Here is a 49,817-nt window from a genome sequence, read left to right as displayed (position 1 = left end):
GGATCAACTGGTATGGGTAAAACTAATTTATTCTTAGAATGGAACTTCGATGAAGAACAAGATACTAAGATTTACCACTGGAATCCATTTGGAACTATTTCAACATGGGATGTACCAGATTCTTGGTCAGGATTATCTAACGTTCATGTTTATGAATTAACTGACTTAGGTAGAGTTGAAGTTGGAACTGTAGATATTGTTGATGGAAAAGTTACTTTAGATGTTGAACAAAATACTCCTTATATAATAACTCAAGGAGAAGTAGCTCAAGATAGAATAGATGATTGGGGTTATGGTTCATTAATTAAAGATCCAGGATTTGATGCTCAAGATTGGTCAATATGGAATAGAGAATCTTCTGAAGGAAATACAGACCACATAACATTTGTTAATGAAACTGTTCAAAGAAGAAAAGGTAATGATGTGGTTTCAATTGCAGATAAGCAAGGTAAAATAACTCAAAGCATAGAAGGGTTAGTACCAGGAAGAGCTTATTCAATTTCTGCATGGGTAAAAAATGATGGAGGAAGAGAAGTTACTTTAACTACTCATATAGGAGATACTACTGTAACTAATACTATGGATAGAGCATCTCAAACTAGACAAGGTGAAGGCGTTAAATATTTAGATGACAGATTTGCAAGAATGGAAGTTGAATTTACTGTACCAGCAGGTGTAACTACAGCTGATATTTCTTTAGAAGCTTTAGCCGGAAATGGTACTGTTTTAGTTGATGATTTTAGAATTTGGGAACATCCAGGAGAAACTAATAAAGAGGGATATGTATTCTATGAAGACTTTGAAAACGTAGATGAAGGTATTACACCATTCTTCTTAGCCCCAGGAAGAGGAACCTCTAATAGAACTCATTTAGCAGAAAAAGATTTACTTGGAAGACAAAAAATGACTTGGGTACTTGATGGTAGATTCTCATTAAAGACTAATCAACAATCAGGCGAAACTGGTCAAATGATTATAACTGATTCAACAACGTTTAAGTTAGAACCAAATAAAACTTATGAATTAGGATTTATTTATTCTTTAGCAAATGCAGCTCCAGGATATTCAATTAATGTTAAGTCTGTATCAGGTGGAACAGTATTAAACATTCCTTTAACTGCCACAGGTGTTGCATCAGGACAAAATACTAACATTAATAGTATAGCTGAGACATTTACTACAGGAGATAAGAGTGATTACTATTTATCTGTAGATAAAGGTTCAGGATATCAAGAGCTTATTTTAGATAATATTTATGTTACTGAAATAGATAATACTGTAACGAATCCAGTTATTGATAAAGTAAACTTAAGTTTATCAGTAAATGAATTAGAGGTAGGTGGAGAATTACCTTCATTTATAATGCTAGTTAATGGATTAATGAGTAATGGTTCTAAGGCTGATTTATCAAATGCTACAATTGAATATGTTATTGCTGATGAAGCTGTAGCTAAAATTATGGATGGTAAGTTGGTTGGAGTATCAGAAGGTACAACTACTGTAATAGCTAATTTAACTGTAGATGGAAAAACAGTTTCATCTAACTTTGTAAACATTAAAGTTGGAGAAAATGAAGTTCCTCCAGTAATTGAGGTTGATAAATCAGGATTACAAGTTATAGTTGACAAGGTAGGTACTTTAATCGAAAGTGACTATACAACTGAAAGTTGGGCTAATTTAACTAGCGCATTAGAAGCTGCAAATAATGTATTAGCTAGTACAGATGCAACTCAACAAGATGTTGACACTGCAAAGAATACATTAGAAGAAGCTATTAAGGCTTTAGAGAAAAAGCCAGTTACACCACCAGTAGATGTAATTAAGACTCATTTAGAGATAGCTGTAGAAATGGCTACTGAAGTAACTGATGCAGAACTTGAAAATATAGTTCCTGCAGTTGTCAATGAATTTAAAGCAGCCCTTGAGGAAGCTAAGAATTTATTAGCTAGTGATACATCAACTCAAGAAAAAGTAGATGCATCATTTGAAAGATTAAGTGAAGCAATGCAAATGCTAGAATTCAAGAAAGGTGATAAAGCTAATTTAATAAAATTATTAGAGAGAATTGAGGCTTTAGATTCAAGTAAGTATATAGCATCAACTTGGGATAAATTAGCTATAGCTTTAGAAGCATCAAATGGTGTAGTAGCTGATGAAAATGCTATGGAAGCAGAAATTGTAGAATCTTATGAAACATTATTAAAAGCATTCTTAGAATTAAGATTAAAACCAAATAAGGATGCTTTAAATGATTTAATAAATAAAGCTGAAAATTTAGATAGTGCTAAATATACAGTAGCTAGCTTTAGAGCAGTTGAAAGAGGATTAGAAGAAGCAAATAGAGTATTTGCAAATGAAGATGCAACTAAAGAAGAAGTAGGAAAGGCCGAGGCTAACTTAAGAACTGCTATTAGTTCATTACAATCTAATGCTGGAAGTAGTAATTCAGGAAATAATGCTTCAAGCAACAATAGTTCAAATAATATAGTAAGCAATAGCAATTCTAATAAAGTAGTTAGTAATTCAAGTGATAGTGGGAATTCATCTGCTAATGGTAAATTACCACAAACAGGTGGAAGATCAGCAGCTGCAGTAGGGGTATTTGGTACTATATTAGCTGTAGTAGGTGCTGTATTCTCTAGAAAGAAAAAATAACGATTTAATAATATTTCTAAGATTAAAACTCAGATAATTAAAAATAAGAGAATTGAAGACTAAAATATAAATTAGTTTTCAATTCTCTTTAATCATTTTATTTATTAATATTACCAATTACCAGAGGAACCTCCACCATTTGATGAACCACCTCCGAAGTTGCCAAATCCACCGCCAGAATTTGAGTTTCCGCCACCGAATCCACCACCACCACCTCTTCTTCCACCAAAGAAATCATTCCAAAATAGTAGTTGAAGTAATGATGATATAATCCTACCTTTATTAAAAAATAAATCAAAAAATATAAGTATAAAAAAAGCTACTCCAATAAAACCAAATTCTTTATTATTTGAAGTTTTAGAATTAGTAGTATTAGATACAGACGAATCATATGATTTATCTAATGTAATTCCATACTCAGTTGCAATATAGTCACATAAGCTAGCGTAAGAATTTAAAATACCTTCTTCATAATTACCTTGTTTAAATTCAGGCTTAGCTATTGAATCCATTATTCTATTGCTAAGAGCATCTGGAATAGCTCCTTCAAGGCCACGACCAACTTCAACTCTGAAGGTTCTATCGTTTATAGCAACTAGTAGTAATAATCCATTATCTTTGTCACTTTGACCTATTCCCCAGTTTCTAAAAAGTTTATTACAATAGTCTTCGATAGGAATATTATTAGTAGAATTAATTACGACTACAACAGCTTGGGCTGTAGTTTTATCTTCTAATTCTTTACCTATTGAAACTATTTTTTCTTTATATGAATCACTTATTATATTTGCATAGTCATTAACATATTTTAAGTTTGTAGGAGATGGAAAAGCATCATTAGCTTTAGTAATAAAAGATGCACTACATAAAATAATTAAGAGAATAGAAAAAAATAATTTGAACTTATTTTTAATATATTTCATATTTAACTAGAAAAATCAACTTCAGGAACATTTTGTGCATCTTGGTTTGCTTTATATAAAGGTTTTTCCTTAAAATTAAATATTGAAGCTACAATATTTGTAGGAAAACTTTTTCTCTTTGTGTTATATTCAGTAACAGCAGTGTTATAATCTTGTCTTGCAATAGCTATTCTATTTTCAGTTCCTTCTAATTGAACACTTAAATCAATGAAGTTTTGATTAGATTTTAAATCAGGATAATTTTCAACAACAACTAGTAATCTTGAAAGTGCATTACTTAACTCATTATCTGCATTAGCTTGATCATTAACATTAGTTGCACCAGCTAACTTACTACGTGCATTAGCTATATCTGTAAATATATCTTTTTCTTGTGAAGCATATCCTTTAACTGTATTAACTAAATTAGGAATCAAATCTGAACGCCTTTGAAGTTGGGTATCTATATTGGATTCAGAAATATCTACTGCTTGTTCAAGAGTAACTAAATTATTATAACTTGAGATTGTAGGAATAGCTATAATGATTAATATTACAGCAATTACGATTAATGTCTTAACCCATGATTTCATAATTTCATCTCCTTTCATTATGTTATTATTTGCATAAATTTAATTAGTATGAATTATATCCACATTACAAAGATCTAATCTATAAAATATTTAATTATACTTGAAAAAGCACAATGAGAATTATATAAGTTATAATATAACTTATTATGGAATTATTTATTCAGTATAGGAGTCAAAGAAATATAGATGAATGAAAAAGAAAAAATATTACTTGAACTTAAGAAATTAACAAAGAATAGACAGTGTTACCTAATAAAAGAAAAGTTAAATAATATTGATAAAAAAATAAAGGGTATAGTTTTTGAAGAATATTTAGAATTTTTATTTGAAGGAAATGGTTTTATAGCAACTATAAAAGGTGGAGCATATGATGGGGGAGCAGACATACTTTTATCTAGGCCCAATAATCCCAATAAAATTATTTGGATTGTTCAAGCAAAAAATATATTAAACCCTTTAGGAAATCATATTATAAGAGAAGAATTAAAAAAATTTGAAGAAGAAGCAAGTAGAAAATATAATTGTAATTATTTTATGATAATATCTGTAAATGGTTATGTAGAAAAAATAAATATATTTAATAAGACTAATATGTCATTAGAGAGTTTTGATTATATTGAAGAGTTAATAAATAATTATAGTGACAATATAGATGAAGTTATTTTGTTACCAGATTTAAGACCACATAATCGATATACATATAAGGAGATAAAAGCAGTATTCGAAAAAAATAATAGAGTTGCAGTACCAAATGCAACTGGTACTGGAAAAAGTTATATTATACTTCAATTACTTTTTGATTATATAAAAGAAGATAAAATAATTTTAGCTCCAACTAATGAAATATTAGATAGATTAAAGAAATTAGCTCCATGGAGTGTGAAAAAATGCAAATTTTATACTTATAGTAAATTTTCATCTTTATATTTTAAGGGAAAATTAAATGATTTAAAAATTAAGTTAATTGTATTAGATGAATTACATAGAGCAGGAGCAGAAAAGTGGGGACAAGCAGTTAAGTATATTTTAAATGAAAATAAAGAAGCAAAGGTTGTTGGGTTATCTGCTACACCTATTAGATTTCTAGATGATAATAGAGATATGATAAAAGAATTACTTCATGGTAATTCAACGACGCCTTTAGGATTATCAGATGCAATCGTTAGAAGAATACTTCCAATGCCAGTCTATGTTTCTGCCATGTATAACTTAGATATTGAAATAGATAAGAAGTTGAAGTTAATGAAGAAGCTTAATATTTCAAAAAGTGATAAGGAAGAATATATAAATGAGTTAAATTTATATAAAAAACTATGGGAGAGAGAAAACAATATAGAAAATATTATAAAGAAACATCTACCTAAGGGAAAAAGGTTAAAGTTTATAGTTTTTTGTGAAAATAATAAGCATTTAAAAGAAATGAAAGAGGTAGTAGTTCAGTGGTTTGAAAATATTTTATCTTGTGAAAAGAAAGTAAGTTGTTATACTGTAACGTCTGAAAAGTCTAATAGCAAAGAAATTTTGGAAGCTTTTGAAAGAGTTAATGATGAAAATCAAGTAAAACTTCTTTTCGCAATAAGCAAACTTAATGAAGGAATACATATAAAAGACATTAGCGGAATTATTATGCTTAGAAACACTAAATCACCAAGTATATATTATCAACAATTAGGAAGATGTCTAAGTAGTGATTATGAGGGGGATAGTCCTGTTGTATTTGATTTTGTAGATAATATAGATAATTTGGAATTGATTAATTTTAGAAAAAAGTTGGAAGTATCAACTTCTATTAATAATATCTATAGACATCAACTAGGACTTGAAGATTATAATATAAGATTTTCTTTATATGAGGAACATGAAAATATTATATATGAGCTTAAGAATATTGAAAGAAAAATAACTTATAACTGGGAAAAATCATTTGAAAGTTTACTTAAATTTAAAGAGGTTAATAACCATTTAAATGTTCCAAAAAATTTAGAGTATTCAAGGTTATATAGTTGGGTTAATCTTCAAAGAACGCTTTATAAAAAACAAATATTAGGGGAAGAGTTTGTAGAGAAGTTAAATTCAATAGGATTTATTTGGGATATTAATTTTTATAATTGGAAGGAAAATTATAAAAAATATGAAGAATTAATAGCTAATTCTGATTATAAAGAAATTTATTACTACAAAATAATTGATGATAATTATTTTATACCTATATATAAATATGAATCACTTAATTCTTATTATGAAAATAACTCATTAGTTCCGGAAAAAGATTTTATAATAAGATGGATGGATAAGCAGATAAAAGAATTTATATCAGGAAATTTAGAAGAAAAAAGGACACGAATATTAATTAGAGAATTTAGGGAAATATCAAGATTTGAAGAAAATAAATGGATTAGTAGTATTTGTAATATAATGAAATTCTATAGATTTGTTAAAAAAGATTATGGTATAGATTGTTATTTAAAAAGGGTGGCTCCAGATAAAAGTAATTTAATTAAATCTTTAGAGTTAATATACTCAAGAAAAAATATAATAGAAAAGACTGTAGAAAAGAATTTGCCTGCTACTTGTAAAAGTCTAAATTTTAAATATGAAAATGATGAATGGAATAGTATGGCATTTATAGTTAATCTAATACAAGATAGAAGTTTTGATGAATTAAAAGATGAATTCATTGATGAACTAAATAGTATATATTTTAAGGATATTATAGATATGTATGAGAGTAATAGAAGATGATTATTAGCAAATATAATAAATTCTAATGTTAGATTAAGTAATGTTTTAACTCTAAGAAATAAATATTTTTATTTAAAATATATTGACTCTTTTGTTACACAAGAGTTTATAATGTGTAAGGATAAAAAATAGAAGAAGGTGGTATTGTTGAAGAAGGAATTTTTTAAATATGCTATTCCATCAGCATTAGCAATGTTTATTTCCTCATTATATACAGTAATTGATGGTATATTTGTTGGACAAGGTGTTGGAGATTCAGCATTAGCGGCTGTAAATATAGTATTACCATTTACAGTAATGCTATTTGGACTAGCATCTATGTTTGCAATAGGTGGAGGAGCATTAGTTTCTAAAAATATTGGAGCTAATAAGGTAAATAAAGCAGTAAATATTTTTAGACAGGTTTTTAAGTCGCTTTTAATATTTAGTTTAATAATTAGTTTAATTTGTATTATTTTTACTAAGCAAATAGTAAGTCTTTTAGGAGCAACAGAAATTTTAAAACCATTAGCTGTTGATTATTTAAGGTTTTATGCATTATTTTGCATTCCTAATTTAATAGGAATAGTACTTAATAGTTTTGTAAGAAATGATGGTAGACCAAAGCTTGCAATGATATCTACAATAAGTGGTGCAATAACTAATATAGCATTGGATTATATTTTTATTTTTAAATTAGGAATGGGAATAAAGGGAGCAGCTATTGCAACTGGTTTAGGACAAATAATAACTGTTACTATAATATTGCCACATTTCTTGATGAAAAAAGGATATTTATCATTTGGAAATGTAAAATTATCAATTGATACAATAAAAGAATTTTGTACTATAGGATTTCCATCATTTTTTGCACAAGGTAGTTATTCTATAATAGTGTTACTTCATAATATAGCATTAGTAAATTATGTAGGAGAAATAGGAGTATCAGCATATAGTATATTAAATTATTTAACTACTAATATATATATGGTGCTTTATGGAATAACTTTAGGAGTTCAACCGCTTGTAAGTTATAACTATGGAAGAAAAGATAGTAAAAAGATGTTAGGTTTCTTTAAAATAACAAATGTTTCAAATATATTAATAACTACATTTTTTGTAGTTATAAGTTTTGTTTTTGGGCCAATGCTAATATCAATATTTACAAATGATATGTATATATCACAATTGTCATATGATGCTTTAAAAATAGCATGTTTAAGTTATTATGCAGTAGGATTAAATCTAAATACTCTTGTATATTATCAAGCAATTGAAACACCTAAATATTCAAATTTAAGTTGTTTATTAAGATCAGTGGTGTATTTACCAATATGTTTATTTGTACTTGGAAGAATGTTTGGAGTAACTGGAATATGGGCAAGTGCTATTGTATCAGAAAGTTTAACTTTTATCACAATTAAATTACTTGCAGATATAAAGACATCTACTGCAAAGGTAGTTAATGCTTAATAAAGAGTTTAAATAAGAAATATATATTATAAAACTAGGCTTATTCATAAATGCTTAAAAGGTGTTTATGAGTAAGCCTAATTTTGATTTCAATAAATTATTAAAGTATAAGTTATTAATGTATAATAAGGAATATAAGTATGTATTTAATAATTGGGAGAGAAATATATTATGAAAACAAAATATTCAATTGGAAAAGTAGCCAAAATACATAATATGACCATAGAGTCTTTAAGACATTATGATAGAGTAGGGTTACTTAAGCCATCATATATAAATGAGGATACTGGATATAGATATTATAGTGCAAAAGACTTTGTAATACTTGATTTAATAAAGCAATGCAAATCTATGGGACTATCTCTAGATGAAATAAAAATAATAATAGAAAATTATACTTCTTTAGAATCGGTATTAGATGTTATAGGAAAGCAAAAGAACATTATTGATACAAAAATAAATGAATTAAATAGAATAAAAGATAATATTAATTTTTTAGAGGAACGAATAAAAAAAACTTTGGAAGAAGGCTTAAATAGAATTTTTATTAAAGAATATAGTGAAAGAGAATTTGTTAAATACAACAATACTAATAGATTTACAGAAGAATTTGAGGTGAATTTAAGTAAGGCGTTAGCAGAAGTTGAAAAGGATAATTCATATTTTAATAAAGAATTAGCATTTATTATTGATCATAATGAATTTATAAAAAATAATAAAATAATTTATAAAAATATGATGCTTAGTTTTTCTAAAAATGTTGATTTTAAAGGTGATGAAAAAATAGTAATTCCAGCAGGAAAATATTTAACTTTAAACTTTGATGATGATTATAATGAAAGTAAAAAATATTATAATATTATTTTTTCATACATAAAAGAAAATGATATTAAAGTAATTGGTGATTTTTATGAAATTTATATTATTACAAGAGTAGGTAGTGATGGTAGGGAGAAATCTTTAGGAAAGCTTCAAATACGCATAGATAATTAAATAAAAAGTTATAAAAAGTCCACAATATAGATAAGATATTAATAAATGGAGGATAAATTAAAATGAAAAAGTTATTTTTTTTAGTACTGATTATAAGTTTAATGAAAATAAGTATTTGCAAGGCAGACACAATTAATCCTGAAGAAATAAATGATTATGATTTAGTTAGACATTACTATTATAATTCAGATTATGAAAATCCCTATAGCTATTATTATGATTATAAAAAAGGTGGCTTTATAGATTATGAAAATAAATATAAAGATAATCATATATATAAAAATAATTTAGATAATCATAAAAAGCATAAGGACAACTTTTATGATAATTATTATAAGGATTACTATAATAATTATTATGATTTCAACTATTATGATTATTATTATGATTATTTACAGCATAATTACTATATGGATTAAATTTATATTATATTTATTATGAATAAATATTGAATAATGTGGAATATTTATTCAATATTTATTTTATTTTAATATGGCACAAAAATGAAAAATTAAAAATAGAGTGATAGATGTAAAGGGGAATTATTGATGAAATATTAAAAAAGAGGGTGTTGTATTAATAAAAGGTTATTAAATAGCAAATAAATCTGTAGACAAATGTCGAAAAAAGATGTATATATATTATATAAACATATGATGGAGGGAAAGAAATGGTATTAATAGGAATTTTAATAGTAATTATAGGATTTGCATTAAAACTTGATAGTATTGCAGTAATAATAATATCTGGACTTGTAACAGGTTTTGCAGCAAATATGGATTTAAATGAAATATTAACAATACTAGGACAAACTTTTGTTAATCAAAGATTAATAACAATTTTTATATTAACGTTACCTGTAATAGGTATATCAGAAAGATATGGTTTAAAAGAAAAAGCAGTTTCATTAATAAAGCAAGTAAAAAATCTTTCAACAGGAAAGCTTTTAACACTTTATTGTTTAATAAGACAAATTGCTGGAGCTATGTCATTAAGAATAAGTGGACATCCTCAATTTGTTAGACCTTTAATAAATCCAATGGCTCAAGGAGCAGCAATAAGTAAGTATGGAAAATTAGATAAAAAAACAGAAGCTAAAATTAAAGCAGCAGCAGCTTCTATGGATAACTACGGTAATTTCTATGGGCAAAACTTATTCCTAGCTAGTTCAGGAGTTTTATTAATTTCTAATACATTAAGTGAATTAGGATATGCAACAACAGGATTAGATATTGCAAAGGCATCGATTCCAGTAGCGATAATTGCATTTGTATTAGTATTAGTTCAAAATATTTTACTGGACAAGCAGTTAGAAAGACAATTTGGCAAAAAGAATAAATAGTCACTAAGGAGGAAAAAAGTATGGATTTTGCAGCAATTTCTAATACATTATTAGAGATTTTCTACATAATAATTGGAATTATGATGTTAAATACAGCTGTATTAACATTAAAAGATAAAAATCATAAGGCTAAAATAGGAACAGCATTATTTTGGGCTTTACTTGGAATAATATTTATATTTGGACCATCAATACCACCAGCACTAGTTGGTGCAACATTAGTAGTTATAGCAGTACTTACTTTAACTAAGCAAGTTAAACCAGGAACTGTTAAAGCGTTAGATGAAAAATTTGGGGAAGAGCAAGCTGAAAAGTTAGGGCTTAAGGTATTTGTACCATCATTAATTATAGCTTTAGCAGCATTAGGTATTGCACAATTTACACCAATTTCAGGAACAGCAGCTATAGGTGTAGCGGCAGTTATTGCAGTAATAGTTACATTTATTATTACTAAAGCAAAACCAAGAGTATTAGTTGAAGAATCAGATAGAATGCTTCAATCAGTAGGATCAGTTAGTATATTACCACAATTATTAGCAGCGCTTGGAGCGTTATTTACAGCAGCAGGAGTTGGAGATGTAATTTCTTCAGGAATATCAAGTGTATTACCACAAGGGAATATATTCATAGGAGTTACTGCTTATTGTGTAGGAATGGCATTATTTACAATGATAATGGGAAATGCTTTTGCAGCATTCTCTGTAATAACAGTTGGTATAGGTATACCATTTGTATTTGCACAAGGAGCTAATGTTGCAATCGCAGGAGCTTTAGCATTAACAGCAGGTTACTGTGGAACATTATTAACTCCAATGGCAGCTAACTTTAACATAATGCCAGCAGCGTTACTTGAAATTGAAGATAAAAATTCAATAATCAAGCACCAAGCACCAGTAGCATTAATTTTATTAGCAATACATATTGTTTTAATGTATTTCTTAGCATTTTAATTAAAAAATAAATTTAATATGTTATAATGTATATGAGGTATTTTCTAAAGATTTTATGCTTTAGGGAATATCTCATAATTCGTCAGGTAGAGATTAATTAAATTTTACCAAGGAAGAAAAAGTGAAAAGGGAGAAGATAGAGATGAAAGTTTTAATAACAGGATTTGATCCATTTGGAGGAGAAGCAATTAATCCAGCACTAGAAGCAGTTAAATTATTACCAAATACTATTTCAGGAGCTGAAGTAATTAAGCTTGAAATACCAACAGTATTTAGAAAATCTTTAGCTAAAATTGAAGAAGCTATAGAAGAACATAATCCTGATATAGTAATTTCTGTAGGACAAGCTGGAGGAAGATTTGGAATAACTCCAGAAAGGGTTGCAATAAACTTAGATGATGCAAGAATTGAAGATAATGAAGGAAATCAACCGTTAGATATCACTATTTATGAAGATGGAGCACCAGCATATTTTTCTAACCTACCAATAAAGGCTATGGTTAATGAAATGAAGAGTAATGGAATTCCAGCATCAGTTTCAAATACGGCAGGAACTTTTGTATGTAACCATGTTATGTATGGTGTATTATACTTAGTAGATAAGAAATATCCAAATATAAGAGCAGGATTTATACACGTTCCATACATCCCATCACAAGTAGTTGATAAACCAGAAAAGCCATCAATGAGCACAATTGATATCTCAAAAGGGCTAGAATTATCAATAAAAGCAGCAGTAGAAAATTCAGAAGATATTAAAGCTGTTGGTGGAGCTATTTGCTAAGATGTTAGAACCAATACAACCAAAGAAGATATTTGTTTATGGTAGCTTAAGAACAGGTTTTTTTAACTACGATAAATATTTGATGGGAAAAGTATCAGACTCTAAAATTGGAAAAGTTAAAGGAAAGTTATATCATATGCCTCATAAGGGATATCCAGCATTGATGGAAGGTGATGATGAGGTATTTGGAGAAGTAATGACTTTAAATGATTTTGAAAGTGTAATGATTCCTATGGATAAAATGGAGAATTACTATGGGGTTAATGATAGTAGAAATGAATATAATAGAATAGTAATGGATGTTGAGCTTTTAGATGGAAGTATTGAAAGTTGTTATGTTTATTATTATGCTATGAATGATGAAGCTATTTTCAATAAAAATAGCATTTACATAAAGAATGGTGATTGGAAAAACTATATGTTAAAACAAACATCATAATATAAACTTTCTCAAGAGATTGGAATTATTTCTATTCTTTTGAGGAAGTTTTTTTCATATTTGACAAAGAAAAATATTAGGAATAAACTTATGATAAATAAATATAAAAAGAGTTTATAAAATGAGGTGAAATAAATGGGAAACTGTAATACATGTCCAAGTCATGGTTCATGTGGAAAAGATGAAACGCAATGTGGAATTGAAAATAATGAGCAAAATAAAATAAAGAATATAATAGCTGTAATGAGTGGTAAAGGTGGAGTAGGTAAATCTACTATGTCAGTTATGATAGCTAGACAATTAGCTCAAAGAGGATATAGAGTTGGTATATTAGATGCAGATATAACAGGACCAAGTATACCAAGATTACTTCATATAGAAGAAGAGAGAGCAAGAGGAACAGAAACACTTATTTATCCTGTTGAAAGCAGTGAAGGAATTAAGGTGATGTCTTTAAATCTTGTTGTTGAAAAAGAAGATGAGGCAGTTATTTGGAGAGGACCAGCTATAGTAAGTGTAGTTAAGCAATTTTGGACTGGAGTATATTGGGGTGAGTTAGATTATCTAATAATTGATATGCCACCAGGTACTGGCGATGTTCCTTTAACTGTTATGCAAACTATTCCTATAAAAGGAGTAGTAATGGTGTCTATTCCTCAAGATATGATATCTATGATAGTTTCTAAATCAATTAATATGGCAAGAAAAATGAATATAGATATATTTGGGGTAATTGAAAACATGAGTTATATTAAATGTCCAGATTGCGATAAAACTATTAAATTATTTAATGGTGAAAATACAGAAAAATTCTTAAATGATATGAAGGTAGATCTATTAGGAGAACTACCAATGCATAGAGCAATTACTAATTATGGAGATTTAGATCATATTGAAGAAGAGGAAGAGATAGCAGAGCTTTTTGATCCTATAGTTGAAAAGATAATAGCTAAATCAAAGAAAAAATTAATATTATAAAGTTATTTATTAATATATAGTAATAAAAATATTTTTTATTAAATAAATAGCACCTAGTAAGAAGATTTAAACTTGCTAGGTGTTATTTATTTATGATGTATAAAAATAATTGATAGATTATAGTTTTAGTACAGAATATTTATTTAAATATTAGTGTGGAATAATAAAAAGCTAAGTTTCATATCATATAACCTAAATAGTTAGACATATATTTAATTAAGTTGTTAAAAATATAGATAATATTAATAAATTATATAAAAGGAGAAGATGATATGAAGATTTTTATAGATACGGCAAATATTGAACAAATAAAAAAGGCAAATGATATGGGATTAATTGATGGTGTTACAACAAATCCATCGCTAGTTGCAAAAGAAAATAGAGAAATGGTAGATATAATTACAGAAATAAGTACCATTGTAGATGGACCAATAAGTGCTGAAGTTATGAGCTTAGATACTAAAGGAATGATTGAAGAAGCTAGAAAATTATCAAAAATAAATAAAAATATTGTAATTAAAATTCCAATGACATTAGAAGGGTTAAATGCAGTTAGAACTCTTTCAAGAGAAGGAATAAAAACTAATGTTACATTAATTTTTAGTGTTCATCAAGGTGTTTTAGCTTCTAAGGCTGGTGCCACATATATAAGTCCTTTTGTTGGAAGGCTTGATGATATTGGACTTAATGGAATGGATTTAATTAAAAATTTAATTATAGCTAAAAAAAATTACGGGTTTAATACAGAGATAATTGCTGCCAGCATAAGAACTAAAGAGCATATCTTAGAGTGTATTTTATCAGGAGTAGATATTGCAACAATACCTTATTCGCAAATAGAAGCCATGGCAAAACATCCATTAACAGATGCAGGAATAGAAAAGTTTATAAAGGATTATAGCAAAATTAACAAATAAGTTAGTTGACTTAGATAATTTAATTGCAAATATAGAATAGTAAAAATAAATAGTATAGGTAAACATAGTTTAATAAAATAATAGAGGTTGTATCAAAATCAAAATAGAGATAAAATACTTAGAAATATAAGAAGTGTTACTCATTAGCACTATTTTAAAAAATAGACTAGTTTTGATACAACCATTTTTGTTGACATGTAATATTAAAATTTATGTAATATGAAGTTTAGTGTAAAATTAAGTTTTACTCTAGACAGCATTATGAGATTCACTATGTTTAATTTCACGTTCTAATATAAAAGTCATTAATGCTCTTAATAAGAATAAAGAAGCTAAAATTACTAATTCATCAAGTGTTTTAACTAAAACTGTTTTTAAAATTTCAGCCGCAAGTTTAAATTCAAGTGCGGTTATCATTGAATTTGCAAATTCATATTTAAGAGAATAGCCTTCTCTACCAAATTTAGATTTTACATAGTGATAAAAAGCTTTAAAAGCGCCTACTGTTAATACAATAACTCCCATTAACTCAAATATATGAATTAGGATAGGTAGTATTGTAGTAAAAATTTTTTCTAACATTTTATTACCCCGCTATTATATAGTATATTTATATTTTAGAAATATAAATATACTATAATAATAATAGGACAAGTTTTCAATAATAAATGGATTAATGACTAAAATTTTCACCAAGAACTTTATCATAAGTTATTAAATCTAAAGTTTCATTTCTAGAATTATTGCTTTGAATACTTGGTGAATAAAGAGGGCATTCATTCATTAAGCTTTTCATTAATTCTAATAAAGGTGTATTTTTACCGTTAATTAAATCTGTTATTATATATGGAATATAAAATGCAGAAATAGTATCTATATCTGTATTAATAATATTGTTATCGTAATTATTCCAAATAATATATTTTTGAGTATAAATCAAATCAGCATTAAGATTATTTAAACCAAGCCTGTCATACACGTCATCATCAGGAGTAAAGAATGGAAAGTGGTCGCCAACAAAGACAAGAATAACATCTTCATCAAAATCCTTTAGCCAATTTGTAAATTCTCGTAATTCAGTGCTAGTCTCTTTAATTCCATCTAAATAGTATGATAATTGATCAGAATTATCACTTGTTTCACTATAATAGGGCTGATGATTTTGCATTGTTGTAGTAAATATATAGCTTGGACTAGAGTTTGTTTGTAAAACCGATTTAATTTGCTCAAATACACTTTTATCAGAAATATATCTTCTAAAGTTTTCAGTTTCAACAGTCATATTATCATCAAAATATAAATTATCAAATCCATATTCAGCATATAACGTATCTCTATCATAAAAAGTTTTACTAAAAGGATGAATATAAGTTGTATTATATCCTAAGCTCTTAAAATAACTTGGAAATGTGTCTATAGTATCTTGTTTTTTTAATAAATTTTGTGGTACTGATGGAGTATTAAGTGCGAATGTAGGTAACCCAAATAAAAGTTCAAATTCTGTTCTAGTGGTATATCCTCCAAAGGTTGGAACCACACAATTACCAACGTAGCCTTCATTTCCAACTTCATCAAAAGCACTATAAATTTCTGGATCTATATTTAATGAATCAAAAACTCTAAAATCACTAAAAGATTCAGACATTATAAATATAACATTTGGATTATTAGACTCATAACTATTAGTAGAATCAGAATTAGTATTTTTATTAATTATAGAATTAATAGTATTTTCGCTATAATTTTCAGGCATTTCTACTTCATCTAGTAAGTTTTCAGTAGTGGTTTTTGTTAAATAAGGTAAAAAACCAATATCATTAAATTGCTCATTACTTTCCAATATGTTTGTAGCAGTTGAATTTTCTATTTCAAATACAGAAAAAACATTAGCCGAAAGTGAGGTTGTAAATATAATAGTTACTAGTATTGCAATTAAAGCACTACCGCAAAGTCGTTTTTTTAATGAAAAATTAATAGAAAAATTAAATTTATAAGTTATAAAAATATATATAGCTAACAATAATAAGTTTATCACTAATGGATAAGTTATTTTTAGTGAGGCGAATTTACCCACATCACTTAAATTTTTTGTCATTAGTAAATCGCTTATAACTAAATGACTTCCACTAGTTTTATATTTAAAATATTCAACACAAGATAAAATATAAAATATGATTCCGTGAATAGATATTGCCAAGTAAGATTTTTTAAAAATAAATAAAACTATAACTAATAAAATGGACATTATAAGTATATTAAAAAGAAAAATATTAGGTTTAGTTAATAAAAAGTTTAATGTACTAATAAAATTTTGGCAAATATTATATTCAAGCAGTACTGATATAAAAATTGGATAAAATAAAATTAATAAATATTTATATTTATTTGTTAAATTTAACTTCATTTGTTTTATGACTCCTTAAAAATTTATAAAATTTATAAGTTTATTATATACTTAAAAGTATTTTTTTGTATGTATTTTAAGAGAATATTAAAGTAATTTTAATAAAATTTGTAATTAAATAAGTGAGTATGAAAAAATACCAATAAACCCCATGAGTTTAACTGTATGAATAAAAGTAACATTTTATAGATTAGATAATATAATTTATCTTTTATAACTGTAATAAACCTTAAGCTAAGGAGGAAAAATAAAAAAGAACTTATTTTTATAAAAAGAAGGAGTGTAGTATATGTTTGGTATACCGTTTATTGAATGGGTAGGATATGCAGCGTCAATAATGATTGCTATATCACTTATTATGACAGATATGGTTAAATTAAGAATAATAAATTCTATTGGGTGTGTATTATTTGCTATATATGGATTTGTTGTAAAGGCTTATCCAGTTGGAATAATAAATACATTTATTTTTATTGTAAATATGTATTATTTATATAAAGCTTATAACAATAAATAAATTTAAAAGTATTTGTAATAAAACAAAAAATATATACTTTAATAATGAGGCAATTTATAAACTAGTATTTACAAAAAAAATTTTAAATATATAATATACATAGTAAATAAAGTGTAGAGGAGAGATTGCTATGAATATGTCATTAGAAAAGTATATAGAAAATATTATTACTTGGGCAAGCACTAAAGGTATAAAGCTAATAATAGGAATACTAATGCTTTATATTGGATGGAAAATTGTTAATAAATTAGTAAAGATAATGAATAGAACTTTGCAAAGAAGAAATGTTGATGCAACCTTAAGTTCATTCTTAGACACTTTTGTTGAAATTGCTTTAAAGATAATTGTTGTAGTTATTTTTATGGGTTATGTAGGAATAGACACGGCAGGAATTGCAGCATTGGTAGCTTCTGCAGGGGTTGCTATAGGTTTAGCTTTACAAGGAAGCCTTTCAAACTTTGCTGGTGGAGTAATAATATTATTAATAAGACCTTTTAATGTTGGTGATTATGTTGAAGGATCAGGTCATTCAGGAACTATTGAAAAGATAGGAATATTCTATACTCATATGACTACTGTAGATAATAAATTGATACTTATTCCAAATGGGAATTTAGCAAATGGAAGTATAGTAAATTATTCGGCTAAGGAATTAAGAAGAGTTGATTTAACTTTTGGTGTTGGATATGAAGAAGATATAATTAAAGTTAAAAGAGTTTTAAGCAATATAATAGAAGCCCATGAGTCTATATTAAAAACACCAGAACCTTTTATAGCTCTTTCTGCTCATGGTGATAGTGCTGTAAATTTTGTTGTAAGAGTTTGGTGTAATAATAAGGATTATTGGAAGATTTATTTTGATTTATTAGAACAAGTTAAATTAAAATTTGATGAAGAGAATATTAGTATTCCATATCCTCAAATGGATTTACATATAAAAAGAAATATATTAAGTGAATAACAAATAAAGAGGCTGTTTTAAAGTTTTACTTATGTTTAGTGAATTTATGAAATAAGTTTAAGTGTTTTATAATTTGGACATAATGTTTAATTTTAAAATAGCCTCTTATATAATTTTATCTATTATTAAAAGACAATAGTAGTGTATAATATTTAAGAGTCAATAATTAAATTTTATATAAGGAAAAGGAGAAAAGAAGATGGGGAGCTTAATGGATGAAATCATGGGATTATATGATTCTATGAAAAATGATTTTGCAGAAGAAAGAAAGAAAAAAAGAAACTTTAAAAATATTAGAACTTACTTTGATATGGAAGAAAGTGATGGATACACAATAGATGACCAAACTTGGGATGATTTCAATATGAATGATTTATTTAGTAAGTTAGATAGAACTTATAGTAGTGTTGGTGAATCTATTTTATATAAAATTCTAAGAAATCCTCTTCATAATAGAAAGAAGCTTAAGGAAAGAGATGAATTTATAGAAGGTTTAAGAAAAGATAGTGATTTAAGAACTAAATTACAAATGATCTATTTTAGATTAGGTTACGATAAAAAAAATACATTTTTAGATATGATAATGGAATCTCTAGAAGAGAATAAAATGAAATATTATATGTATATATTTTTTGGAAGAGTTGCAACTATTGGTACTTTAGTAGCGTCAATTTTATTTAATGAGCCTAAGTTACTTTTAGCAACATTTATTTTAATCTGGGTAAATGTTTTTATTAATGATAAAGAAAGAAAAAATGTTAAATCACAAGGATTATTATATTTAAGAAATATTATAGTTTCTGCCAAGAAGATTCAAAAGATAAAAAATCCAATGATTAAAGAGTATAATGAAAAAATTACAGAGATATTAAAAGAACTTAAAAGTTTAGATAAAGCAACTAAACCAATTGAAATTGCTAATGCTGGTGGTGGTGCATTAGAAGTTTTTACTATTCCATTTTTATTAGAGGAAACAGCATTTTATAAAATAGCAAGCTTATTAGAAGAGAAAAGAGAATACATATTAGATTTGTATTACTTATTAGGTGAATTAGAAAGTTATATTTCTATAGCTTCCTATAAAGAACAATTAAAAGGAAATTATAGTAAGCCAAATTTTGTAGATGATATAAATATTAATATTGTTGAAGGTGTACATCCATTAGTAAATAATGCAGTACCTAATTCTATTAATTTCTCAAAAAGAGGAATAGTTTTAACTGGAACAAATATGTCAGGTAAATCAACATTTTTAAGAATGATTGGACTTAATATGATTTTAGCTCAAACATTTAATTTTACATTAACTAAAAAATATGAAGCATGCTTCTTTAATATAGTATCATCTATAAGTCCAAGTGATGATGTAACGGCAGGAAAGAGCTATTACATGGCAGAAGCAGAAGCATTACTTAGAATAATAAATGCTCTTGATTTAGAATTGCCAGTATTCTGTCCAATTGATGAAATATTTAGAGGAACAAACCCTATAGAAAGAATATCGTCATCAGCAGAAATATTAACTTATATTAATAGCAAAAAAAGTATATCTATAGTAGCAACTCATGATAGAGAACTTACTGAAATATTGAAAGAAAATTATGATTTCTTCTATTTTAGTGAAAAGGTAGATAGTAAAGGCTTAAATTTTGATTATAAGCTTAAAAAAGGAGTATCAAAAACTCGTAATGCAATAAAATTATTAGATCATATTGGATATCCTAAAGAGATAATTAAAAAGTCATATAATAGGGCTGAAACTTTAGAAAAATATATGTAAAAACGTTTGCCTAAAAAATAAGAAATAAGTAATAATATGTAGATAAAAAATGTGTTTAAAATTTCAATAATACCTATTTTTTGAAAAAAACAGTTGTATAATTAATTTAGGGAAATATTGGAGGTATGGGTATTATGAAATTAAGAAAAAAGGTCACAGTTTTATTTGTATTAAGCTTTTGCATAGTTTTTATGGCTTTTATAGTACATGGTTATAATATTCAAGCTAAAAAAAATGAATATATAGATAGTATTAAAAAGTATATTGTAATAGGTGATTCAATATCAGAAGATACAGATGATGTATTTAATATAAATTATAATAATTTAATATATAAATTCTTAAAATCTTTAAATAGTAATTTAGAGTATGAAAATTTAAGTACAACTAATACAGATATAAATGATTTAAATAGAAGTGTTAATGAAAATAAGGATAAGATACGACAAGCTGATTTAATAGTATTAAATATGGGGGAAGAAATTATTATAAATTCCATTAATGATAATTTAAAGAATAAAGAAGATTTAAATTATTATGATGATAATGAAAGTAATATAAGTAATAATGTAAATACTGTAACTTTAGAAGAGGATTTGTCAAAGGAAGTAGAAATTTTTAAAGAGGAATTTTTAAAAACAATATTAAATATAAAAGAATTATCACCACAATCAGAAATATATGTTAATAATATATATAATCCTCTTAATGATAATGAAGAATTGTATTACTTTTTTGAAAATAAAATAGAGGAAATTAATAGTGTGATTTATCAAGGATATGATGACGGATTATATAAAATTATAGATGTGTATAAAATTTTTAAAGACAATAATGCTTATAGTTTAAATTATGATTTAGAAAAGATTCAGGTTACCGTAAATAACAACGGTCATGCAATTTTAGCAAGTGAAGTCATTAAGAATTATGAGCAATATGTTAAATTAGATGTAAATAAAATTAAAAAAGAATCTAATGAAATAGTAGGTAAAACAATTCCTGACTCAAAAGTAATTGCTTTAAGTAAAAATGGTATCATTGGAACTGCTGAAGTTGAGAAAAATGGTAATTTTCACATTGATATCCCACAATTAAATAGTGGAAGTGAAATAGACTTATTAATATATGATAAAGATTTATTTTCAATACTTTATACAAGTAAAAGTATAATGGTTAAATAACAAAATTATCCTCATAAACCTAATATTTAACTGAGATTGTATAAAATAATTTTCTACCAATAAGGAAATACTAAGTGTGAATACTTAGGAGGAAAGTAAATACTAAAAATAATATTGGAGGAAAAACAAATGAAAAAAAAAGTTGTATCATTATTAATATGTTCTGCATTAATGATGGTTGAAGGCGCAAATGCCTATGCTAGTACTTTAAGTGTTGAACCAGAAAACTCAACAAATAAAACTACTATTGAAGAGCCTTCTAAAAAATCAGAAGAAAAGGTAAAAAACACTTCAGAAGAAGTACCAGAGAAAAAAGAAGATAGTAAAGTAAAGACAACTTCTAAGGAACCATCAGAAAGTAAAAATGAAGAAAAAACTGAAAAAACAAGTAATCCTTGCAAGAAAAAAGAAAAAGAAGATAAAAAGAAAAAAGATAAAAAATGTAAGGATGATGTAAAGAAAGAAGATAAGAAAAAAGAAGATAAAAAAGATACTGACAAATGTAAGGACAAGAAAAAGAAAGAAGAGATAAAGAAAGAAGAAGTTAAGCCAGAAAATAAGTGTAAAAATCCTTGTGGCAGAGATGAAGCAGACAAAGATAAAATAGATAATTCAACAGAAAAATCAGAATCTTAAAGAAATTATAAATAGATAATAAAAATAGGACTATATACATAGTCCTATTTTTATTTTAATAATTAGTAAATAGTAACTGATATATTAAATTTTCATATATTGATTACGAAGTTGAATATATTAGGAGGTTTATGGGGTGAAAAGTGGGAGGTTAAAGGGGATAACAAAAGTTATTTTTATATGTATTTTTGCTATATCAATATGCTCTATATCGCCAACAAATGTCCAAGCTAATAGTGGGGGTAAAGGAGTAAATATTTTAGTAGCTAATAGTACATCAGAAGAAATCTTTTATAGAGTAATAGTAGGAAGTTTTAAGAATATATCAAATGCTAAGAAAATGGTTACTACTATGGAAGGTTTAGGATTAGATGCATTTATAAGTGAAGAAAATATTAATGGGCAAAATTTAAATAGGGTAGTTGTAGGTAGTTTTAGCCAACGTAAAAATGCAGAGAGTATGGTAAGTGATTTAGAAGATATGGGATATGATGCATTTATAGATACTTTTATTAAGTATTCAGATAAGGATAATTCTAGTATAAATAATTCAAATGATAAGACTATTTATTATGCTGTTATTGCAGGTAGCTTTAATAATATAGAAAATGCCAATGAAAGATTAAAAGAATTACAAGATGATGGTTTTGAGTGTTACATTAGTACAGATTTAATAGATGGTAAGGTTTATAATAGAATTATAACTGGAAGCTTTACAAATAAGAAAAATGCTCAAAACAAAGTTAATGAATTGGTTAAAGAAGGATATGAGGCATTTATAGATGTTTATGAGGAAAATAATAAAGTAACGTCTCCAAATAAAAAAGAAACAACTTATTATACAGTAGTTGTAGGCAGTTTTAAAGAATATAAAAATGCTGAAAATATAGTTCATGAGTTAAACGAAAAAGGTATAGATTCATATGTAAGTCCTACTAATATAAATGGTGAGATAATTAATAGAGTGATAGCAGGAAGCTTTATTAATAAAGAAAATGCAAATAATATGATAAATACTTTAAAGTTAAATGGATACGAAGCTTTTATAGACGTATATATTCAATAAAACTTTGATATATATATTGAAAAATATACAAATGCGAAATAATATTCGGATTGGTTGATAAAATTGTATTAAAAAATAGAAAAAAATAAGTAGCTGAAGATTTTACAGTAGATAATTTCATTAAACTTCAAACAAAGGCTGGTAAAGCAACATTTGCTGCATTTGTTCCAGTTAATAAACAAGTAGAAATCAATACTGCTTGGGGGGATGTTCTTATAGCTAATAGACCAGAAGTTGAACATGGAGCTGGAGATTATATTGTATGTGATGCAGATGAAAATGGACAACCCAATTTTGAAGATGTTTGGGTTGTAAATAGAAAGGTTTTTGAGACAACATATGATATGGGGGCTTTTAAATAATAATTAGATTTTAATATACAATAAAGATAGGTATGTCAATAAATGGAGTTGATTTATTGACATACCTATTTTAAATTAAGCAATATAATAATTTTAAATAGTATTAATAGCCTTATCTAATACTTTTCCTATAGAATCATTAATAACTAAATCAGCTTTACTATCAGCAGAAGTAGAAGTTTTATTGATAAGTACTAAATTTTTACCTCTAAAGTAATCAATAAGACCAGCAGCTGGGTAAACAACAAGAGAAGTTCCACCTATAATTAAAGTATCAGCATTAGCAATTGCATTAACTGCCCCTCTAATAGTATTATCATCTAATCCTTCTTCATAAAGAACTACATCAGGTTTAACTCTTCCACCACATTTAGTACAAGTAGGCACGCCTTTTGATTCTAGGATAAACTTTTCATCATAAAAAGCATGACATTTTACGCAATAATTTCTTAAAACAGAACCATGAAGCTCAAAAACATTTTTACTACCAGCAGCTTGATGTAATCCGTCTATATTTTGAGTTATAACAGCTTTTAATTTGCCCATTTTTTCAAGTTTAGCAAGTGCAAGATGGGCTTTGTTAGGTTTTGCTTCTGGATAGATAAGCTTAGCTTTATAAAAATTAAAAAATTCTTCAGGATAACGTATATAAAAGCTATGAGATACTAATTGTTCTGGGGTAAATGTTATATTAAGTTTCTCATTAAATAATCCATTAGAACTCCTAAAGTCAGGAATTCCACTTTCAGTTGATACACCAGCTCCTCCAAAGAATACAATATTATTACTTTCTTTAAGTATTTGACTTAATTTTTCTATTTCAGTACTCATAATAAAATCATCTCCGTATTTATTTTATGATTTTATTATTGCACAAATAAATAGAAAAATAAAATAAGATTAATAAGGGTTAAATTAATGGATATTGAATAATTAATAGATAACTAAGATTAAAACTATTCTTAGAGGAATAGGGCAATGTAGATTTTATATAGTAATAAATAATTTAATGAAAGAGTATTAGGTTTATTGTTTTTAAACATACTAAATCAATAAAGGAGAATGATGTTATGAAAATAAAGATGGTATGTGATAGAGATAATGAAACAAAGGATATTGAACTTCCAATGGATGAAAGTGAACTTCTAAAAATTCAAGGTCAGGTGTTAGATAGAGATACAATTGGATATATAGAAGGAATAGATGTGAATTATTATGATGAAAGTGGTAATAAAATTGATAATATTTTTTTATTAAATAGACAACTACAAGGATAATAAGAAAATCTTTAATAAGAAAGGAATTAGTTAAAGAAGTAATTAATTCTTTTTATTAGTCATTGAATTATCTTTATAGTTATTTATAGAATTATTATAGTTTAAAATTTATTAATATTACTATGGATTATTTGTGTAATAAAGTGGATAATTTAAATTATAAAATATATAATTCAATTGGGGTGACTATATAATGGAAATTAATATAAAAAAAGTAGATCTAAAATTTAATGAAGAACTAATACCGTTAAACCATATTGAGAATATAATAATTCACCATACACATAATCCAAAGCTTACAGTAAAAAGTACTCATGAAATGCATATAGAAAGATTTAAATGGGCTGGCATAGGATACAATTATTTTATTGAAAAAGATGGAGAAATATTTGAAGGAAGAGGCATGTATGTAGGAGCACATGCAAAATTACATAATCATAATTCAATTGGAATTGCACTTGCAGGAAATTTTGATGAAACAAAGCCATTAAAGGAGCAAATGGATGCTTTAATAAATATTACTTTGTATTTTATGAAAAAGTATGATATTGAAACTAAAAAGGTTTTAGGGCATAGAGAACTTGAGGGAGTTACTAAAACTTGTCCAGGTAAGCTTTTTAGTATGGATGAATTTAGATTAGAGTTGCAAAAAAGAATTAATAAATAAGCTTTAATAAGATAAAGAATAAGTTATTTTATATTTATAATAAAAGAGCAAATTAATAAATATCTATTAATTTGCTCTTTTTATTTTGGATTAATTTAGAGGATTACTGTTCTTGTGAACTTAACTCAAATTCATTAACAAGATTATTGAATATTTTTCTAAGTGTTTGACCTATAAGTATATAGGCTTCATCATTAAGATTTGCAAGTGAAACTCTTAATCCCCATCTACAAGAAGCAAAACCATCACCGTTTAATAATATAGTTGAATGATTTTTAGCTAAATCATAAAGAATATCGAATGGAGTATGAGATTTTTCAATAAAATCTGAAAGCTCTTGTCCATATTCAACTCTTGCCCAATCTAAAATATTAATTTCTGTATAATAAGAAGCGTAGTTAGGATCATTAAAAACTTCAAGTTCTAATCCATCACACAATAGCTTTTTACGCCTCTTACAAATATCTATAGTTAAATTTTTATATGTATTATCACTATCTATTAATGTAAATGCACAGAAAAATGCCATTTGTACTTGTTGAGGAGTAGAAAGTCCAGCAGTATGATTTAAAGCAACTTGTCTACTATCAGCACTAATCTATCCATAAATGGAAGTTTTACGGGTTCTGAAGAAAGATGGCAATATCTTAAATTTAAAGTTTCTTTATGAGATTTTGGTAATTCGCTTATTAGCTTATTGTATATATTATTTTCATTAAGCATTACAGCACCAAGTCTCCAACCAGTTACTCCAAAATATTTTGATAATGAATAAACAACTATTGTATTATAAGGTAAATCACTAATGACAGATCTAAAGTTATTAACAAAAGTACAATAAACATCATCAGTTATAATCATTAAATTAGGATTATAGTTATTTACTATGTCAATTAAGTTTTCTTTACATTCATCATTTAATGCTATTGAAGCAGGATTGTTTGGGTTAACTATAAAGACTGCTTTTATAGAGGTATCTTTAAGCTTATCTAATTCCTCTCTTGGATATTGATAAGTTGGAATTCCATTTTCATCAACTTCACTAGCATGAATATTTATAACTTCAAAATTATAGGTTGGTAAGTGTGGTATTTCTAAATATGGAGTAAATATAGGTGTCATTAAAGCTATTTTATCACCTTTATTTAAAAGATTATTTTTTGCTAGAGAATCAAAGATATAGCACATTGCTGCAGTACCACCTTCAACTCCAAAGACATCAAAATTGCTTTCAAATTTTTTATCTCCACATAATTCTTTTAATAGATATTTATTTACTACTTTTTCAATATGTACAAGCATTCTATCGGGAACAGGGTAGTTATCTCCAATTATTCCATCAACTAATTCAAAAATCCACTCATCTGCATCAAAAGCAAGTGTATTAACACCATAGTGATAAAGTTCTCTAATTAAATCTACTCCAGGTAAAAGGGGATTATCATTTAAGTAATTTAACAATCTTTTAGCTATACCATCTTTTTGTGGCATACCTGCTAAATCACCAATACAAAGAGTTCTTTGTGTTTCTAATACTGCAAATTGTCCGAAAGTAAAAAATGCTTGTCTAGGAGTTGCAGCTGTCCAGTTAGGATTGCCTCTTCCAGCATCTAATATGACATTACTTTTATTTAGCTTGGCTAATTTAATTAATTTATCTTTAAATTCAAATGGACTTACTTTTCCGTATATTTTTCGTAATTCTTCTTTGGTTAAATCTTTATTCAAAATGAAGCTCTCCTTTCAAGATGTTTAACTATTGAAACATTTCTTGCAAGTATTAATTTTATAACAAAAATGAAAAAAATAAAACAGAAAAAATAAGTTTTAATAATATGGCAAATTTTATATAAAAAAGTATCTATAAAATTATATTATTTCAAAAAAATAGTTGCTTTTATGTAAATATATCAATAAAAACTAATTAAATATAATACAATGGTATAATTGAAGTGAATTTAATAATTAAAGTTCCACTCAGAGTAGAATTCTTTTAGGAAGTTCTCCATAAATTTATGTCTTTTTTCTGCAATAATTTTTGCTGAATCAGTATTCATTAAATCCTTTAATTTAAGTAGTTTTTCATAAAAATGATTTATTGTATGATTTTCAGCATTTTTAACTTCTTCTAATGATGTAAAATTAATTGGCGCTATATTAGGATCATAAATTGGTCTATTTTTACTTCCACCATAAGCAAAAGTTCTGGCAATTCCAATGGCACCAATAGCATCAAGTCTATCAGCATCTTGCACTATCATTCCTTCTATAGTATTTTGAGTTGAATTAACTACGCCACCTTTAAAAGACATAGTTTTTATAATAGTAATTATTTTATTAATTGATTCTTTATCAACATTCACTGAATTTAAAAATTCTTCTGTTATAGTAGTATTTGTTTTAGTACCATTTGAAAATTTCCAATCATCAATATCATGAAGTAAAGCGGTCATTTCAACTATAAAATTATCAGCTTTTTCTTCGTTAGCTAAAAATCTTGATAAATTATAAACTCTTTCTATATGAAACCAGTCATGACCACTACCTTCACCATATAACTTGTTTTTTACAAATTCCTTTGTTTTTTCTATAATTAAATCTTTATCCATAAGTATTTAACCTTTCTTATTTAATATTCAAATCTTTACAATAAGAGATTATCAAATTATTAATATCATCACTACTTTTTAATACTTTAATATAGTTAAGAAATTTATTTTCTGCTTCGTTTAATGAAATATTATAAACACTTAAAAAGCTAGATTCAAAGTTTTCTTCATTTAAATTAGTATAAAAATTTTTAAATTTATTTATTCCAAATAAAGAAATCAAATAATCTAAAAATGCACCACCTGTGGTATAAGTAATGACATGATTATTTTTATAAAATATATTATTATCTATAAGTTTTTCAATGTTAATATAAAAATTATTTTTAATAAAATAACTAACCCAGTGATAATTAGAAATCCCCCAGTAAGCTTTATCAAAATACATAGCTAATGCTTCTCTAATAAATGTTTGAGGAGGTATACCTAGAGTGTTATAAGAAATAATATGTGCATCTTCATGGAAACCGATACATTTAAGATGTTCATTATATACTGCATATATTTTATCCATTTTACAAGCAAAGCCATTACAAGGTTCATTATCACCATAAATTTCTCCAACCTCTTTAGGTGAGTTACAAAGATAATAATTAATTTTAGAATTCATTTTAACTTCTAGAACGTTACAAATATGTTGAAAACAAATTTCTTGAGTTGATACTATTTTATTAATATCATTTTTTACAATTGGATTATCAGTATAGTTAAAAATATAATTTTTACTTTCAAATTTATTCAACTAAATTCCCCCCTTCTAAAAAATATAAGATTCATATAAAAAATAATGGTACAAAATTTTGTACCATTATTTTTTAATAAGTTAAAACTTCAACACCAGTTTCAGTTACTAATACTGTATATTCCCATTGAGCTGATGGATATCCATCTTCAGTTAGGACAGTCCAACCATCATCAGAATCTATAAATATGTCAGGTTTACCCATATTAATCATAGGTTCAATAGTAAATATCATACCAGGAACAAGTAACATTCCAGTATTTTTTTTACCTACATGAGAAACGAAAGGTGCTTCGTGGAATTCAAGGCCTATTCCGTGTCCGCCAAATTCTCTAACAACAGAGAAGCCATTTGCTTCAGCATGTTTTTGTACTGCTTCAGCAACATCGCCTAAAAATCCCCATGGTTTTGCAGCCTCTAATCCTTTATCTAAGCATTCCTTAGCAACTCTAACTAGTTTATCTAAATCAGGATGAACATTTCCTATTTTAAACATTCTAGAAGCATCGGAAAAATATCCATTATAAATAGTAGATACATCTACGTTTACTATATCTCCTTCTTCTAAAATAACATCATCACTAGGGATTCCATGACAAACTTCATCATTTAAAGAAGTACAAACACTTTTAGGATATCCTTGGAAGTTAAGAGGAGCAGGAATTGCACCTTTTGACACTGTAAAATTATGAACTAAAGTATTTATTTCTTCTGTAGACATACCAGCTTTAATATTTTTAGCTACTAAATCTAATACTGCAGTATTTATTGCACAGCTTTCTTTAATTTTTTCAATTTGCTCTGGTGTTTTAATTATATTATGAGGTGGAACAACGTGTCCTCTAAGTCTATAAGAGTTTATTTTTTCATCAAAATGAAGATGACAATTTTTGTATTTTTTATTGCTGCCACACCAACAATGATCATTTCTATTAAGATTCATCTTTTTATCTCCTTGTTACTATTTGTATAATTTTATTATATTACTTTATTTAATAAAAGGAAAATAAAAATAAATTAATATTTTTATTAGGAAAAAAAGTTAAATAAAGTAAAAAGAGTTTTAAGTTTAATAAAATATAACTTATAATTAAAGTAAATTAAAAAAGGTATTTATGTAAGGGGGAGTAGTGTTGAGTAATAAAGAAAAGATTATATATAAGTCATTTATAGCAATAGGTGTAGTATTAATGCTCTATTATTTAATATTAAAGATTTCGTTTGGATTTATTGCATTTTCAAGTATGTTTTGTATGTTAGGAATAGCACTTTTTATGTATGGGTTAATAGAGATAAAATTTGAAATTAATATCTGGGGAAAAATTCCTAGAATATTAAGACGAGTAATTACTATATTTTTTACAATAGCAGTAATAATTTTTATAACTATCGAAGGAATAATAATTTATAATGGGCATCATTATGATATGGGGAAGCCACAGTATTTAGTTGTTTTAGGTGCTGGACTTAGAGGGAGTGAAATTAGTACATCTTTACTCTATAGATTGGAAACAGCATTAGAATTTAATGAGATTTATCCAGATGTAAAAATAATTGTATCAGGTGGACAAGGAGAAGGTGAAGATATTACTGAAGCTTCTGCAATGAGAAATTTTCTAGTGTCAAATGGAGTAGATGAAAATCTAATTATAATGGAAGATAAGTCTAGAAATACTTATGAAAACTTTTTATTTACTAAGGAATTACTTGAAAAGCAAACAGGAAAAGAGGAATTTAAAATAACCGTTATATCTAATAATTTTCATATGTATAGGGCTAAATACTTAGCCAATGAGGTTGGGTTCGATACTTTAGGTTATCCAGCACCGGCCCATAAAAGTTCAACTTTGGTATTTTATGTGAGAGAATTCTTTGGTGTTATAAAAGCGTATGTTTTTAAGCAATAAAGTTTATAAGTGGTTTGGTAAAATCACATAAAAAGTTGTTAGAGCAGGTGCTAATTTTATAAGAAGTAAAGATCATATAAGTAAAAATAGGGGGATGGTTATGTATATTATTGAAACTAATAATCTAACAAAATCTTATGGCAAAAGTAGAGGAATAATAGATGTAAATCTAAAGGTAAAAGAAGGAGAAATATTTGGGTTTGTAGGACCTAATGGTGCAGGGAAATCCACCACTATTAGAACGCTTTTAAATTTTATATTTCCAACTTCTGGTTCAGCAAAAATGTTAGGAAAAGACATAGTTAAAGAAAGTAATGAAATAAAAAAATATATTGGATATGTACCAAGTGAAGTTAGATTTTATGATGAAATTAAGGTAAAAGATATAATAAAATATTCTTCAAGCTTTTATAGTGGAGTTATTCAAGAAGAAGTAGATAATTTATATAGATTATTAGATGTTGATATTAATAAGAAAATGTCAGAGCTTTCTTTAGGAAATAAAAAGAAGGTTGCTATAGTACAGGCTTTAATACATAAGCCTAAGTTACTTATTTTAGATGAGCCTACTAATGGGTTAGATCCATTAATTCAAAAGAAGTTATTTGAATTATTAGAAGAGGAAAGAAAAAAAGGAACTACAGTTTTTTTATCATCTCATAATTTAGTTGAAGTAGAAAATTTGTGTGATAGAGTTGCTGTTATTAAAGATGGAAAAATTATTGATACTGTTGTTATAGAAAAGCTTGCAAAAAAATCAGCTTTAAAAATAGTAGTAAAATCAAATGAATTAAATGAATATAAAATAAAAGAAATAGGAGGACAATCAATTCACCGAGAAAATGATGAAATTATATTTAATTATAATAAAGGAATTGATTCTTTAATTAAGGAGTTTTCAAAATATAAAATAAATAAATTATTAATTAGTGAGCAAACGCTTGAAGATACATTTATGAATTATTACGAAAGCAAGGAGGGAAAATAATATGAATATGTTTAAATTTGAGTTTAAGAGATTATTAAAAGGTTCAATTATTTGGTCTTTAGTATGTAGTGCTTTAATTGTAATGTTTATGTTATTTTTCCCAAGTATGAAAGAGATGGGAATGCAAGAATTAGTGGGATCAAAGCTAGAGGTACTTCCAGAAGCTTTTCTAGAAGCATTTAATATAAGTGGAGCTACTGATTTTAGTAATATTAGTGATTTTTCAGCCTATGTTCTTCAATATATAATTATGGCTGGAGGAATATATGCAGCTATACTTGGTGTTTCAGCCTTAGTTAAAGAAGAAAGTGAAGGAACTATTGAATTTTTATATTCTAAGCCAGTTACTAGGAATAAGATAATTACAGCGAAGGTTTTAGCTAATGCAGTTATATTTTATATATTTTTAATTATATTAGGGGCTATAACTATGGCTGTTTCTGCAGTAGTTAAGCCAGAAGATATAGAAATGATTGATATGTTTATGGATATTAAAACTCTTTATATAGGTATGGCTCTTATAGGATATATTTTTATGGCAATTGGATTTTTAATATCAGTATTTATTAAGTCATCAAAGAAAGCAATTCCAATAGCTTTAGGTGTATTTTTTGCTAGTTATATCTTAGGTATTTTTTCTAAACTACAAGACAGATTAAGTGGATTTATTTATTTCTCACCTTTTGATTATGCACCACCATCTGAAATTATTAAAAATGGCTTTGAAACTAAATTTATAGTTATTGGATTATGTATAATCTTTATTTCTATAACTATAACTTATATTATGTATAATAAAAAGGATTTTAATTAGTTATAATATTAATAGTAAAGTCGGCTTATGCCGACTTTAAAAAACTTAAAAATAAATATGACTGGCTTAAATATAAAATATTATTAATTTTACATTTTTATTATGTAAACTAAAAATCTTTGAATATATATGGATTTATAGTAAAATAATAGTTAATGTATAAAAGAAATGAGGAGAGAATTATGGTTAATGATTTTATATTTAATGAATCTATAGATGAAATTATAAAAAAGAGAAAATCTATTAGAACATATACAAATGAAGAAGTTTCACAAGAAATTATAAAGAATTTAAATACATATATTAAAAATTTAAAGAGTCCATTTAATGAAAGTGTAACTTTTGAAATTATAGACTCTAAGGAACATATAAATGGATCAAAGATAGGTACATATGGAATTATAAAAGGTGCCACTAAGTTTATAGTTGTTAAGGTTAAAAAGAGTGAATTTTCATTACAAGATTTAGGTTATAAGATGGAGTCATTAATACTTTATGCAACGTCTTTAGGATTAGGAACATGTTGGATTGGTGGGACATTTAAGAAGGGGCAATTTGCAAAAGCTATAGATTTAAAAGGTGATGAAATTTTACCAATAGTTTTACCTATAGGATATGAAGCATCAAAGAAAAGTTTAGTTGATAGAACAATGAGAAAGTTTACGAAATGTGATTTTAGAAAACCATGGAATGAACTATTCTTTTTACGTGATTTTTCATTACCTTTAACTACATATTCAACTGTAGGAGAATATAAAAATGTTTTTGAAAATGTAAGATTGGCACCATCGGCATTAAATAAGCAACCCTGGAGAATCATAAAAAATGGTGATAATTTTCATTTCTTTATAAAAAAAGATAAAGAACCTTCTGAAAAAATAAATTATGATATTCAAAAAATTGATATGGGAATTGCTATGTGTCACTTTGATTTAAGTTGTAAAGAAAAAGGAATAAATGGAGGTTTTAAATTCGAAAAGCCTATTATAGATGATATTCCTAAGAATACTAAGTATATGGTTAGTTGGATTAGAGAATAAATATAAATTTAATATAGTTAATTTATGGAAGATAGTTAATAATCAAATCTTATGTTTTTGATTATTAACTATCTTTTTTTATAAAAAGTTTAGACTAAATAAATATCTAGAATAAATTCAGAGAGAAGGGAGTATTTAATAGTATAATTAAATATTTATTATAGTATAAAAATATTTTATGTAAGGAGATAAATATAATGGGAATATGGGGATTAGATATTTATGATGATGATTTGGCTATGGATATAAAGAGAGAGTTCGAAGAGTACTTAGAACAAGGAATGGATGAGAATGAGGCTTTGGAAGAGGTAATTTTTAATAATGATAGTTTGTTAGAAGAGGTTGAAGAGTGTGGAACATTTATATTAGTTTTAGGAGTGTTATTAAAAGAAAATCAAATTACTAATTCTAAAATAGATAAATTGTTAAGGGAATTGAAAAATAACAAGGAGTATTGGAATTATGTTAGGGATAATTCCAATGATTTATATGAATCAAGAATGGACTTATTAAAAGAGCTTATATAATATATATCAACAAAATAAATTTCAATATCTTGTTACTTTTGAACAATTTAACAAGATATAGATGAAAATCGACAAGATACTTACGAAAACGTAAACATAAATTATCTATAATTAAACTATGGAAAATTAAAAATATACAAAAGGGAGATAAATTATAATGGCAAAAAGAAAATTTCAAAAAAGAATGGCATATGCACTATTATCAGCTTTTATAGTTAATGGTGTTAGTTCTGGAATTGAACCAATAGTACATGCGGCAGTAATTCAGCAACAATATACTAAAGATTTTGAGGAAAGCATTGATGGATTTGAGAAAGTATATGGTGGTGGAATTGTAAGTCATGTAGACGGAGGACTTAATATTGAAGCTGCAAATTGGCCAGATGAAGGAAATTATACTTTAGTAGTAGATAATAATTCACCAGAATTAAAAGATGGTGTAATTGAAGTTGATATGAAGGTCAAAAGTGATGCTGGAAGATTAGGAATTGTTTTTAGATATGTTGATGAAAATAATTATAATATGATTGGTTATGATGTTTCTGGAAATTGGGTTTTAAAGAATATAAAGGATGGAAATGATGTTCAAACTACAATTGTTTCACAAGGGTTATCACTACAAAATGGAACAACTTATAAAGTTAAAGTTGCTTATACAGGAAGCGAAGTACAATTATATGTAGATGATAATTTACTTTATTCAGGAGAAAGTTTAACAACTGATACGGAAGGTAAAGTTGGATTTAGAAATTGGGGATATACAGGAAATTATTCTCATGTAAATTATGATAATTTACAATATTATACTCAAAGTGGACCAGATTTTGTTGGTGAAGAATATATAATTAACTAAGGATGGTTATTTAGAAACAGCTATGACTTTAAATAATTCTGCAGGACGTTCAGCTATATTATTTAGATATGAAAGTCCAAGTAGTTTTGCTGGTATAGCATATGATACAAATGGAGCTTGGGTTTGGTTAAGTGAAGGTTCATATGGTACATTGCCTTTTACAAAAGTATTAGAACCAGGAACAGAATATAAAATTAATATTAAATATGTTGGTACTCATATTACTATTGTTATAGATGACGAGGTAATGTATCAAGGAGAAATATCAGGAATTAAAACTACAGCAGGTAGAATCGGTACAAGAAACTGGGGATGGACAGGTAATTACGGTAGTAGTACATTTGACTATTTTAAAAATGGAAAATTTAGTTCAGTTACCTTAGATTCAGATTATAAGTATGTATTATATAATGAAGCAGGAACTTATGATATTCCTATAACATTAACAGGAGATAATACTCTTTCTAAATTAACTGTTGGAGGAAATACTCTTGTAGAGGGAGAAGATTATATACTTACTGATAATATTTTAGTTATTAAAAAAGAGTATATAGAGAAAGTGAAAGAAGGTGGAACTACAAATATAAATATTATATTTGAAGATGGATATTTAACTACATTTAAGTTGCAAGTTCAATTACCACCTGATGAAGCTGCAAGCTATATTAGAGATTTTTCTACAGATGGAATAGGTGGATTATCAGTTATTAAGGGCAGTGGAAGTGCTGAATTACAAGAAGATAAATTATTATTCAAATCAGATGGTAATTCAATTTTAATAGATGAAAATTCTCCAGAATTATTTAATAGTTCAGTAGAATTTGTAGTGGATCCATTAACTGATGCTGCTAACATTGGAGCTATAGTAAGATATTCAGAAGATGATAATTCTTGGACTTATATTGGACAAGATGGTTCAGGCAATCAATATGGTTCATACTGGTATGTAGAAAATAGTAATGGGCAAAGAAGAGCTTTAGTACAAGATACTGCAAGAATTTATGCTAACAGAGTTAAACCATATAAAATAAAAGTTAAAGTTGTAGAAAATGCTGTTTCTATATACTTAGACGGTGCAGAAATATATAACGGTGTTGTACCTGAATTAACAAGTAAAAAAGGTAAAGCTGGTATAAGATTAGGTGGAAATAACTCTGGTAAATATCAATATTTATCAGTTGAATCTGAAGAAGTATTATCAACTAATGTAAATGAAGTTACTGAGAAAGAAATTTCATCAAATGACTTAACTGTAAAGATGGATGCTAGTTTCCCAAGAGTAATTGACTATACATTAAATGATAAGAAGTTATATGGTCAAGAAAAACCAATTTACTATATAAGTATAAATAATAAAAATTATGTACCTAAAGTAACTTCAGAATTTAATGGTAATGAAGCTGTATATCATTTATATGTAGAAGAATTAGGGGTAACTTTAGATACAAGATTTACTGTAGAAAATAATGTATTAACCATGAATATTGAAAATGTTGATGAAAGTATAACTAGAGTAGATACAATAAACTTCCCAAATCATAGCTTAGTATCTGTTAGAAGCAATCAAACTAATGCAGAATTTAATGGGGCTGATTATGAAAATGATGATGTTAAGATAAACTTAACTTCTAAGAGAGAAGATACAACTTATAGTAATACCAATATAGCAATATTAAGCTGTGATGACTTGGCTGCAAGTATAACAAGTAATTCAATTAAGCTTAGAGATCAAATAAATTATCAAACAGTTTCTGTTGATGATTATTATTCTACTGGTTTATGGCCAAATGAATATTTATATCGTGGAATAGATGGAGAACTTATAAATGAACCATATGCAAAAGTTACAATAACTGACGATAGAAATAAAGATAATTCTGTTGATTATCAAGATGGAGCTATTGCTTTAAGGGATGATATTCAAGAAAATAGATTGGGATCAGAGCTTGTAAATCAAACTTATAGTTCAGTTGCTATGAATGTTGGAAGTACTGCGCACTATCCTTTCTTAAGAATATTAGATAATATTAAAAAGTTTAATTTAGCAACTGATGGATTTGGACAAACTATTATTATTAAAGGATATCAATCAGAAGGTCATGATAGTAGTCATCCGGACTTTGCTAATATAAGTAATAGACTTGGTGGAGAAGAGGCTTTTAGAATATTACTAGAAGAATCAGATAAATATAATGCAAATATAGGTGTTCATATAAACCATACAGAAGCATACCCAGAAGCACCACAATATGGTTCAAATATAGTATCAACTGTTGGTGGATGGTCATGGTATGATGACTCTAAGCAAATAATTAGAGAAAATGATATTATGAATGAAGAAAGTGGTATGGGAGCAAGACTTGAAGAGTTAATTGAAAAAGCACCAGGTTTAGATATGATATATGTTGATGTATATATGGATACTAGATGGCCAGCTTACAAGTTAACTTCTAAATTAAATGATTTAGGAATTGCAGTTGCATCTGAATATGCAAAACAATTAGGAACTACAAGTGTATGGGCTCATCATGCTTATAATGGTGGATATGGTACAAGTAGTGAACTTGCTAGATTTGTAAATCATCAAGAACAAGATGTATTTGGTGGAACTAATTTATTTAGAGGAAATTCAAGACAAGGAATTAATGGATGGCAAGGTGAAAGTAACTTAAATACAACTGTAAGTAACTTCTTTACAAGTCAATTACCATTTAAATATTTAATGAACTTCCCAATAAGCATATGGGAAGATAACCAAATAACATTTGGTGAAAATAATGAAGTTGTTTCTAAAATGGACAATGGAGTAAATGTTATAACTCAAGATGGTAAGGAAGTAGCTCGTGGAAATAAAATATTTATACCATGGACTATAGATAATGAGGAAAAGATTTATCATTGGAATGATAGTAATTCTTCAACAACTTGGGATTTACCAAATTCATGGGCAGGTTTAGAAACTGTTTACCTATATGAATTAAGCGATGAAGGTAAGATTAATGAAACTGTTGTTAATGTAGTTAATAATAAGGTAACATTAGAAGTTAAAAAGAATGCTGGATATGTTGTTTATAAGGGTGAAAAAGCACAAGAAAAGATGGAATGGAGTACAGGAAGTCTTGTAAAAGATATGGGATTTGATAGCCATTCATTTGAATATTGGAATAAATCTTCAAATGGAAAATCTACTGATCATATAGAAGTAGTTAATAATTCTAAGGGAAATACTCATATTAAGGTTAGTGGTACTGATGATGCTTTAATATCTCAAACAATAACTGGATTAGAACCAGGACAAACTTATTCAGCATCAGCTTGGTTTGAAGTTAGTGATGGTAGAAGAGGTACTTTAAGTATATTAACTAGTGATGGTAAAGAAGTTTCTGAATATATAGATCGTTGTAATGTTAAGTACGGACATACTCATTCTGATAAGACAAATAGTTACTATCAAAGAGTTAGAGTTAACTTTACAGTACCAGAAGATTCTACTACAGCTACAATTCAGTTGAAAGCAGCTGAAGGAGCAGCAGGTTCATTTGTAAATATGGATGATGTTTTAGTTATGAAGATAGGAGTATCAGATAAGCAAGGACACGATTTCTTTGAGGATTATGAAAATGTTGATTTTGGATATGGTCCATTTATATCAACAAGTTCAGATCACTCTCACTTATCAGAAACTAATGCACCATATACTAATGATACCATTGAAGGTAGATACTCATTAAAGATTAGAAATGGTAACTATATGAGAACTATTCCAAGTACTATGAGATTAAAACCAAATACAACTTATAGAGTTGGATTTGATTATATTTCTTATGCAGAGCAAGGATTTATTGCAGCTATTAAGTCAGATAAAGCATCAGAAGCTGGAGATACAGCAAATGCAGTATTAAAGACAGCTGATTTAAATACTGGAACAAATCAAGCAGTATTAGAATTTACTACTGGAAACTATGATGATTATTATTTAGATTTAACAAAGCAAAATAATAATAATCTAATAGTAGATAATGTTTTTGTAGATGAAATAGTTAATATTTCTATAGATACATTAGTTGAATTAGTTAATGAATTAAAGGCTTTAGATGAGTCAGCATATACAACAGAAAGTTTAAATTCTTTAAAAGATAAAATTAAAGATGCTGAAACAGTAATAAATAAAGCTAATGCAACTGAAGATGAAGTGAAAAATGCATACAATGAATTAACTAAGGCAAAAGAAGCGTTAGTTAGATATGCAACAGTAGCGGAAGTTAATGATTTAAAAGCGACTATTGAAGAAATGAAAGCTATCAATAGCAATGATTATAAGCAAAATGATAAGTGGACAGTATTCCAAGAAAAAATAGTAGAGGCAGAAAAGTTAGTTAAGGAAAATAAGATAACAGTTATTCAAATAACTAGCATAAAGAGTGAGTTATATAAAGCTAAGAGTGAATTAACTAAGGTTGATAGTGCAGATAAAGCTAATATAGAAGCATTATTATTAGAAGCACAATCAGCTAAGGAAGAAGATTATGCTCAAAACACAGCTTGGCAAGATTTCAAGCAAGATATAACTGAAGCAGTTGCTATTATAGCAAATGAATCTGCAACTCAAGAAGAAGTAGATTATCGTTATAACAAGTTAAAGGAATCTTATGATAGTATAGTTCCTACTAATAAAACCTTCATTAAGCACTTTAGTAGAACAAGCCGATGGATATAAGGCTTCTGATTATACTGAAGGAAGCTATAATAATTTAGTTGAAGCTAAAAATGCTGCCACTAGTATTTTAGAAAATGATTCTGCTACAAGAATAGAGTTTGTAGAAGCTCAAAAGAACTTAGAAACTGCAATTGAGCTATTAGAAAAATCAGAAGTTCCACCAGTGGAAGATGTATTTAATACTCACTTAGAAATAACAGTAGAAGAAGCTTTAAAAGTAACAGAAGCTGAACTAGATAAGGTTGTTCCAGTAGTTGCAGAAGAATTTAGAGCAGCACTTGCAGAAGCACAAGCTGTATTAGCAAATGAAAATGCAACACAATCAGAAGTAGATGCATCATTTGAAAGATTAAGCAGTGCAATGCAATTATTATCTTTCAATAAGGGTGATAAGGCTAACTTAGTAAGCTTAGTAGAAAGAATAGAAGCTTTAGATTCAAATAAATATATAGCAACAACTTGGGATAAATTAGCTGTAGTTCTAGAAGCGTCAAGAGGAGTAGTAGCAGATGAAAATGCATTAGAAGCAGAAGTTTCAGAAAGCTATACTACATTACTAAGAGCATTCTTAGAATTAAGATTAAAACCAAGCAAGGATGCATTAGAAGGTTTAATAAATAAAGCACAAGGCTTAGATAGCAGTAAGTATACAGCAGCAAGCTTTAGAGCAGTTGAAGAAGCATTAGGTGCAGCAAATGAAGTATTTGCAAATGAAGATGCAACAGCAAGCGAAATAGCAAGGGCTGAAGAAAGCTTAAGAAATGCTATAAACGGATTACAAGCAAGTATAGGAACTGGAAATAATAATTCAAACAATAGTGGAAATTCTGGTTCAAATAGTATAACAGAAAATAATAATACAGCAGGAAATTCAGGAAGCACTGGAAGTACATCAAATAGTGGAAAATTACCACAAACAGGTGGAACACCAGCAGTAGCAGGAGGATTATTTGGAACTATATTAGCTGGAGTAGGTGCTATATTCTCTAGAAAGAGAAAATAACAGTTTAATAATAGTTATAAGATTAAAACTAAATAATTAAAAATAAGGGAATTGAAAAATATAAATTATTTTTCAATTCTCTATTTTTTATATGAAATAATAGCATAAAAATAAAATAAATAGTATTTTATTGAATAGCCTGGTTAAAATAACTATAGAAAAATTGATATGGAGGTTGTAACTATGGCTTTTGAAAAACTTGAGAAAAAAATTAATCAAATTAATAAAAAGATTAAGCAAGGAAGATTATCTCAAGAAATAGCAGATGAAATAAGCAATGTTATTAATTAGGTTGAAGAGCTAGGAGGCGACGCAAAAGAAAAATTTAAAAGTGGTATAAATAATATGAAAAATGCATTAAAGAAAATGAAATAAAATATTAAATAAAAATGCAAGATACCTAATTTGTTAGTATCTTGTATTTTTTATTTATCGTATACAGAAACATTAACAATATTTAGCAGAGTATGTTAATATATAAATATATTTATTAAATTACAGAAAAAATTCTACTAGATAGGAGGAGATTAAAATGATAGTAAGAAAAGCTAATATAAATGACGTTAATAAAATAGCAGAATATAATTATAATCTTGCATTTGAAACAGAAGATAAAAAACTTAATATGGAGGTTTTAACAAAAGGGGTAACAGCTTTATTAAAAGATGAAAATAAAGGTGTTTATCATGTATGTGAAATAGATGGAAATATAGTTGGACAAATTATGTATACATTTGAATGGAGTGATTGGAGAAATGGAACATTTTTATGGATTCAAAGTGTGTATGTAGATAAAAACTATAGAGGTAAAGGCGTTTTTAAAACATTATATAATCATATAAAAAACATATGTGATAAAGATAAAAATATTTGTGGAATAAGATTATATGTAGAAAGAGAAAATTATGTTGCACAAAAAACATATAAAAGCTTAGGTATGGAAGAATGTAATTATTACATGTATGAATATTAAAAGTAAAGAGATAGGAGGAGTTAATTATATATGATTGATAGAGGTGAAATTAAATATAATTCAAGAGAGCAGTTAAGAGGGAATTGGGGAATTGCGATAGCTGCAACATTTCTTGTATCTTTTTTATTAGGCTTGCAATTTAATTACAGATCTAATGATGTATTAAATTTCGGGTTTATTAGTTTTTCTATTAATATAGTATCGTTGTTATTTACAGGAGTATTAACAACAGGGTTATGTAGATTTTTATTAAATATAGTTACCAAGGTTAAAAGACCAGGTTTCGAAGATTTATTTTACTATTTTAAAATTTATGTTAAAACATTAGGCTTAAATTTAATAATAACTATAGCTGTGGGAATTGGAACTATGTTATTTGTAATTCCAGGAATAATTATAGCACTTACATTTTCTCAAGCCTTTTATATTTTAGCAAAGAATCCTGAGAAATCTATTGGTGAAGTACTTGGTCAAAGTGCAAGTATGATGAATGGATATAAAATGGATTTATTTATGTTAGAGTTATCTTTTATTGGATGGTGGTTTGTAGGAATTATAACTTTAGGAATAGGATTATTATGGGTTGCTCCATATGTAAAAGTTGCAGAAACAAATTTCCATTTACAAATAGCTAATAGATAAAAAATTATAGAAATTAAATAATATTAAAAAGGGTTAGGATTCAAACTTACTAGTTTTAATCCTAACTCTTTTATAAAAAGTTACTTTTTATTCATAGCGTTGCTTTATTTAAATTTCTAATTATGAAATTTCTTTTTTAGCAAATTTATTACAAGTAAAGAAATAAGATGCTAATAATAAAGTTATAGAAATTAATATACCTAAAATACTTAAAGTTGTAGTATTAAGAGATAAATTAATATTTGGAAGATACTCTAAAAGTGGAGCGGAAAAACAAACTGGAGCAATAGCTATAAAAACAAGTACAAATCTTCCTTTTTCAAAGCCTAATAAAAGTGTTGCTGGCATTAAGACAGATGTGAAAAATATTCCAATAGCAAGAGTGATTAATGGCACAGCATATATAGGCATAGAATTAACAAAATCATTATAACCTAATATTTTTACAATAGTGTTTAAAATAGTAGAAATTAAAATTGCAATTAATGTATTTAATAATCCATAAATATATTTAGAAAAAATGTATTGGTTAATTCTAATAGGTAAGGAATATATTAAATAATTCATTTTGCTTTTTTCTTCATAAAAAATAACTGAATAACAAGCTATCATTAAGTACATAGCACCAGCAAAAACAATCATTGTTGGTTGTACAGCAGCAAAAAATATGCCAAGCCCTACAATAATAAAAAGATTCTTTTTTAGTGCAAATAATGAATTATATTGAAGTTTAATTAGATTTACTAAAGTATTCATTATGAATCCCTCCTAGTATAATATAATAAAATATCTTCTAGAGTACATTTTTCATAGACTGCTTCATCACCAAAAAGTTCATAAGCTTTATTTTTATCAGAAATTAATCCTTCAAATCCAAATGCATATTCTTTTAAAGAAATAAACTCTTTTTTTATAGAATTATCTACTAATTCTTTTTTACTTTTAACTATAACATGATTATTTAATATACTATCTTTCTCATCTACAAGAAGGATTTTACCATTATAAATCATTATTATATAATCAGCAGATTTATCTAAGTCTGTAGTTATATGAGTAGAGTAGAATACAGTCATATTATCCATATCTATATGCTCTTGCATCAGTTCTAAAAACTCATTTCTTATAATTGGATCTAAGCTTGAAGTAGGTTCGTCCATTATTAATAGTTTCGGATGATGTGATAAAGCCATTATAAGTTCAAATTGCTTTTTTTGTCCCTTAGATAAAGATTTATACTCTTTATCTTCATTTATTTTAAATTTGTTTATATATTTTTTATATAAATCTTCATCCCAATTAGAATAAAACTTAGAGATTATTTTATGAAGGCTAGATATCTTACTTTCTTCTAAAAATCCAGACTCATCACCAACATAAGCAATATATTCCTTTGTTTTAGTATCTTTATTAATATCAGAATTAAGTATTTTTATTTCACCAGAATCAAGTTTAGTCATTCCTAGTAATGATTTAATTGTAGTAGTTTTACCAGAACCGTTAGGACCAATAAATCCAGTAATATATCCTTCGGGAATATCTAGTTTATCAATAGTTAAAGAAAAGTTTTTATAAGTTTTTTGTAAATTTCTGATTTCAATTACATTCATAGTTATACCTCCTCATATAGACTTTTAAAGATTTCAACACATTCGTCTAAAGTTAAGCCAAGTGATTTGGCTGATATTATTACAGCTTCAAGTTTGTCTTCCATCTCGGCCATAGCAGCTTCTCTTAATCTTTCAGAATTAGAACCTGAAACAAAAGTACCCTTACCTACAACAGTTTCAATAAAACCTTCTTTTTCAAGCTCTTCATAAGCTCTTTTAGAAGTTATGATACTTACTTTTAGTTCTTTTGCTAAGGATCTTATTGAGGGAAGTGGATCTCCAGGCTTTAAGTTACCATTCAATATTTGATTTTTAATTTGAGTTTCTATTTGTTCATAAAGCGCCACTGGGGATGAATTGCTAATTAATATATCCAAGTGTTCACCTCCGTACTTTAGTGTATATATTTAATATATACACATACTAACACTATTATGAATAACGGTCAATAGTATTGTAAAATAAATTAAATAAAAATGGTCGGTAATACCGACCATTTTTATTTAAAAGTGTCTTTATACTTCTATATAAAGACAACTACGTTTTTTATTAAAATTATATTAGCGTTTAGATAATGAAATATTTTTTCCAATAATTATACATTTAGAATTAGGACCATGACCAATTTCTTCTGTTTTAGCTATAGGTAAATTAGAATTATTTATTACTTTTACTACTAATTCCTCAATAGTAGGAGAAATATTATTTTCTTGCATTTTACTAAATGTACCTAAAATAATTCCATTAATCTTATTAAAAACACCCATTTGTTTAAGTTGATTTAAAAATGTTGATATAAGTGCAGCTTCGCCTCCCATGCTTTCTAAAAATAGAATTTTATCAGTAAAATCTGGCATGTATTTTGTTCCAGCAAGCTTTAAAAAACAACGAATATTACCACCAATAACAGTTCCTTCTATTTTTTCTCCTTGAATAAATTTATAAGAAAAATTAAATAAGTCATTTTTATTATCAAATAAACTATTTATAATATTAGTCTTCTGATTTTCACTATCTGAATATATAAGGTTTCTTATTTGATAAAGATAGGGATGAATATTACTTTGTGAATAAATAGCATTTAATACTGTAGTCAAATCGCTATATCCAAAGAATGGTTTTGGATTTTTTTTGATAAAGTCATAATCTAAATACTCTAAAACTTCATTAGCAAGGTCACCACCAGAAATATCAAATATAGCTTTTATTTCAGTATTTTTATATAAATCCATAAAGGCTTTTGCTTTATTTTCAGAATCTCCATTAAATGGTGAATTAACTTCAAATATGTAGTTACTACAGATAGGATTTAAACCAATAGTTTTTAAAGTATCTAAGAGATTTTCAATCTTGAGCTTATTAGATAATGGTTGCCCATTTGAACACGCAATTATAGCAACTTTATCATCTTTACTTAATATAGGCATAATATTTCCTCCCAATATATACAATTTAATTTATATAATAGTATCATTGAGCGTTATAAACTTCAATAAAGTAAATTATAAAAATAGGAATTTAAATATAATATATAACTTTAAAAAATGAGGAAATACCCACTATTAAATTTAATATTATTAAGTAGGGGGTGTTTTATTTCTTGTATGGTATTATGGAATATTTAGAAGAATTAAATTATGTATCTATATTTCTTAGGTTAACTATGGCTGTATTTTTTGGAGGAATAATAGGGTATGGACGGGAAAGAGAAGGAAGACCAGCAGGGCTTAGAACACATATACTTGTATCTATAGGAGCAACACTTGCAATGATAACTAATATTTATATATGTCAAGTATATGATTCAGCTAGTGATCCTACTAGACTTGGAGCACAAGTTATAAGTGGTATTGGATTTTTGGGAGCTGGCACTATTATAGTTACAGGAAAAAATAAAGTTAGAGGGTTAACTACAGCAGCTGGATTATGGGCTTCAGCTTGTATGGGTTTAGCTTTAGGGGCAGGATTTTACTTTGGGGCTATTATAGGTTGTGTATTAATATTTGCAGTAACTGTTGTCTTAGCTAAGTTAGACAAAAAAATAAATAATAAATCAAGAAATATAACATTATATATTTTGCTTGAATCTCACCTTGAAGTAGCTAAATTATTAACTTATATACAAAGTAATAATATAAGAATTAGTGATATTGAAATAAGTAATAATAATGTAACATCAAATGAATTAATAGGATTACTTTTAGGACTTAAGATATCAAGAGAAATATGTCATAACGATTTCATAAATACAATAAGAAAAAGAGATGGTGTAATATTTCTTCAAGAGATAAATTAAAACTTAAAACATATGTGGTTTAGAAGAATTAAATCGCATATGTTTTTATAGATTAAATTTTATTTAAGTGTGAAAAAAAGAAAATAGCTACTTATGTAGTAATAATAATACAAAAAGTAAAATAATTATATATTTTTTAAAATATTGGTAAAATTGATTGAAAATATTTACATGGTGGTATAATATAAGATATGTAAAGGTTTATATTAGAATTGATAAAGTGTATTGATCTTAATATAAATGAATCTATGGATATATTTTAAGGGGGAAATTTTATGAGAAGTGTAAAAAAAATAGTAGCAGCAGTAGTTATTGCAGGTGTTGCTTGTCAAATTTTACCTGTAGAAGCTATTGCAGCTCAACTTAACACAGTTGCACCACCAGAAGCATTTGGAGCGCTGCCAAATGATTCTCAAGTTCAGTATCACGAAGAGGAATTAGCAGCTTTTATTCATTTTGGTATGAATACATTTACTAATAGTGAATGGGGAAATGGAAGAGAAAATCCAAATAGCTTTAATCCAACTGATTTAAATACAGATGAGTGGGTAAGAGTATTAAAAGAAGCTGGATTTAAACGTGTAATTTTAGTTGGAAAGCACCATGATGGTTTCTGCTTATGGCCAAGTAAAGTTACAGAACATGATGTTGAAAGTAGTACAGATTGGCAAGCATCGCAAGGAGGAAATGGAGATGTATTAGCTGCCCTTTCAGAATCTTGTACTAAATATGATATGGATATGGGAATATATCTTTCACCATGGGATGCAAATGCTGAATCTTATGGATATGGTACTGGAACAGATGATGCAACTGATACAAATGGTGATTACAATGAATACTATATGACTCAATTAAGAGAAATATTAGGCAATCCTAAATATGGTAATAATGGTAAGTTTGTTGAAGTGTGGATGGATGGAGCTAAAGGTAGTGGTGCAGCAGCTCAACAATATAAATTTGATGATTGGTTTAATTTGATAGAAGAATTACAACCAGGTGCATTAGTATTTAGTCCATATGGAACAGGAATAAGATGGATAGGAAATGAATCAGGAAGAGCAGGAGATCCAGCTTGGTCTAAAGTTAATCTGAAGCGTATAAGAGATAGATATGATGCAGGTTATGGAGATGAACAAGCATATCTTAATAATGGTGATCCAGAAGGTGATATATGGAGTGTTGGAGAATGTGATGTATCTTTAACAAGCGGATGGTTCTGGCATAATGGAAATGGTCCAAAGAGTATGGAACAATTAACAAATATCTACTTTAGTTCAGTAGGACGAGGACAACCATTATTGTTAAATGTTGCTCCAGATAATACTGGGAACTTTACAGCAGAAGATATTGAAAGACTTCAAGAATTTGCAGCAGCTATTAATAATTCTTTTGATGAAAATTTAGCAGGTCAATCTACAGTAACTGCTGAAGCATCTGAAATCAGAGGTAATAGCAATGATTATAGCCCTGCAAATGTATTGGATGATGATGATGATAGTTATTGGACAATGGATGATGGACAAACTACAGGTAGTTTAACAATAAATTTAGGAGAAGAAAAGGTATTTGATATAGTATCTATTGAAGAATATATAAAACTAGGCCAAAGAATTTCAGAATTCTCTGTTGAAGTATCTTCTGATGGACAAAATTGGAAGAAATTTGGAGAAGGATATACTATAGGTGCAAAAAGATTAGTTAGAGGTACACCAGTAACTGCATCTCAAATTAGAATAAATATAGAAGGTTCATTAGCAGTTCCGTTAATAGAAAATGTTGAGGTTTATAAGGCAGATGAAGCATTTGAAATGGAATCAATAGTACCATTAGGTACAGAATTCATTGACAATGTACAGTTTGATAATAAGGATGCTTGGACTCAAGAAAGTATTGGAATAAATAGCACTGGTATGTATACATCAAGTGCTGGGGTTCATTCAAGCTTTACATTTACCGGAACAAAAGCTTGGGTTATAGGAACTCTTGACCCAAATCATGGAATAATGGAAGTTTGGATTGATGGAGAGAAGGTTGATGAAGTAGATACTTATAAAGCAACTAGATCTATATCACAAATATTATATACAACTGATGACTTAGCTTATGGAGAACACACAGTTAAAATAGTTGTTAAGGGAGAAAAGAATGCAGCAGCTAGAGGACAAGCTATAGGATTAGATGGAGCTTATTATTTAAATAACAATGGAGCTGGTATGTTTGAAATAGAAAACACTAGTTACAATGTTAATGAAGGAGATTCTATTGATGTAACAATAAAAAGAGTTGGAGGAAGTACAGGAGAAGCAACGGTGCATTTTTCAACATCTCCAGATAGTGCTGTTCATGGAAGACATTATCAAGATGTAAATACAATAGTAGAATTTGCTGATGGGCAAGATACAGCTACAGTATCTATTCCAACAATAGACAATACCGAAAAGTCAGGTAATTTAAAATTCTATTGTAATATAGATACACCAACAAATAGCTCGATAATAGGTTTTAATAAGAAAACAGAAGTTACAATTATAGATAATGACATGGAACAAGAAATAGACGAACCTTATACTGAAGAAAGACCATTTATTTTCCCTAATAAAGCTGATGAAGCTAAGGTGTTAGAAGCAGAGCATTTTACTCTTGAAGCAATAGAAGGAGATAAATATGTTAGAATAACAGAAGATTCACAGGCGAGCAATGGAAAAAAAGTAGGTTGGTTTGAACCAGGAAATAAAATAAAGGTTCCATTCTTCACAAAGAGAGCTGGTGTTTATACAGTAAATGTAACTTATCAATCAGGGCGTAGTGAAGGAAATTTAAATAAGCTTAATTGGAGTGGAACTAATGTTGTTGAAGGAAGTGTATCAGTACCAGGAACAGGTAATCAACAACCAATTCCATTTATTAATACAAGCTTTGATATAGAAATAACAGAAGCTGGTGCAGGGGAATTAATTTTTACAGCAGATTCACAAGCATCACCAAATATAGATTTCTTTGAAATAGTACCTAAAGAATTAGAAGCAGGTCCACATGGAGAAGAAAATCCAATTATTTTATCAGACGATGAAGTAATCATAGAAGCAGAAACGTTAGAATTAGATGGTCAAGGTGGAGAAATAGAAAGTAAAGATGGCGCTAGTGAAGGTAAACTTGTAGGATGGTTAGGTAAAACAACTAGAGGTAATGCGTGGTTAAATATGTGGCTAAACTCTGATAAATCAGCTGAATATGATATAGAAGTAAAATATTTTGCAGGGGCAAACAATGTTTTATACTATGAAAACATTGATGGATCAGTATCAGGAAGTATAGAGTGTCCTACAACAAGTCCTAATTTCTCTACAGTAAAATTTAGAGTTTCACTTAATGAAGGATTGGATAGGATAAAATTCTTTAATAATGATGCATCAACAGTAAATATAGATACAATAAAGATAACAAAGGTAGAAGAAGAGGTTATTGAAGAACAAACAGGAATTAATATGACTGTAG

Annotated in this window: 43 protein-coding genes and 2 pseudogenes; 32 read left to right on the top strand and 13 right to left on the bottom strand. The window is 27.2% G+C overall.

The annotated features are described in order from the left end of the window. The coding region (locus HMPREF0216_RS16195) for a glycoside hydrolase family 101 beta sandwich domain-containing protein (protein WP_005210693.1) at positions 1-2,655 on the top strand (2,655 nt) is incomplete at its 5' end. 110 nt (positions 2,656-2,765) lie between these two features. On the opposite strand, the gene HMPREF0216_RS02365 is transcribed toward HMPREF0216_RS16195, so the two are convergent. Both HMPREF0216_RS02365 and HMPREF0216_RS02360 read right to left on the bottom strand, forming a co-directional pair. Then, positions 2,766-3,578 (bottom strand): TPM domain-containing protein, encoded by an 813-nt coding sequence (locus HMPREF0216_RS02365; protein ID WP_005210691.1) that lies wholly within the window; start codon positions 3,576-3,578, stop codon positions 2,766-2,768. A 2-nt stretch (positions 3,579-3,580) separates the two neighbouring features. Then, positions 3,581-4,150 carry a LemA family protein gene (locus tag HMPREF0216_RS02360; RefSeq protein ID WP_040418606.1) on the bottom strand — a complete coding sequence of 190 codons (570 nt, stop codon included), beginning with the start codon at positions 4,148-4,150 and terminating at the stop codon, positions 3,581-3,583. Between the two features lie 186 nt (positions 4,151-4,336). On the opposite strand from HMPREF0216_RS02360, the gene HMPREF0216_RS02355 reads away from it, so the two are divergent. The 10 genes from HMPREF0216_RS02355 to fsa all read left to right on the top strand — a co-directional run bounded on the left by HMPREF0216_RS02355 (position 4,337) and on the right by fsa (position 14,747). Then, positions 4,337-6,892 carry a DEAD/DEAH box helicase family protein gene (locus HMPREF0216_RS02355; protein WP_005210687.1) on the top strand — a complete coding sequence of 852 codons (2,556 nt, stop codon included), beginning with the start codon at positions 4,337-4,339 and terminating at the stop codon, positions 6,890-6,892. A 138-nt stretch (positions 6,893-7,030) separates the two neighbouring features. Next, positions 7,031-8,344: an MATE family efflux transporter gene (locus HMPREF0216_RS02350; RefSeq protein WP_005210686.1), complete on the top strand. Its 1,314-nt coding sequence runs from the start codon at positions 7,031-7,033 to the stop codon at positions 8,342-8,344. 171 nt (positions 8,345-8,515) lie between these two features. Further along, positions 8,516-9,337: a MerR family transcriptional regulator gene (locus HMPREF0216_RS02345; RefSeq protein WP_005210684.1), complete on the top strand. Its 822-nt coding sequence runs from the start codon at positions 8,516-8,518 to the stop codon at positions 9,335-9,337. A 62-nt stretch (positions 9,338-9,399) separates the two neighbouring features. Further along, complete coding sequence (locus HMPREF0216_RS02340; protein ID WP_005210682.1) at positions 9,400-9,756, top strand: hypothetical protein; 357 nt, start codon at positions 9,400-9,402, stop codon at positions 9,754-9,756. A gap of 251 nt (positions 9,757-10,007) precedes the next feature. Then, positions 10,008-10,679, top strand: a complete 672-nt coding sequence (locus tag HMPREF0216_RS02335; protein WP_005210680.1) for a DUF969 domain-containing protein — start codon at positions 10,008-10,010, stop codon at positions 10,677-10,679. Between the two features lie 20 nt (positions 10,680-10,699). Further along, on the top strand, positions 10,700-11,629 hold the full coding sequence (locus HMPREF0216_RS02330; RefSeq protein WP_005210677.1) for a DUF979 domain-containing protein: 930 nt from the start codon (positions 10,700-10,702) through the stop codon (positions 11,627-11,629). Positions 11,630-11,771: 142 nt separating this feature from the next. Next, on the top strand, positions 11,772-12,413 hold the full coding sequence (gene pcp, locus HMPREF0216_RS02325) for a pyroglutamyl-peptidase I (protein ID WP_040418602.1): 642 nt from the start codon (positions 11,772-11,774) through the stop codon (positions 12,411-12,413). 1 nt (position 12,414) lies between these two features. Then, on the top strand, positions 12,415-12,852 hold the full coding sequence (locus HMPREF0216_RS02320) for a gamma-glutamylcyclotransferase family protein (protein WP_040418600.1): 438 nt from the start codon (positions 12,415-12,417) through the stop codon (positions 12,850-12,852). Positions 12,853-12,987: 135 nt separating this feature from the next. Next, a complete protein-coding gene (locus tag HMPREF0216_RS02315) occupies positions 12,988-13,830 on the top strand; it encodes an Mrp/NBP35 family ATP-binding protein (RefSeq protein WP_005210670.1) in 843 nt (280 codons plus the stop codon). 272 nt (positions 13,831-14,102) lie between these two features. After that, the gene (gene fsa, locus HMPREF0216_RS02310) at positions 14,103-14,747 is read left to right on the top strand and encodes a fructose-6-phosphate aldolase (protein ID WP_005210669.1); all 645 of its coding nucleotides are present in this window, start codon (positions 14,103-14,105) and stop codon (positions 14,745-14,747) included. A 249-nt stretch (positions 14,748-14,996) separates the two neighbouring features. Here the strand turns inward: fsa and HMPREF0216_RS02305 are convergent, their stop codons facing one another. Together HMPREF0216_RS02305 and HMPREF0216_RS02300 are read right to left on the bottom strand one after the other, a co-directional pair. Continuing rightward, positions 14,997-15,329: a DUF1622 domain-containing protein gene (locus HMPREF0216_RS02305; RefSeq protein ID WP_005210668.1), complete on the bottom strand. Its 333-nt coding sequence runs from the start codon at positions 15,327-15,329 to the stop codon at positions 14,997-14,999. A gap of 91 nt (positions 15,330-15,420) precedes the next feature. Continuing rightward, the gene (locus HMPREF0216_RS02300; protein WP_005210667.1) at positions 15,421-17,151 is read right to left on the bottom strand and encodes an LTA synthase family protein; all 1,731 of its coding nucleotides are present in this window, start codon (positions 17,149-17,151) and stop codon (positions 15,421-15,423) included. Between the two features lie 289 nt (positions 17,152-17,440). Between HMPREF0216_RS02300 and HMPREF0216_RS02295 the strand changes: the two genes are divergently transcribed. From HMPREF0216_RS02295 to HMPREF0216_RS02270, 6 genes are all read left to right on the top strand, one after another. After that, complete coding sequence (locus HMPREF0216_RS02295) at positions 17,441-17,668, top strand: YgjV family protein (RefSeq protein ID WP_005210666.1); 228 nt, start codon at positions 17,441-17,443, stop codon at positions 17,666-17,668. A 130-nt stretch (positions 17,669-17,798) separates the two neighbouring features. Further along, positions 17,799-18,629 (top strand): mechanosensitive ion channel family protein, encoded by an 831-nt coding sequence (locus HMPREF0216_RS02290; protein ID WP_005210665.1) that lies wholly within the window; start codon positions 17,799-17,801, stop codon positions 18,627-18,629. A gap of 211 nt (positions 18,630-18,840) precedes the next feature. Next, on the top strand, positions 18,841-20,409 hold the full coding sequence (locus HMPREF0216_RS02285; RefSeq protein WP_040418612.1) for a MutS-related protein: 1,569 nt from the start codon (positions 18,841-18,843) through the stop codon (positions 20,407-20,409). 134 nt (positions 20,410-20,543) lie between these two features. Continuing rightward, positions 20,544-21,590 carry an SGNH/GDSL hydrolase family protein gene (locus HMPREF0216_RS02280; RefSeq protein WP_040418598.1) on the top strand — a complete coding sequence of 349 codons (1,047 nt, stop codon included), beginning with the start codon at positions 20,544-20,546 and terminating at the stop codon, positions 21,588-21,590. A gap of 129 nt (positions 21,591-21,719) precedes the next feature. Further along, on the top strand, positions 21,720-22,226 hold the full coding sequence (locus HMPREF0216_RS16975; protein ID WP_051040652.1) for a hypothetical protein: 507 nt from the start codon (positions 21,720-21,722) through the stop codon (positions 22,224-22,226). 136 nt (positions 22,227-22,362) lie between these two features. Next, positions 22,363-23,292, top strand: coding sequence for an SPOR domain-containing protein (locus HMPREF0216_RS02270; protein WP_005210661.1), 930 nt, complete (start codon positions 22,363-22,365; stop codon positions 23,290-23,292). A 455-nt stretch (positions 23,293-23,747) separates the two neighbouring features. Here HMPREF0216_RS02270 and HMPREF0216_RS02265 read toward each other — a convergent pair whose 3' ends face one another. Next, positions 23,748-24,485 carry an NAD-dependent protein deacylase gene (locus HMPREF0216_RS02265; RefSeq protein ID WP_005210659.1) on the bottom strand — a complete coding sequence of 246 codons (738 nt, stop codon included), beginning with the start codon at positions 24,483-24,485 and terminating at the stop codon, positions 23,748-23,750. A 239-nt stretch (positions 24,486-24,724) separates the two neighbouring features. On the opposite strand from HMPREF0216_RS02265, the gene HMPREF0216_RS02260 reads away from it, so the two are divergent. After that, a complete protein-coding gene (locus HMPREF0216_RS02260; protein ID WP_005210657.1) occupies positions 24,725-24,931 on the top strand; it encodes a hypothetical protein in 207 nt (68 codons plus the stop codon). 193 nt (positions 24,932-25,124) lie between these two features. Next, positions 25,125-25,598, top strand: coding sequence for a peptidoglycan recognition protein family protein (locus tag HMPREF0216_RS02255; protein ID WP_005210655.1), 474 nt, complete (start codon positions 25,125-25,127; stop codon positions 25,596-25,598). 103 nt (positions 25,599-25,701) lie between these two features. Here the strand turns inward: HMPREF0216_RS02255 and aspD are convergent. The 4 genes and pseudogenes from aspD to HMPREF0216_RS02235 all read right to left on the bottom strand — a co-directional run bounded on the left by aspD (position 25,702) and on the right by HMPREF0216_RS02235 (position 29,892). Then, positions 25,702-27,329, bottom strand: a pseudogene (gene aspD, locus HMPREF0216_RS02250) (aspartate 4-decarboxylase). 227 nt (positions 27,330-27,556) lie between these two features. Then, complete coding sequence (locus HMPREF0216_RS02245) at positions 27,557-28,207, bottom strand: HD domain-containing protein (RefSeq protein WP_005210650.1); 651 nt, start codon at positions 28,205-28,207, stop codon at positions 27,557-27,559. A gap of 16 nt (positions 28,208-28,223) precedes the next feature. After that, entirely contained in the window at positions 28,224-28,949 is a 726-nt protein-coding gene (locus HMPREF0216_RS02240) for a hypothetical protein (protein WP_005210648.1), read from the bottom strand. Positions 28,950-29,022: 73 nt separating this feature from the next. Then, positions 29,023-29,892: a methionyl aminopeptidase gene (locus HMPREF0216_RS02235; RefSeq protein WP_005210646.1), complete on the bottom strand. Its 870-nt coding sequence runs from the start codon at positions 29,890-29,892 to the stop codon at positions 29,023-29,025. 190 nt (positions 29,893-30,082) lie between these two features. On the opposite strand from HMPREF0216_RS02235, the gene HMPREF0216_RS02230 reads away from it, so the two are divergent. The 11 genes and pseudogenes from HMPREF0216_RS02230 to HMPREF0216_RS02185 all read left to right on the top strand — a co-directional run bounded on the left by HMPREF0216_RS02230 (position 30,083) and on the right by HMPREF0216_RS02185 (position 42,413). After that, positions 30,083-30,856 (top strand): YdcF family protein, encoded by a 774-nt coding sequence (locus tag HMPREF0216_RS02230; protein WP_051040651.1) that lies wholly within the window; start codon positions 30,083-30,085, stop codon positions 30,854-30,856. Positions 30,857-30,956: 100 nt separating this feature from the next. Beyond that, positions 30,957-31,844 carry an ABC transporter ATP-binding protein gene (locus tag HMPREF0216_RS02225; RefSeq protein WP_040418596.1) on the top strand — a complete coding sequence of 296 codons (888 nt, stop codon included), beginning with the start codon at positions 30,957-30,959 and terminating at the stop codon, positions 31,842-31,844. Position 31,845: 1 nt separating this feature from the next. Then, the gene (locus HMPREF0216_RS02220; protein WP_005210643.1) at positions 31,846-32,658 is read left to right on the top strand and encodes an ABC transporter permease subunit; all 813 of its coding nucleotides are present in this window, start codon (positions 31,846-31,848) and stop codon (positions 32,656-32,658) included. Between the two features lie 182 nt (positions 32,659-32,840). Beyond that, complete coding sequence (locus HMPREF0216_RS02215; RefSeq protein ID WP_040418594.1) at positions 32,841-33,698, top strand: nitroreductase family protein; 858 nt, start codon at positions 32,841-32,843, stop codon at positions 33,696-33,698. Between the two features lie 197 nt (positions 33,699-33,895). After that, complete coding sequence (locus tag HMPREF0216_RS02210) at positions 33,896-34,225, top strand: DUF4259 domain-containing protein (protein WP_005210641.1); 330 nt, start codon at positions 33,896-33,898, stop codon at positions 34,223-34,225. A gap of 157 nt (positions 34,226-34,382) precedes the next feature. Beyond that, on the top strand, positions 34,383-35,078 hold the full coding sequence (locus HMPREF0216_RS02205) for a hypothetical protein (protein ID WP_005210640.1): 696 nt from the start codon (positions 34,383-34,385) through the stop codon (positions 35,076-35,078). A gap of 22 nt (positions 35,079-35,100) precedes the next feature. Further along, complete coding sequence (locus HMPREF0216_RS02200) at positions 35,101-39,795, top strand: endo-alpha-N-acetylgalactosaminidase family protein (RefSeq protein ID WP_005210639.1); 4,695 nt, start codon at positions 35,101-35,103, stop codon at positions 39,793-39,795. Then, positions 39,749-39,871, top strand: a pseudogene (locus HMPREF0216_RS17580) (hypothetical protein); the annotation flags it as partial. The gene HMPREF0216_RS02200 and the pseudogene HMPREF0216_RS17580, both read left to right, overlap by 47 nt. 87 nt (positions 39,872-39,958) lie before the next feature. After that, positions 39,959-40,798 (top strand): LPXTG cell wall anchor domain-containing protein, encoded by an 840-nt coding sequence (locus tag HMPREF0216_RS02195; RefSeq protein WP_005210637.1) that lies wholly within the window; start codon positions 39,959-39,961, stop codon positions 40,796-40,798. A gap of 532 nt (positions 40,799-41,330) precedes the next feature. Next, positions 41,331-41,771, top strand: a complete 441-nt coding sequence (locus tag HMPREF0216_RS02190; RefSeq protein WP_005210632.1) for a GNAT family N-acetyltransferase — start codon at positions 41,331-41,333, stop codon at positions 41,769-41,771. Between the two features lie 30 nt (positions 41,772-41,801). After that, a complete protein-coding gene (locus tag HMPREF0216_RS02185; RefSeq protein ID WP_005210630.1) occupies positions 41,802-42,413 on the top strand; it encodes a DUF975 family protein in 612 nt (203 codons plus the stop codon). Between the two features lie 120 nt (positions 42,414-42,533). Here HMPREF0216_RS02185 and HMPREF0216_RS02180 read toward each other — a convergent pair whose 3' ends face one another. The 4 genes from HMPREF0216_RS02180 to HMPREF0216_RS02165 all read right to left on the bottom strand — a co-directional run bounded on the left by HMPREF0216_RS02180 (position 42,534) and on the right by HMPREF0216_RS02165 (position 45,450). Further along, complete coding sequence (locus HMPREF0216_RS02180) at positions 42,534-43,169, bottom strand: ABC-2 transporter permease (protein ID WP_005210628.1); 636 nt, start codon at positions 43,167-43,169, stop codon at positions 42,534-42,536. Then, positions 43,169-44,023, bottom strand: coding sequence for an ABC transporter ATP-binding protein (locus tag HMPREF0216_RS02175; RefSeq protein WP_005210627.1), 855 nt, complete (start codon positions 44,021-44,023; stop codon positions 43,169-43,171). Before HMPREF0216_RS02175 ends, HMPREF0216_RS02180 begins: the two co-directional genes overlap by 1 nt. A gap of 2 nt (positions 44,024-44,025) precedes the next feature. Beyond that, positions 44,026-44,400: a GntR family transcriptional regulator gene (locus tag HMPREF0216_RS02170; protein WP_040418592.1), complete on the bottom strand. Its 375-nt coding sequence runs from the start codon at positions 44,398-44,400 to the stop codon at positions 44,026-44,028. Positions 44,401-44,583: 183 nt separating this feature from the next. Beyond that, a complete protein-coding gene (locus HMPREF0216_RS02165) occupies positions 44,584-45,450 on the bottom strand; it encodes a S66 family peptidase (RefSeq protein ID WP_005210622.1) in 867 nt (288 codons plus the stop codon). Positions 45,451-45,623: 173 nt separating this feature from the next. Between HMPREF0216_RS02165 and HMPREF0216_RS02160 the strand changes: the two genes are divergently transcribed. Beyond that, on the top strand, positions 45,624-46,319 hold the full coding sequence (locus HMPREF0216_RS02160) for an MgtC/SapB family protein (RefSeq protein WP_147576213.1): 696 nt from the start codon (positions 45,624-45,626) through the stop codon (positions 46,317-46,319). A 275-nt stretch (positions 46,320-46,594) separates the two neighbouring features. Then, a partial coding sequence (locus HMPREF0216_RS02155) for an alpha-L-fucosidase (RefSeq protein ID WP_005210615.1) occupies positions 46,595-49,817 on the top strand: 3,223 nt, incomplete at its 3' end.

This window comes from Clostridium celatum DSM 1785 (assembly GCF_000320405.1).
Taxonomy (GTDB): Bacteria; Bacillota; Clostridia; order Clostridiales; family Clostridiaceae; genus Clostridium; species Clostridium celatum.
The sequence above is the reverse complement of the archived record's forward strand: the minus strand, read 5'-3'. Positions and strand labels throughout refer to the sequence as shown.

Coding starts and splice junctions, on each gene's coding strand:
- HMPREF0216_RS02365 (WP_005210691.1), bottom strand. CDS start 3,578: ATGAAATATATTAAAAATAAGTTCAAATTATTTTTTTCTATTCTCTTA.
- HMPREF0216_RS02360 (WP_040418606.1), bottom strand. CDS start 4,150: ATGAAATCATGGGTTAAGACATTAATCGTAATTGCTGTAATATTAATC.
- HMPREF0216_RS02355 (WP_005210687.1), top strand. CDS start 4,337: ATGAATGAAAAAGAAAAAATATTACTTGAACTTAAGAAATTAACAAAG.
- HMPREF0216_RS02345 (WP_005210684.1), top strand. CDS start 8,516: ATGAAAACAAAATATTCAATTGGAAAAGTAGCCAAAATACATAATATG.
- HMPREF0216_RS02340 (WP_005210682.1), top strand. CDS start 9,400: ATGAAAAAGTTATTTTTTTTAGTACTGATTATAAGTTTAATGAAAATA.
- HMPREF0216_RS02335 (WP_005210680.1), top strand. CDS start 10,008: ATGGTATTAATAGGAATTTTAATAGTAATTATAGGATTTGCATTAAAA.
- HMPREF0216_RS02330 (WP_005210677.1), top strand. CDS start 10,700: ATGGATTTTGCAGCAATTTCTAATACATTATTAGAGATTTTCTACATA.
- pcp (WP_040418602.1), top strand. CDS start 11,772: ATGAAAGTTTTAATAACAGGATTTGATCCATTTGGAGGAGAAGCAATT.
- HMPREF0216_RS02320 (WP_040418600.1), top strand. CDS start 12,415: ATGTTAGAACCAATACAACCAAAGAAGATATTTGTTTATGGTAGCTTA.
- HMPREF0216_RS02315 (WP_005210670.1), top strand. CDS start 12,988: ATGGGAAACTGTAATACATGTCCAAGTCATGGTTCATGTGGAAAAGAT.
- fsa (WP_005210669.1), top strand. CDS start 14,103: ATGAAGATTTTTATAGATACGGCAAATATTGAACAAATAAAAAAGGCA.
- HMPREF0216_RS02305 (WP_005210668.1), bottom strand. CDS start 15,329: ATGTTAGAAAAAATTTTTACTACAATACTACCTATCCTAATTCATATA.
- HMPREF0216_RS02300 (WP_005210667.1), bottom strand. CDS start 17,151: ATGAAGTTAAATTTAACAAATAAATATAAATATTTATTAATTTTATTT.
- HMPREF0216_RS02295 (WP_005210666.1), top strand. CDS start 17,441: ATGTTTGGTATACCGTTTATTGAATGGGTAGGATATGCAGCGTCAATA.
- HMPREF0216_RS02290 (WP_005210665.1), top strand. CDS start 17,799: ATGAATATGTCATTAGAAAAGTATATAGAAAATATTATTACTTGGGCA.
- HMPREF0216_RS02285 (WP_040418612.1), top strand. CDS start 18,841: ATGGATGAAATCATGGGATTATATGATTCTATGAAAAATGATTTTGCA.
- HMPREF0216_RS02280 (WP_040418598.1), top strand. CDS start 20,544: ATGAAATTAAGAAAAAAGGTCACAGTTTTATTTGTATTAAGCTTTTGC.
- HMPREF0216_RS16975 (WP_051040652.1), top strand. CDS start 21,720: ATGAAAAAAAAAGTTGTATCATTATTAATATGTTCTGCATTAATGATG.
- HMPREF0216_RS02265 (WP_005210659.1), bottom strand. CDS start 24,485: ATGAGTACTGAAATAGAAAAATTAAGTCAAATACTTAAAGAAAGTAAT.
- HMPREF0216_RS02260 (WP_005210657.1), top strand. CDS start 24,725: ATGAAAATAAAGATGGTATGTGATAGAGATAATGAAACAAAGGATATT.
- HMPREF0216_RS02255 (WP_005210655.1), top strand. CDS start 25,125: ATGGAAATTAATATAAAAAAAGTAGATCTAAAATTTAATGAAGAACTA.
- HMPREF0216_RS02245 (WP_005210650.1), bottom strand. CDS start 28,207: ATGGATAAAGATTTAATTATAGAAAAAACAAAGGAATTTGTAAAAAAC.
- HMPREF0216_RS02235 (WP_005210646.1), bottom strand. CDS start 29,892: ATGAATCTTAATAGAAATGATCATTGTTGGTGTGGCAGCAATAAAAAA.
- HMPREF0216_RS02225 (WP_040418596.1), top strand. CDS start 30,957: ATGTATATTATTGAAACTAATAATCTAACAAAATCTTATGGCAAAAGT.
- HMPREF0216_RS02220 (WP_005210643.1), top strand. CDS start 31,846: ATGAATATGTTTAAATTTGAGTTTAAGAGATTATTAAAAGGTTCAATT.
- HMPREF0216_RS02215 (WP_040418594.1), top strand. CDS start 32,841: ATGGTTAATGATTTTATATTTAATGAATCTATAGATGAAATTATAAAA.
- HMPREF0216_RS02210 (WP_005210641.1), top strand. CDS start 33,896: ATGGGAATATGGGGATTAGATATTTATGATGATGATTTGGCTATGGAT.
- HMPREF0216_RS02205 (WP_005210640.1), top strand. CDS start 34,383: ATGGCAAAAAGAAAATTTCAAAAAAGAATGGCATATGCACTATTATCA.
- HMPREF0216_RS02200 (WP_005210639.1), top strand. CDS start 35,101: ATGACTTTAAATAATTCTGCAGGACGTTCAGCTATATTATTTAGATAT.
- HMPREF0216_RS02190 (WP_005210632.1), top strand. CDS start 41,331: ATGATAGTAAGAAAAGCTAATATAAATGACGTTAATAAAATAGCAGAA.
- HMPREF0216_RS02185 (WP_005210630.1), top strand. CDS start 41,802: ATGATTGATAGAGGTGAAATTAAATATAATTCAAGAGAGCAGTTAAGA.
- HMPREF0216_RS02180 (WP_005210628.1), bottom strand. CDS start 43,169: ATGAATACTTTAGTAAATCTAATTAAACTTCAATATAATTCATTATTT.
- HMPREF0216_RS02175 (WP_005210627.1), bottom strand. CDS start 44,023: ATGAATGTAATTGAAATCAGAAATTTACAAAAAACTTATAAAAACTTT.
- HMPREF0216_RS02165 (WP_005210622.1), bottom strand. CDS start 45,450: ATGCCTATATTAAGTAAAGATGATAAAGTTGCTATAATTGCGTGTTCA.